Raw genomic sequence first — 57,671 nt, forward strand, 5'->3', positions numbered from 1 at the left:
TGCTGATTGAAATATATCAAAGGATTTATTTTCCCTCAACATTCTAACATAAATCAAGTTTCAAACTGATGAATTAGAATCAAAGATTCCAATTATCTAAACTCGACATGCCTTTCAGAACATGTCGAATAGCTTAATAGAAATCAGGTAGAACGTGATAAGTTTTCTAACAGAAAAAAATACTTTATATCAAGCAATTACCCTATTTTCGCAATTAAGGGAGACATAGATTAATACATCAAATAATTGGTGTAAATCAATTCTGCCCATTTACTATAAGCCAAACCTGAGGGATGCAATCCGTCTTGAGCAACCCAATTTGGGTAATTCTTAGCAGCCCTACCTAATTCTGTAATATCTAAATAAATGCATTTATTTTGAAGAGCAATTTGTTTATTAATAACATTGAACCAATCAATCTCTTTCCTAATCTTCAAGGTATCCAATTGTCTTCCAATCGGCGTTAAGCTATAATCAGGTATGGAAAGGACAAAAACCCTTCGTTGATCACCACCAGCTAATTCAATGGAACGATTTAAGATGTTGGTAAAATTTTTCCGATAAATACTCGTATCAATTCCTTGATATTGATCATTCACACCAATCAAAAGGGAAACAAAATTATGTCCTTGCAAATTTTGTTCACTCATGGATGTAAGTAAATCGGCACTTGTCCAACCTGTTTGTGCTAAGTAAGTCAAACGCTTGGTTTGAATAAATTTAACTTTCAATAATTCAAGCGCTTGACTAGGAAAACGCTCCGATTGATTGACCCCTTGTCCAATGGTATATGAATCTCCCAAGGCCAACCATGAAATAGCCACTGAATCTTTTTGAGCAATACTGGGCTTGGGCAAAACCAATTCCGATTCGATGGATTTCCGACAAGAAAAACCGAGAAAAATCAAGAAAAGAATGAACCAAAACTTCATTTAATTAAAACCCATGCGAAGACGATTTGTTTGAATCTCAAATAGGATGAATCTTGAGTGCTACCAGCTGTTTGACATGTTCCGAAGGGTCATGTCGAATGACAGATAAAATGGATTTGTAATCCAGGGATAATAGTATTTTTGGCTTCGAGAACCTCAGCCCAATGCGAGGGCCTTAGACAACTTTATCTGCTGTTCAACATATTTCGAAGGGTCATGTCGAATGACAAATTAATTTGATTTGTAATCAAACCTGCTAATTGAAATATGTCAAGGGATTTATTTTTCTCCTTTCTAACATAAATCAAGCTTCAAACGGATGAATTGGAATCAAAGATTCCAATTATCTAAATTCGATATGCCTTTCAGAACATGTCGAATAGCTTCAGTCTTCCCTTATTGTTCTCAATGCCATTTTAAATCATAAGCGATTTATATATTTCATCGAAATATGCTATGTTTAAAGAAAAAACGATGAAAAAATTCCTATTCTTCGCCCTATTCATTTCCTTCCTTTCTTCGTGTTCAAAAAGGGAAGAAACGGTGTCCAGTTACTTTACATATCCTGACAGCATAGAAGCTGCTGGAGTAAAAATGATTCCTATTTCAACCCCAAAAGGCACCTTTAAGGTTTGGACTAAACGTTTTGGAAATAATCCGAAGATTAAAATTCTTCTATTGCATGGCGGACCTGCGATGACACATGAATACATGGAATGTTTTCAAACGTTTTTTCAAAGAGAAGGATTTGAATTTTATGAATACGATCAATTAGGCTCCTATTACAGTGATCAACCATCGGATACTACGCTTTGGAAAACAGAGCGTTTTGTTGAGGAAGTAGAGCAGGTTCGTCAAGCAATCGGTGCAGATGAGTCGAACTTCTATATCCTTGGAAATTCATGGGGTGGTATTTTAGGGATGGAATATGCGCTGAAATACCAAAAGAATATGAAAGCATTGTTGGTATCCAACATGGTGGCTAGTGCTCCAGAATATGGAAAATATGCAGATGAAGTTTTAGCTAAACAAATGAATCCAAAGGTTTTGGCTGAAATAAGGGCGATTGAGGCGAAAAAGGATTTTAATAATCCACGCTATATGGAATTACTCATCCCCAACTTTTACCATGAACACATTTGCCGCTTAAAAGAGTGGCCTGATGCCTTGAATCGTTCATTAAAGCATGCAAACGGATCTATTTATGTCCAAATGCAAGGACCAAGTGAATTTGGCATTAGTGGATTATTAGCCAAATGGGATATCAAAAATCGCTTAAAAGAGATCTATGTTCCTACGCTGATGATCGGTGCCAAATACGACACCATGGACCCGAAGGCCATGGAAGAACAAAGTAAACTCGTTCAAAACGGGTCTTACTTATACTGTCCAAACGGCAGCCACCTAGCCATGTGGGATGACCAAAAAATCTATATGAATGGGGTAATTTCCTTCATCAAGAAGGTGAACGGAGAATAGTAATTCGAAATTTTAGAGAAAACCAGCTGTGCGACATGTTCCGCAGGGTCATGTCGAATGACAGATAAAATGGATTTGTAATCCAGGGATAATAGTATTTTTGGCTTTGAGAACCTCAGCCAAATGCGAGGGCCTTAGACAATCAGCTGTTCGATTTCTATGGTTAAATAGCTTCATCGGGGAGCAAGTGAGTAGATTTGGTAAATTCTATAGCTTATCCAACCAAATTAAATCACGGGTTTTATACCCAATCTTCTCGGCTATTTGCAGGTACTCCTTTTTGATATGATCTGGGATAGTTTTTTTCCTAGATAAAATCCATAAATAAGACAGTTTCTCTCCCGCTACCAAGGCATATTGATAATTGGAGTCGAGTGCCACTACATTATAACCACCATAAAATGGACCAAAAAAAGAGACTTTCAGCATGCCGACGTTTTCCTTGCCAACGAACTTAGCTTTCCCTTCCGACTCCTTCCATATTTTTTTATAGGGTTCATATCCCCTATTTACCACCTTGATGCTTCCATCTTCGTTCAAAGAATAATTGGCTGTTGTATTGATTAGATTTCGTTCAAAATAAAAATCCAATCGAGCCACCTCATACCACGTACCCAGGTATTTTGACTTATCAAAATTCTCTACAGCTTTGGCTCCTTTCGGAATAGTTGAAGATGAACATCCCCACAATAGGATTATAAATGCTAGGTACAAAAACAGGTTGCGATGCTTCATTCTTAAATGATGTAAAGGTTCTTTTAAATAATTTAAACTCATTGAACTCGAATAAAGTTATACGATGCTATAAATTTTAGCGAATTGCCTAAATTCCAAGATATTGGAAATCCAAACCAAACTTTATTACACCTCAAATGAAACATTAAACCACCTCGAAAGAAGTGATTCTTATACTTGTCAAATGCAGTAGGATTATATATAGTTAATTACCTATTTAAACTAATTTGCCATTCCAAGCTTCAAATCCTCTATTTTCTATTAAATAATCACAACATTTTTGAAGCTGGGTAATACCAGTCAAATGCCATTCTGAAAAAGCTTGATTTCCAAGTAAGCTTACCTGCATTTCTTTTTGAAATCTTACACTTTGATTTTCATGTATAATCTCCCAATAATCAAGTATCAAATTCCTCTGTTTTTCTATTAATTCTGGGGATGGAATTTTATCTCTTTTTTGCTTATTAATTTTGGCATCAGATGGGAGCAAATTCCAAAGATCATTATTTTTCCAAATTGAAAAAGGAATCAAATGGTCTATTTCATAGGATGAAATCCTCTTCCCTGTCCAAACACAATAAACACTTCCTATATGTGATAAGGAATTTTTATGTATTCTTTTTGATTCTGAAATATTTCTTTCAGTAATTGGTCCTTTTAATACATCTTGAAGAACATGACTCATTGAAATACGTCTACCTGAAGCATTGACAGAAAACTCTGCCCATTTAAATAGTAATGAATCCTGCCCATTTATAAAACTTCCCAAAATTTTGAAGGCTTCAAAATATTCGACTGGAATTGAGAATGTACCCAAACCGTGAATTAAACTTTCCAAATCATTACATTTATAATTTCGAAGTCTTGATTGTTCAACTTTGAAAATGGAGTAATATTCTTGACTCAAAGACCGACCTAAATAATACATAGGCATTTTTGAAATTGTTTCAACTAGCTTTTTGACCAATTTTTCAAATTTATCCTGAACTTCTTCAGGAATGCCTTTGCTTTTTAAATCATTATAAAATGAAGAAAATCCTCCTCTTAATTTATAATATTGAATTATCTCTTCAAACTGTTTACTAAATGCCAAATTAGCATTTCCATTAATCTGAGGAATTAAAATTTCTGATTCTAAAATTGGATAATAATATAACATCCACTTTTCAACCATTAAACCCATTGGAATTTGAACATGAAATTCATTTGGTTGAATAAAAGGAGAGTTATCAAGTATAATATCAATTACACCTCTTAATAGAGCAAACTTATAAGTAGAAGACTTACTATCTCTTTCAATTATTTTACTAATGTTGTAAAATACTTCCTTATTCATTACCGCTTTTAAAAAAATTACAAGGACTTAAAGATACAATGGAAGGACCTATGGTGATGAAAATTTAAATTTTATTTAAAACTATTTAAATTTTTAGTGAATAGTCCTAAGTCTTTAGTTAACATACATTTCAACTAAAATAGAAATCTAATATTTATCTAAATGACATTTCAAATTTGATTTGGTTTTAAAAAACTACAGAAAAATAGAACTACCTAACTATTTCATCGAACAAGATTAAAATTCAATAAAAAATCGAATTATATGAAAGTAACTATCTAATCCAATTATGATTTCTCATCCCAAGTGAATCATTAAACCTCCTCGAATGAAGTGGTTTTTTATTCCCTTAAATTGGGAATAAAGTGTTAAGTACAAAAAATCATTACCTTCAAAAAAGTATTAGTTTAAAATCAGCTAGTTTTTCTTATTTTTTATCCCTTGTAAAATCTCCGATAATTCTTTCACCAATTCAGGGTGCTGACTAGCTACATTGTTCTTTTCACCTATGTCCAATTTAAGGTTGTATAGCTGTGGTAATGTGCTATTGGCTAATTCAATATTAACCAGTTTATTGATGGAGGGTCCTGCATTCGGTTCTATGTATTTCCACTCTCCCCGAACTATAGCTACCGAATTCATACCTTGTTTCACGAGCACTTTTCTACCTTCCAAACTTTTCCCTAGCAAAGCATTCAGCATATTCTCACTATCAGACGCTTCGCTCCCAGGTAATTTTTTATTAAAAAAATTAGCAAAAGAAGCAACAAAATCGATTTGGCATACCATGGCATCGGAGACCTGTGGTTTAATTTTTGCTGGCCAATTAATCAGCATGGGCACCCTTGTACCTGCTTCATAAGTGCTATATTTTCCTCCACGAAGTACACCCCAAGGCTTATGTCCATTTAGCTGGGTAACTGCTCCATCCTGATAACCATCATCCAGTACAGGACCATTGTCGCTCGAAAAAATAATCATGGTATTATTCGCAATACCTAGGTGCTTTAATTGACTCATAATTTCACCTACAGTCCAGTCTAATTGCAAAATAGCATCACCCCTCAATCCCAGTCCGCTTTTACCTTTAAACATGGTAGAAGGCATACGAGGCACATGGGGTTCGGTTAATGCATAAAACAAAAAGAAAGGTTGAGCCTTATTCGTTTCAATAAATTCTTTTGCCTTGGTTAAAAAAGTAAGTGGCATTTCTTCATCTGTCCAGCGGGCTAATTTCCCTCCACGCATGTAGCCTATTCTACCTATTCCATTTACGATGGTATTATTATGTCCATGGTTAGGAGAAGATTGTATTTTTAGTAATTCTGGATGTTCTAAACCCGTTGGATCATGACCAATTTTATTGGCATAATTTACTTCGATGGGATCAGTTGTATCTAGCGCTACCACGTAATGATTTTCAACAAAAACCGTGGGTACCCTATCTGCCGTAGCAGGAAAAATGAATGAATAATGAAAGCCCACCTCATTGGGTCCTGGTGCAATTTTTTGATTCCAGTTTTTTTGAACCGTATTACCTAGTCCAAGATGCCATTTACCGACCAATCCAGTTTTGTAGCCAACTTGTTGAAATAAGGAAGGCAGCGTTATTTTATCGGTAGGAATAATCAATGCCGCATCACCTGGCAAAATCCCCGTTCCTGATTTACGCCAAGGATACTGACCCGTCATTAAGGCATAACGTGAAGGTGTACATGTTGCGGAAGTTGCATGAGCATTCGTAAAACGTAACCCACTTTTTGCCAGTTTGTCAAGATGAGGGGTTTTGATTTTTGTAGCACCATAACTACTCAAATCACCGTACCCCAAATCATCGACATAAATGAACACGACATTGGGGCGGTTTGTATATTTTTGTGAATAAGCCTTACTGGCAAATAGCAACGTGATTGAAAGAAATAAATAGTATCTAAAACCCATCATGTATATTATTTTATTGAGCAGGTAAAATTTTGTTTAGTTAGTATTTGAAAAAGAAATACCACAGTGCGGCACTTCTTTCCAAATAACATTTACCTTGTAAAATAATAAATTACCAGCATATTAAGCATTCAAATGCAATATAAGCTTAAGCTGAACATAGAAATTAGATTAGATATATCCCCTAAATATGAATGAATTCTCTAATTTCTTCATTTATAAATACGTACTCTTTTTCTGACTACGGTAAACTTGGATACTAAACTATCTGGTTTACCTTGTAATACCAATCGTCTATTGGGGATGATTACTTTACATGAAGTCATATTTTTCGGATCTGGACAATTTTGCAATCCATTCATGTCAAAATAATGAAATAGGCTAATACAAAGTATGGTCAAATATTTCATATTAATCTTCCAGGTTATTTTTGACCGCTTTGACGGAGGCCTTATGCTTCATAACTAGTTCATTGATTTCATTTATAATCTTCTCATTATTTTTTGAAATATCATATTGTTCAGAAGGGTCAATGGACAAATTAAATAAAACAGGCTTTTCCAATTTTTCAATCTTTTCGGGATATCCAATGGGGTTATTTTTCAAATAATACAATTTATAATCCCCTAATCTGGCAGCAAATAAATCGGTAGCATGATAAAAAAACATCTCATTTCTCGGATTAATATCTTTATTATGTACCATCAGAGGGCTCAAATCATAGCCATCAGTAACTCCATTTGGGGGAATGGAAATATTGGCTATACTACACAAGGTAGGTAATAAATCTAGCGTACTTCCCATCTTCATCTCAACTTTAGGCTTTAAGTTTTTGGGGGACCAGACAATAAAAGGAACACGCATCCCTCCTTCATAACTAGTTCCTTTTGCCCCAAATAATAAGCCTGAAGAACCACCTTGCTCTTTAAATAATTTCCAAGGGCCATTGTCTGAGGTAAATATCACATAGGTATTTTCATCTATGTGTAAATCTTTCAAGGATTTAAGAACCTGTCCTACGCTCCAATCCAATTCTTCTATCACATCTCCATAAAGTCCACGCTTGCTTTTTCCTTTAAAATCTTTACCTGCAAAAAGGGGCATATGGGGCATAGAATGAGCCAAATACAGAAAAAATGGTTTGTCTTTATTCTTCTTAATGAAAGCAATCGACTCTTCAGTATATCGTTTTGTGATCTTATTTTGATCAGCAGGCCGTTCTATTATTTCAGAGTTCCTCATCAAAGGAACATTATAGTCCTCAATTTTAGGGTTAAACATACTTTCATAAGTCAAGCCCTTTGCCCTATCCATATCATTGGAATATGGGATTCCAAAATAATAGTCAAAACCATTGTTATTCGGTGCGAATTGAGGTAGATGTCCTAAATGCCATTTACCAACTAAAGCTGTTTGGTAATTATTCATTTTTAATATTTCTGCCATAGTTAGCTCGGATTCAGGAAGTCCTCCTTTAGAATCAGGAAATAACACGCGTCGCTTATAGCTTTCCATGCCTATTCGAACAGGAAATTTTCCTGTCATTAAAGCCGCTCGAGAAGGTGTACAAACATTGGAGGCCACATAAAAATTAGTCCATTTCTGTCCTTCAGAGGCCATTCGGTCTAAATTGGGTGTTTGAATTACGGGATTGCCAAATGTTCCAATATCTCCATATCCTAAATCATCGGTGTAAATGATAATGAAATTAGGCTTACGATTTTTAATTGGTTTAGAAATTGCCTCCAAACTTATCAAAGCAAAAAAGGCATATATAACATATTTAAGTTTCATATTTTATCTATTTACAGGTTTTTGCCAAGGAGTACTTCCTCCCTGTTGAATGTAAGTCATTAATATCGTGTTCAATTTTTTTACCATTTCAGGATTGGTGTTAACCAAATTATTTTTCTCCAATGGATCATTTTTCAAATCATAAAATTCATACGGTTGAAAGGGGGAATTTTGTAATAATTTCCATTGACCTAATCGCAAGGCATGATATGCTTTACCTCCATAAAGAATACCTCCCTCTCTTCGGGTAAAATAAATAGGTCGTTCAATGGAATCATCTGATTTATTCAAAAGTGTTTTGGCAAAACTTCTTCCTTCAATCCTATGGTCCATTTTTCCTCCAACTAATTCCATGATTGTTGGGAAAATGTCCATCGACAAATTAACCGCATTAGAATTTGATCCTTTTGGAATTTTTATTGGCCATGAAATGACAGTGGGAACTCGAAGGCCGCCTTCATACATACTTTGTTTTCCATCTCTTAGTCCACCGTTATTGGCTAAATCAGGTAAATGGCCGCCATTGTCGGAGGTGAAAACGATTATGGTATTTTCATACTGACCTGATTGCTTCAATGCATCAATTACTTTCCCAATTCCATCATCTAGGTGCTCAATAAAGGCGACTAATTTGGCTCTTTTTTCACTAATCCCTGGATTTTTGAGAAGTACTTTATCCAACCATTCCTTAGGCGGTTGTACGGGAAAATGCGGTGCATTATAAGCTAAATAAAGAAAAAATGGATCTTTACTTTTGGCTTGTTGATGAATATAATCCACAGACCATTGTGTAAATAAATCTGTCGCATGCCCAACTGGCTCAATTTTATTAGTATTCAAACGCATAAAATTTTTACCATGCCTGAGATGTGTCCAATAATCATCCATCATATCTTCTAACCAACCATGGAAATAATCGAATCCCTTTTCATTGGGAAGATTAGGAGATTCTAAACCCAAATTCCATTTACCAATGTGAGCGGTATGGTAATTCAACTTTTTTAAAGAGGAAGGCAACAAAATGGTACGTGGATCAAGATACCCCCAACTATTTTCAGGGTGAGAACGAATTAAACCAGGAACCCCAACAAAGTCAGGATATCTTCCCGACATTAAGGAGGCTCTTGTTGGTGCACATACAGGAGAATTAGCATAAAAATAATCCAACCTCATTCCATCCTCGCGAAGCTTATCAATATTGGGAGTATTTAGATCTTTGGTGTTATAATAAGATACATCATGATACCCTTGATCATCGGTAAGGATGATTAATACATTTGGTTTTTTATGCTGACCTAATAAGCTTACTCCAGTTAGCAAGCTCAACAATATGACAAAAAAACTTTTTTTCACGTGCATTTGAGTTTAAAATACCCTAAATAAAATTCATTTATTTTCACAAACATGCTATGTTGATTTTATAAAATTGGGAAGGTCAGTTCGACACTTCCCAATTAATTGCACTATCAACTAACACTTAATTTTTATTGAAGGATCAAATTACCACTTGGGGTTTTGAACTAATTTGGGATTAAGAGACAATTCACTAACTGGAATTGGCAATAAATTATAATAGTCTAGATAACCATTCGGAAATTTTGTTTCAATTACCCCACCAAAATGGTCCTTTACCACGACAGGATAGATATCTTTCCCTATATTCCACCTTTTTATATCAGACCAGTATAATCCTTCCAAGGCAAATTCAATTCTTCTTTCCTTCCTCAATCGTATTCTGGCTTCTGATTGAGATAAGCCCTTGGGAATCGATGTAATTTTAACGTCTTTTCTCTCTGTCCGAATCCGATTAATGATTCCAATAGCTTCATCTATATTTTTATTCAATTCAATTAATGCCTCCGCTTTGGCCAACAATACATCGGCATACCTTAATACGATATTATTGATAGCAGATTGACCTGAAGTCGGCAAATTAGCCAGTTGATTTTCACGGTATTTGCGGGCACTTAAATGCTTTAAACGATTTCCTGGATGATTGAATGCTCCTCCTGGATATAGGTAGTTTGGAAATCTAAATCCTAAAATATAGGATCCGGGAATAACAACGGTAAACTCTAAACGGGGATCCCTATTTTTAAATTTATTGGCATTATCCACCGGACTTCCGTCAATTGTCTCATAGGCATCCACTAAATTATCGGTGGGAACATACCTTGATCCTCGCGTAAAACTACCCGTTCCCGTACCACAAAACTGATCGTGAAATGAGCCTTGCGAATTCTCTCCAGATATATATTGTACGTCAAATAGTACTTCTGAATTATTCTCATTTTCTTGTTTAAACAATCCTTCGTAGGAGGGGAATAAAGCATACTTATTCAACGCTTCAATTTGCTGAGAAACCTCAAGGACCTTTTCGTAATTATTTTGGTACAAATAGGCTCTCATTTTTAAACCCAAAGCAGCACCTTTATCTGCTCTTCCAATTTCAGCAGCTTTTATTCCTAAATTTTGTATGGCTACATCATAATCAGCAATGACCTGATTCCAGGTGACTTCTTTAGTGGCTCTCGGAATTTCCCTCGCCTCATCCGTTGACAAAGAAGTATTGGTTATTGGAACTCCCCCATAAGCATCAGCCAATAAAGAATATGCCAAACCTCTTAAAAAATGAGCTTCTCCCTTATAGATGTTTTTAGCCGCTTCAGGTAATTTAACTTGTTCCAAAGCCTTCAAAAGGTAATTTGCTCTAAAAATAATGGCATAACATCTGGTCCATCTAAATGTAATAATATCGGCATCTGTCGCAGACAATTGTCCATTTCCCAATTTGGTGATTGGGAAATTGCCCCAATTAAATGCATTCGGAGTTGCTCCATCTAACACTCCAAATCCAAATAAGCCTTCGTTATAAATAGCAGACTCTCTTAGCAAAGCATAAACTCCATTTAAAGTGAGTTTAATATCGGCTTCATTTTGTGGAAAATTCGCCGTTGTAATCTTATCTTCTGGAAATATTTCCAAATATTGGTCAGAGCAACTTGTGCAAAAACTCAATAAAACTATGCTGATATATAAAAGTATATTTTTCATCATCTTAGAAGTTTAAATTAACGCCCAAAGTCACAATCCTTGGAACCGGGTATTGATTAGTGCTTGAATCAAACGTATTTTTTTCTGGATCGTATCCGTCAAAATCTTGATTCACTATAGTATACACATTTTGCGCATTTATGTAGATATATGCTTTCTTTAACCCATATTTATTGGATACTTTCTCGGGTACACTATAACCAAGTTGTATATTTTTCAGCTTAACAAAATCCACTTTATTTACCCAAAAAGAAGATTGAGAGCTATTCCATGAATTATCAAATCTGGCCATAGGAATATGGGTATTTGTATTTGTTGGTGTCCAAGAATTCAACCAACGTTCACCTATCACTCGATTCTCATAAGTTAGATTGGTGAAATTATTTTGATTGAACATATTCACTCCCAAAATTCCTTGCATGAGTATATTCAGATCAAATCCTTTGTACTTGAAAGAGGGAGAAATACCAAATGTCACTTTAGGAATCGTGTTTCCTATGGATTGTTTATCCTCAAAACCCAATTTTCCATCTCCGTTGATATCCTCAAATTTCAAATTACCTGCCTTAGGTTTAAAACCATTGGCAAACATATGCTCAGATGCTTCTTTGTCTGATTGGTAGATACCAACTACTTTATAACCATACAATTCCCTGAATGAATAACCCTCTCGGATTAAGTACAATTGGTCAGGTGATCTAGAAGTCCCAAACTTCGTTACCATGTTATTGATATACGTGGCGTTCAATCCAATACTAAAATTGAGCTTATCTCGATCTGATATTTGATTATTATAGTTTAAAATAATTTCAACTCCATTATTTGTCATCTCACCTTTATTCTCAAAGGGCGAATTCAAACCCCCTAATACCAATGGAATGGGTAATTGAACCAAAATATCTTGTGTCTTTTTGGTAAAATAATCTGCCTCAACCGATATCTTATTTTTAAAGAAAGACATTTCCAAACCAATATCAGTGGTAGCGGTTTTTTCCCAAGTAATATTCTCGTCAATTAAGTTAGTGATAGCTGCACCTGGAGCTAATTTGCCTCCATAGTTGTAACTCAACGCATTATTTTGATTTATTATAGTCAGGTATGGCCAGTAATCCGAGATATTTTGATTGCCTAATCGACCCCAAGAAGCCCTGATTTTTAAGTTTGAAATCACATCTGAGTTCTTTAAGAAATCCTCATCGGAGACTCTCCATCCAGCTGAAAAGCCAGGAAAATATCCCCATCGATTTCCCTCTTTAAATCGAGATGAAGCATCTGCTCTAAAATTAGCTTCAAATAAATATTTTTGATTGAAGGCATAATTTAACCTTCCAAAATAAGATAGAATACGCAAAGCATTCATATTTCCTGATCCCTGTATACCTGAAGTTCCAGCATCTACCTGAGTTAAACCCTCTTTGGGTGGACTACTTCGCCTTGCATATAACGTTTGAATTTTATTTGATTCAATTTGGGTTCCGGCAATTACTGCTACGTCATGTAGTTGATTAAAGGTCTTAGAATAATTGATGGTAGAAAATAAATTGGTATTAAAACCCGAGATGTTTCCTCTATTAATTTCTAAACCTTCTCGATTAAAATTCTTAGTAATTGTTTCGATACCAGAATCTGTATAACCAAAAACACTCGAATTATATCGATCTACTAAATTCCATGTGCCATTCGCAGCAAAGGTTGTTTTAAGTGACAGATGCTTGGTAAAATTCACTTCGGCTGTTGCATTGATTGAAAGTAAATTTTCTTGCGTAGAGGTTTGACCGTTAGCTGCATCAATTAATGGATTTCGATTATCATAAAGTAATGCACCATTTTTATCCGTCACTTGAACAGATCCAAATCGACCATCTCGTGCATAAGGTGCAATAAAAGGTGCAGCACCACTTAGCATATCAAAAACTCGTCCTAGTGAACCATAAGTAATATCCGCATAAGGCTCTTTAGATAATCTATTGATATAACTAACTCGCCCGCTAATTTTCAACCAATTATTAATTTTTGAATCTAGATTAGCTCTTAGACTAAATCTTTGTGAATTGGTATTGGCAACCATTCCCTCTTGATTCAAATAATTAAAAGACAAAAAAGTGGAAGTTTGTGCCGATCCACCACGAATTGATACATTATGTTCTTGTATTTTGGCTGGCTTAAATAATTCAGAAAACCAATTGGTATTGGGATATTTATATGGATCAGTTCCAGTTTTAAATGCATTGATTAAATCTGTTGAATACAAAGGACTAGCTCCATCATTAACTAAGGCTTGATTGCTCAATTCCATATTTTGAGCACTATTATTTATCGTTTTATACCGCATTCCTAAGGTTTGAACACCTACATAAGAATTTACATTCACTTGCATTTTCTCATTATTCTTACCCATTTTGGTCGTAATCAATACGACACCATTTGCCGCTTTTGAACCAAAAATGGCCGCACTAGCTGCATCTTTCAAAACCGATATAGATTCAATATCCGAAGGATTTAACTGCTCAAATGTTCCCTCCACACCATCTACTATGATCAATGGATTGGCGTTATTTAATGTCCCCCAACCTCGCACGCGTATTTGAGAACCATCACTTCCAGGCTTTCCTGAATTTTGACTTACCCAAACTCCCGAGGCGGTTCCACCTAAGGCTTGTGAGGAGTTAGTTAAAGGCCTATTATTAATCTTTTCATCAAATTTGATGGTAGAAATAGAACCTGTTAAATTAACTTTTTGAGTACTTCCATATCCTACAACTACGACCTCATCTAATGCTGTAACGTCAGGTTTTAAGGATATTTCCAATTGTAATTTATCTCTTACCCCAATTTCTTGACTTAAATAACCAACAAAGGAGAACAAAAGGACAGCATTTTCATCCGCGATATTGATTGTAAAGTTTCCATCGGAATCCGATTGTGTTCCTTTAGTAGTTCCTTTGACACTAATATTGACACCAGGCATTCCTTGTCCCGTTTCATCTTTTACTTTTCCAGAAACAGCCCTTTCTGCCAATTGACGTATATTCAAAGGTGGAACTTGGGAGCCTTCATCTTGATTATTTCGAAGAATAATTCTATTTTCTTTAATTAGATACTCGACTGATAAGGGAGCTAGCAATTCTTGTAATACCCAATCGAGCCTTTTTTTATTTACATTAATATTGACCTTTTGTAACATATTGATGTTACTCGAACTATAGACAAATTTCACTTTGGCTTGCTTTTCTAATTGGTTCAGTACTTTTTTAATTTCGACGCTTTCCATTTGCAAGGATACCTGCTGACTTAAGTCTAATTGACTCAAAGCAGGGTGTGCGTATGAAAAAGTGCAAAAAACTAAACTAATTACTAATTGCTGGAAGGAAATTTTCATAGTAATCCAAAGTAGTTTTGGAAACAGATGTGATTTGTTCATACTTTTACGTAGTTAAGATTTTACGATCATTAGCTATTTCTATTAAACTTTAATAGAAATAAGGGCCGGGGATGCGCCAACATCTTCGGCTCATTTTTTTATGTGTTTAAGAACTGTTCATCATAATATGATTTAATTACACGACTTACCATTAATAAAGATCGTAGAACCTCTAATTTCAAACTTGGCATTAACAGAGGAACAAGCCAATTCTAGCTGCTTGTACAAATTCAATCCCCATAAATCCCCAGTAAACAGACACTTTTCTATTTCTTTATTCACGAATATGATATCAACTCCATAGTAATATTTGAATCGATCTTTTAATGCTCCAAATTGAATTTCATCAAAAATAAAATCTGATTTTTGTAGACCTGGAACGATTAAAATTGGCTCCTCAACAATGCTTTCTTGAATAGTTTGATTTTCTACATTGTATACGGCTTTCATATTTGGAGTTAAAACCACCCCATTCAATTTTCGAAGACTTTCATCCTTAGATTTCAGATAGACAGATACCTTTCCGCTTAATACAGCTACTTCAATGGATTTAGTTCTGTTGTCTAATCCCACTTTGAAGCTTGTCCCTAAAACTTCGGTAACCAAATCACCCGTTCGAACTAAAAATGGTTTTTTCTCATTTCTAGCGACTTTAAAATAACCTTTCCCTTTTAAAAATACAGTCCTGTTCAATTTCCCAAAATCTTCTGAAACGAGTAAGCTGGAATTCTTTTCCAAAATTACCGTACTACCATCTGGAAGTTGAAGTTTTTGATTGTTGTTAGAGCTATTTCGAGTCTCTAAACCATTACTTTCAAGGACAGAATTTTGAAATAATTCAGGGTATTTTAAATAAATAGAAATACTTAATATCAAGAACAAACTTGCAGCCAGAGAAATTTTAAGTATACCTGACAAGTGAATAAATCTAAAATTATTCTCTTTTGGGAGAATCGTAGCACTCATTTTATTCCAAAGTCTATCCTCTTCTTCCTGAATAGTATGTTCATCAAATAAGTGATTTAAATCAGCATGAATATTTAGACTATCAGATGTTATGCTCTCCAACAAAGCCTTTTCCTCAGGAGTACAATTTCCCTCTTCATATTTATGCAATAAATGATCAAATTCGTGCGTCTTCATAAAATTCATATTAATTAGCCGAGTAAAAATTCTTAAAGTTCTTCTTCAAAAACTTCATCGATTTAGTTAAATGATACTCTACAGCTTTCTCAGACAATGCTAATTGAGAAGCTATAAGTTTCACTGGAATTTCATCGATTTTACTCATTCTAAAAATTAAGGCAGTTTTCTCAGGCATTTTTTGTAATAAGGCATTTAATCTCTTTTCAAATTCTTCTGAATATATCATATCATCAGAAGTACTCGTTTCATGTAGTTGATTCAATAATTGAAACTCTCTAAACCTTCTAAGTGTCATTTGACTACGAATGGATTTATTTATTAAATTCCTACTAGATATAAATAAGTAAACTTTCAAGTTTTCAATTTTGAGCTCCTCTCTCCTATTCCACAAACTAAGCATTAGGTCGTGCAGAATTTCTTCCGAGTCCTCCTTTGAACCTAAATTATGGTAAACATAACCGTACACTGACTTCCAATATCTTCTATAAATCACCTCAAAAGCCTTATGATCTCCTTTTTGGAGGAGTATCAATAATGCTTCATCGCTTAATTGACTTAAGACTTCTGACATGGATTTTTAACAATTTTGACTAAGGTTCCTCTCGAATCGAAAACCCCTAAATATTTTTATATTTATTTATTAAATAATTACAAAACTTTCAATTTGTATGATCAAATGGTGGCTAGAATAGTTTAAAAAGAAATTCAAATAGATGATGAGGAAATTGACATCGTAAGCTAAAAGCTAAATAAAATGTCCATTTTGAATAAATTATATATCAATAATGATCCATTCGAATGGGTATGAAGAAGGTAGTGTGGTGATACATATTTAAAAAACTATTTTTGATGAAGATGAATATTCTCCCACTAAATCCATTTATAATTGATAGTAATATAAGACCCAAATTCCAATGAAATAAAGACAAAATTTATCACAAATTTGAAATCTGATAATAATAAAATGTTGAATAAGTGAATACAAATAACCGAAATTAAACGAATTAGAATATATCGAATTCAACCAAGGGTTGATTTACAAATGGTCGATTAATTTACGTTTTATATTTTCTAAAGCTCCTCTTTTCATGAAAACCAATTATATTGATTTTTATGCGTATCGGAATATACAAAGTCTAGCTTTATCTTGGACTATGTTCTAGCAGAGGAAGTCGAATCATATTGCAATATCCCTCCAGAATTGATTAGTTATTTTAGAATGAACACCAAAAAAAATAGCCAATTTGAATTTGATTGTAAATTAAATGATACATTTAACTCAATGATATCAAACTTCTATTGATGAGATTATACTTAAAATGACCCATTGCACAAAGAATCCGATCTAATTCGCCTCAGAATAAAAATCAATTACCGCCTAATTCATCATAGACCAACACATGTTTTGTGATTTTGGATTTTGCCTAATGATAGTCATTAAAAGATTATTGAAATCTAATTCCTGTTCATTTTATACACTCTAATTTCTTTGTTATCCTTCTCGGGTACAAAATATTGGAATAAACATGTCAATTTATGATCAAGCAAATTTTATATTGGGGCATTTCCTTTTTGTTCTTATGCGGCTGTACAAAAGACGAACCAAAAGGTTCACCAGCACACATTGAAAACATTACTTCTGAAGTAGATGACGACAAACTCACCAAAGCGCAAGATTCTCCTGGAGATTGGATGTCTTATGGCCTAAATTACCAAGAAGACCGTTTTAGTCATTTAAACCAAATAAATCGGGAAACTATTGGACAATTATCTTTAGCTTGGTCAACTGACCTAGGTACAAGTCGAGGGATTGAAGCCACTCCCCTAGTTGTGGATGGTATCATGTTTTTAAGTGGCCCTTGGTCTGTCGTTTATGCCCTAGATACAAGAACAGGTAAAATCCTATGGACCTATGACCCACAAGTTCCTAAACAGACAAGCATAAAATCTTGCTGTGATGTCGTAAATCGAGGTGTAGCCCTCTATAAAGGAAATATATTTGTAGCAACATTAGACGGCAGATTGATTTCCATTAAGGCCAGTACAGGTCAATTTAATTGGTCAGTTGCTACCATAGACACATCCAAAAACTATACCATAACGGGTGCCCCACGCGTATATGATGGTAAAGTAATTATTGGAAACTCAGGGGCGGAAATAGGGGTTCGTGGATACGTAACAGCTTATGATGCTGAAAACGGCAAGGAAGTTTGGCGTTTTTGGACGGTACCAGGTGACCCCAAAAATGGATTTGAATCGAAAGCCATGGAAATGGCTGCCAACACTTGGAAAGGAGAATGGTGGAATATGGGAGGTGGCGGTACGGCCTGGGATAGTTTCGCCTATGATCCTGAATTAGGTCTTGTATATATAGGAACTGGAAATGGCTCTCCTTGGAATCGAGAGATACGAAGTCCAGGTGGTGGCGATAACCTTTTTTTATCATCCATCGTGGCAGTCGATGTTAAAACAGGTGAATACAAATGGCATTATCAAACCACGCCAGGAGAAAGCTGGGATTATACGGCAGTTCAACAAATGATTTTGGCTGATTTACCCATCGATGGGAAAGATCGTAAAGTGATTATGCAGGCACCTAAAAACGGATTCTTTTATGTCATAGATCGCACAACGGGAGAATTCATCTCAGGCAATCCCTATACGTATGTCAATTGGGCTACTCATATTGACAAAAAGACGGGCAGACCTGTAGAAACCCCATTTAGCCGATACGAAGATTTCAATAAATTAGTGGCCCCATCCCCTCTTGGAGGACACAATTGGCAAGCCATGGCCTATAATCCCACAACTAAACTAGTCTATATTCCCTCTCGTGAAATGTCCTATTTACACGGTAATCCAACGGAATATATTCAAGACTCTAAAAGATGGAATACGGGCTCTAAATTTAATCCAAACAAGCCCATCAAGGACGACCCAAAAGCACATAAGGCCGAAGGTCGTTTGATTGCTTGGGATCCGATTGCGGGTAAAGAAGTTTGGCGAACACCAGGCGCATCTATTTGGGATGCAGGTGTTTTAACCACCAACGATTTGGTCTTTCAAGGAAATGCACATGGTATTTTTAATGCTTATGATGCCAAAACGGGCAAAATATTATGGCATACAGATTTGAAATCCGGGATCATTGCTCCACCAGTCACCTATCTAGTGGACGGCGTTCAATATGTGTCTGTGGCTGTAGGATGGGGAGGAGTCGTAGGTTTGTGGTATAAATTTACTGAAACAATTCAGCCAGGTCGAATCTTTACTTTTAAACTAGGAGGTAAGGCGAAGATGCCTTCACTCATTCCTGCTGAAACTAAAACCAAGCTGAATGTAGCAGTGACAGCCACTCCAGCTCAAATAGCCAATGGTGCAGCCTTGTTTAGCAACTTTTGTGGGGTATGTCATCAATTAAAAGGCGGTGGAGTGGTTCCGAACTTACTTTATTCAAAGCCTGAAATAATGGCCATGATGGACGATATCGTGAGAAAAGGAGTCTTTGTCAATAAAGGTATGCCCAGTTTCGGCAATCGATTTAGCCCTCAAGAAATCAAAGATATCCAACAGTATATTTATGCTGAGGCAAAGAAATAATCATTGGTAGGTGTATTTGTTCTTTGGTTTCAATAATTGAGTTTCAGTTAATGCCTTGATAACCTGATTTTTATCAAAAACCTCATCTATTGATGAGGTTTTTGAGTTTTGAAAGGTATTTAGTGCCATTTTCAATAGTAAACTATACGACCTTTTTACCCGGTTGACTTAACAATTTAATTAGCTCAGGTAAATACTGCTCGTAAACCTGTCTCGGACTGACGGTGTTTTTGACACAAATAGCCGCAGCTTTTCCCACAACCTCACCCATCATGCCGCAGGTCCTCATAACTCGCACCGGTCCTAATCCTGTTTTAGTGACACTAATATTTCTACCTGCCATGAATAAATTAGAAATATTCCGACTATACAAAGTTCGATAAGGTGCCCAATACAGATTTCCATATTGATATTCCTTCCCTCTCGTATAGTCAGCAACAAATTCATTCCCCTCAAATCCTGTTTTAAATTCAGTCTTAGGTGTATGCAGGTCTACATGCCATGAGCATGGAAATGCGGCATCCGAAAATTTCTTTTGAGATTTAAAATCTTCCGCATCCAGAATCACATCCCCCATTAATCTTCGTGATTCTCGTTTGCCCGCAATATAGGCTGACCAACCTAATCGATGGTTTGGATACATTTTATCCACATTTTTTATAGCATCCCATGCCCCATACATAGCTCTAAAATTATGATCTCGAATCAATTCTATATCATTGACCTGGTCCTTATTAAAACCACTTTCCCAATACCACATATTCGCAAAGGATTGCAATCCTTCTGCACCAAAGGTTTTAACTCCCTTTCTACCTGGGAATGGTTTATCAGATAAATCTAAAGCCCAAGGACACCTAGGAAAAGGTTGGGCATAATTCCCCACTTCACATTTTAATGCCAATGCACTTTTATCTTTGCATTCACATTTCAAAACATCTTCCTTGTTGGTAGCGTCCAGTACATTGAATAAATTGGAACTTCCCATTAAGTTCTCCACTTTATACTCATAATCAGCTCCAGCCTTAAAACCTAAGGTGGCATCACCCGTGCAATCCGCAAAATAGGATGCTTTTAACAGCAATTGCCTTCCTGTACGAATATGTTGAATAACAATCGAGTTTATTTTATCACCAGATTTTATGACCTCTATCGCTCTATTTTCAATCAATAAAGTGATATTGGGTTCTTGGATTACCTTTTGGTATTTTAATTGGTCATCGTAGTATTCAGCACTCACCCCGTTCAATACCTGACCAGAGCCTTTGGTAATTGGGAGTAATATTTCTGAAACGATATCGCCAATGTGTGGATAAGGCTCCTTATTGGTATGACCTTCTGGCCAAACACGAACTTCAGAACTTCCGTTGCCCCCCAATACTGGTCTATCTTGCACCAAGGCTACTTTGGCTCCATTTCTGGCTGCTGATATGGCCGCGCAGGTACCTGCCAATCCACCCCCAACTACGATAAAATCAAAGGATCCTCCAAATTCCGGATTCTCGGGCAAACCATTCAACTTCCTTCTAAATTGGGTTAAAGCTTGTATATCATTCGTTGGCTCAAAACGAAGGTCTTTACAAAATAAAATGGCCTCACACCTTCCCTCAAATCCTGTCAAATCATGCAATGCTAACTTTGCATTTTTTCCCACTTTCACTGTTTTACCATCATGCCAATGCCACTCAGCACTTTTAGTACCAAATATTTCTTTTAATGGTTTATCATTAATTTTTACTTGAAATTTACCTGGAGCCCCCGGTGCATTCCATGGAGCAACCCAATCTCGGGTACGTACCCAAACACGGTATGTCCCTTCGGAAGGAAAAGTAATATGGGTAATTGCGTCTTCGACAGGGATACCCAAACCATGGGCCAACAAATATGGACTGCCCATCCGCTCCATGGATTGTTGATCTATATTCCATCCACCAAAATTCTCAAATTGTTCTGCTTCAATAAATACAAATTCATTTGAATTGGAACCAAAAACATTTGACAAATTACCAGCTAGCAATGCCAAGCTCGTATTCCCTAATAAACCAATAAAATTTCTTCTTTTCATCCTTGCTTGTGCTTAATAAACCTATCATCAAATTGATTCAAAGCGGTTTCCTTTTAATTTATAATATGGTTGTATTTGTTTCCTATTGATACGTCAACCAAGTGGTTGCCTCACAATTTTTATTGCTTGAAAAACGAATCCATCGTGCTTGAAAATCAGAGGCGAACGTATATTCAAACGTTTCATTGGGCTTAATTTCCACCTTTTTGAATACCATCCAAGGCCCATGACCCATAGGTTCTATCTCAATAGTAAAGGTTATAGTTTGCATAGATTTATGCGATATTTTCAAACTTTTTTTATCATAAAATCCAATTAAATAAGGGTCTGATTTCATATTAGCAGTCACAAAGGAATTTTTCCAAGGCCCACCCTGCCCTGTCGGCTTACCCAATTTCCAAAGATCATCAATGGTCCCTGCCCAAACTTTTGCTTTTCCATCTGCGGAAGTAATAATATGTTCATTTGTTGGGCTTTCTTTTTCAAGTCCTGTCATAACCAATAAGCCACGATAGGATGCGTAATCATGCACGGATAAAGAGTGGGAAGCCACCGGTCTAATTTTAGCAAAGCCATCTGCATTTTCCGCGGGCAGTTCATAAAATGTTCCATGTGCGTTCATCAAATCACGCTCGGTAGCCACTTCCCGACAAATCCGCATCGAAGCAGCTGTATTTTTTTTAGTGTAATTTTCATTCCCTTTGGGTAAACGCCACCTACGACCAGCATCATCCACCACTAAAACAGAGGCTTCATCGACCGAAATAGCATCTTTTGAGATTTCAAATTTGGATCGAATAAAATCAGCCATTTTACCATCTTCTCTTCTGTTCAAATTCATGGCGCTATCCAATTCATAATAACCTACTTCTTTGAATTTTTCCTTTGAAAAATCACCTGCTAAAACACCTAATTTGCGACGATTATCTCCAAGCGCATATAATAGTCCACCCGTATATTCATCTCTACGAGTGGATGCCAATCCATTAAAAATAGGAGAAGATTGAGTAACGAATCGAGTGCCGTCCGTATAGTTAAAATTGACCGTTGCTGTGGTATTCTTGTCAGATTTCACCTTAATCCATTCTCCTGTTTCGGTAGATTGAAAAGAAATGTTGGTTGACTTTCCTGCCTCAACCAAGACCGTAAGTAAATTTTCCCATTTTCCTTTCCCATGTCGATCTACCTCAAAGGTAAATTTAACATCTTCCTTACCCGCATTCTGAATCCATGCCATGCGCTTTTTCCAACCTGCAAATAGAAAAGGCTCTGAACTGACATTTGCTTCAATTTTCTCAGAAAGCCAAACCGCTCCCTGTGCTGTATTCGGCCCTAATTGATCTGGCAATTGAACGGATGTAAACCATAAATTTGAGTTCGATTGTCCTGGGCCTTCTATATTTCCTTTGGCTTTTCGTTTATTTAAGAACTCTTTTTGAGCTGAATCATCGCAACCAAACACTAAACCATCTTGCCAACGAGTAAAATCACCAATGACTTTTAAGTAAGCCGAGCGAGGGCGAATGCCTGCTGAATGGATTGAAGTAAATGATGCTGGAAAATGCCAAAACATCCCATGCATGGTCATTAAATAATCTGGTTTTCCCGTTGTACCAACATCCCTAATTCTTGGCCATTCCGTGTTCCACCCGTGCGCTCCGTCATAGCTATGACTTGCCTTGGGTAATCTAAAAAAGGTCCATTTTCCTGCATCTCTTACTCCCAATAAAACCGATTTATGATCCCAGCCTGTAACCCAAATGGGATCAGTGGCAGGATTTTTATTACCATAAATTCCACCCGGACCAGTTACTTCAACAAATTGATTTCGTCGGATAAGCTTCCAATCTTGACCATTCCATTCAGCTAAAACACCAGATTCAATGTCAAATTGTTTCAAAGCTTTATCTCCAGACTCTCCATTATTGGAATAAACCATCACTCCTTGACCTGAATAAAGACCTTTACCATGAGCTCCAGGCAACAAAGAACTACTAGAATTATTCGAAGTTTTATTCGCATTCTTGAGTTTTATATTACCGTCCTCATAGAGTAGTTTAGTATGTAGATTGTGTACATCCAACTCATAAAAACCCTCCTCCATGGTGGCTAATAACAAGTTATTTTGTGGATTGTTAAGCGCTCTTGCTAAACCAGTATAGCGACCAGGGGCTTGAGTATAAGGTATTGTACGTACTTCGCCTGCTGCATTAATGGCATAAGGTCCTATAAATAATTGATTACTCTCCCGATGTATCATTCGATTGGCTGGTGTACCTCCGATACTTTCGGGTCTTATTTTCTTACCTAACTGAGGGCTAATTTCATAAAGCTTATCCGTTGAACCAAATGGTAAATGTGGGCCATATGAAATAACCCATAGTCGATCAGCCCAAGGTACAACTGCCCCTGTTCCGCATTCGCCTTCGTTATTATAATAGGCTAAATGTGGATAAATACCACTGAATTGAGGGTAAGTGGATTGCCTTGGGGATTGAGCAGTGGCATTGAAAAATAACAAAACTAAAGCGGCAAATATAACCGTATTGCTGATTACAGTTTTAATCGAAGAATTATTTGGTGACATTTTCTTTTGATGACATTCATACAATCAACAAATCAACTTAGCAAAGGTCCATTACTCGTTGAGCATATCTTTACTAAATTAAGTATTGAAATTTTAATAAAAATTAATGAAATATTATTAATAAATAGAAATTCGTTGCTGTAAATCTTCCATTTATTTGAAATTTTGGCATAAAAAATGGCCAAACAAATGTTGGCCATTTCAAAATCAAAAAAAATAATTTTCTAATTAGGTAATACCACCGTGTCAATCACGTGAATCACTCCATTACCTGCTGCTAAATCAGTGGCAACTATTGTTGATATACCACCTTTCTCATCAGTCAAAATAACTTTGCCGTCCTTTAAAGAAGCAAGCAAATTAGCTCCACTCACTGTCTTCAAAGATAATTTACCTTTTGCATCTGCAATTGCCTTCAATACCGTAGCTGCTGTAAAGTTTCCAGCAATGACATGGTAGGTTAGAATTTTAGCCAAAGTCGCCTTATTTTCAGCTTTCAATAAATTATCCACCGTTCCAGCAGGTAATTTGGCGAATGCCGCATTCGTCGGAGCAAAAACAGTGAATGGTCCTGAACCTTGTAAGGTGGAAACTAAATCCGCAGCTTTTAAAGCGGCTACTAATGTACTGTGATCTTTAGATCCTACTGCAATGTCTACAATCGTTTTCTGTGCATTAACAGAAAAAACAATCGAAGCTACTGTTACTAGTGTCAAAGCAAATCTTTTAAATGTCATTTTTTTAAGAATTTAGTTGTTGAATTGATATAACACGCAGTATATCAATATGTTTTAAGAATCTGTAAAATCATTCCTACCTAGGTTAGGATGGTAAAGAGAAACAGGCATTTCTGTGATTCAACAAGCGATTACCTACAAACGAATTTTTTAAACCATCGATGCATTTGACCTAGGCTTTGAAAAATATTTGATATAAATTCAGGTGCCTAGGAATTAAAACTTAATTAGGAGGTGAATTTATTCGTTCTGGGTGGTCTTTTTTGAGGGGCATTTATCTCAAGAGCCGGCACTGTTTTTTGTTAATAAATCACCATATTAGTACGTAAAATCCTGCTCTTTCAAAATAAATGCTGGATCTAAACCAACATCAACGATGAAAAAATACCTCTTACTGGGCATGATATTCTTTGGGTTTCAAGCCCTGCTTTTTGCTCAAAAAACTCGTCCCAACATCATCCTAATCCTAGCCGATGACATGGGTTTCAGTGATATTGGAATATTTGGTTCAGAAATCAAAACGCCTAATATCGATTTACTGGGCAAAAAGGGTGCTGTTTTTACGCAATTTTACAATGCAGGAAGATGTTGTCCGAGTAGAGCCTCCCTGCTAACTGGCATGTACCCGCATCAAGCAGGGATGGGTGGCATGGTCAATACGGGTGATTATGATCGAACTAAAACAGGGTCATACCAAGGATTTTTGAATGTGGACACTCCCACCATCGCAGAAGAATTAAAAAAGAACGGCTACACTACCTACATGACTGGGAAATGGCATGTGGGCGAGAAAAAGCCAGATTGGCCTAATCAGAGAGGATTTGACCATTTTTATGGCTTGATTTCTGGTGCCAATAGTTATTATGAATTATTGCCCAAACGTCAGCTTATTGAAGATAATGAGCCATTCACACCAACTCCTAATTACTATTTCACGGATGCCATTTCAGCTAAATCCGTATCCTATTTACAGAAAAACAAAGCTATTGGAAAACCATTTTTTCTTTATGTGGCATATACAGCTCCGCACTGGCCCATTCATGCCCCACAAGAACTGATTGATTCCTATAAATCGAAGTACACGCAGGGTTGGGAAGCACTGCGGAAGCAACGGTTCGAGAGTCAAAAGAAATTAGGTCTACAGGTAAGCGGTGGTACATTGCCGCCCTCCGACCCTGCCCTAGCGTCCTTCGAAAAGGAATCAGACAAAAATATCTGGATTGAAAAAATGGCTACTTATGCAGCCATGGTTGATAAAATGGACCAAGGAATTGGTCAACTAATTCAAGCATTAAAAGCCAATGGGACTTTCGACAATACAGTCATTTTCTTCCTTTCTGATAATGGTGCTTGCCATGAGGTCCTAGATGATCGCTCATCCAAAGACTTAGGTCCAGAAAAATACAAGGCTTCCTTAAGTACAAAAATTGGCGCTCCTGGAAGCTACACTACCTATGGAAAAGAATGGGCTTATGCCAGCAATACCCCATTTCGAATGTATAAACATTGGATGCATGAAGGTGGAATTTCAACTCCATTAGTAGTTTCATACCCAAATGGAATTAAAAAAAATATTCAAAGTGAGCAAGTGGGTCATATCATGGATATTTTCCCGACCATCATGGAGTTAACACAAACCAAAACAACAAAAATCGTGGAGGGTAAAAGCTTAGTTCCCATTTTTAAACAAAGAAAAAGGGAAGCTCAGCCATTCATCGCTTGGGAACATTTTGGAAATAGAGCCATCAGGGAAGGTGATTGGAAGCTCGTTTGGGACAATGAAATCAAAGCTTGGGAATTATACAATGTCAGAAAAGATCGAATAGAAAATAAGAATTTGGCTACCTTAAATCCAGAAAAATACCAATACTTATTGGCCAAATATGCAGCGTGGGCTACCAAAATGCAGGTAAAATGACATTGACAAGTAATTTTTTTTGATATTTTTTTTTTTTTAAAATTCGTACATTTCTTTTTCCCGAAAAAATCAAGACACATTTTTTTTCTTTTGGCAAGCCTGAAAACCTAGAAAAGAGAAGAAAATGAGCTAAAATCCAAGCTTGGAGGCCATAAAAATCCTTTCCTATAAATTCAAGAATTATCTGTTCGTGGTAAAATAAGTACCTTACCTACTTAGTTAAATCTGCTAGAAAGTCTTATCAATTTTATAAAAAATTTGATATATATACTTCTTTTTATACTATTGTATATATACGTAAATTAATTACCACAAAATGAACGACTTAGGATGAATTAACAACCTTTAAAACTTAATACTATGGGGACGAATTTGAAACTAGAAAAAACACTTTACCAAAAGGGTTACCTCTACTTTATTGTATTTTTTATGTTCATGATTTGGGGCTTTTGGTTTACCTATTTTTCAAAATTGGGTGAGCAGGGGAATTACCGTTTACACTTCCATGGTATCACCTTAATTTCATGGTGCTTGATGCTAATTGTGCAACCATGGTTAATCCGATCAAAAAAAGTGGCCCTCCATAAAAAAGTGGGACTTATTTCTTACTTGCTCGTACCACTACTGCTGTTTTCAACCACCGATCTGCTAAAATTCAGGTTATCGGGTGTAAAACAGATGAGTCCCTATTTAAACTTTGCTACCGCACTTGTACTGAATGCTCTGCTAGTTTTTGTCATACTGTATGCCCTAGCCATTTACCATAAAAATAAAGGAACCATTCATGCCAGATACATGCTTTGTACGGTTTTCCCCATGATTCCACCCATCACTGACCGCATTATTGCCTCTAATTTTCCATCCTTGCTAAAATACCTTCCTACCTTAGAAGGTTACCCATTAGTCCCCATTTATAGCTTTGCCATCGTAGATATTTTGTTAGTTTTTTTATGTATTTGGGACTTTAAATCTCATAAGCGCTGGAACGTTTTCCCCTTTGTCCTGTTACTTTCAGTGGGATACCAATTTTCGGTTTTAAACTTTTACAAATTTGGATTTTGGGCTACATTCGGTGATTGGTTCTTGGCCTTATAAGTTCCTTTTTATAGATGTAGCACTAATTTTTTGGGGAAATCATGCAAAGAAGAACATTTATTAAAAATTCCACTTTATTTGTTGCGGTAGTAAGTACAAATGGATTTATTCACTTTGACGGCCAACATTTTGTTGGCGATTGTGAAACTACCAGTGATATACTGGGACCATATTATCGTCCCAACAGCCCACTACGAAATAACCTCATCATAAAAGGTCAAGTCGGAAATCCGATTGAATTAAGTGGCATAATCAAACATAAGGATTGTATAACTCCTTACAAAAATGCAAAAATAGAATTGTGGCATTGTGACTCCAAGGGTGTTTATGATAATACATCTAGTGAGTACCGTTATCGAGGCACTAGCTATTCAGATGAAAATGGACAATATTCATTTAAGACCATTTTACCTGTGCCCTATGATGCAGGTGGTGGACATATAAGACCTGCACATTTTCACCTCATGATCACCGCAGAAGGATATCAACCCTTGGTAACACAATTATATTTCTCCGGCGATGCCCATATCCCTAAAGATATGTACGCCTCCTCCAAGGAAGCTAAAAATAGAATATTGGATACGGAAACCTTGAAGGATGGAAGCAAAAAAGTAATGTATCATGTAAGTATGTCCAAAACATTAAACGCCGAAGCAGCCGCTATTGATAAATTAACGGGTATTTATACCGATGTAAAAGACAAATCCAAGAAAATTGAACTCTTTACAAAGAACAAATGCTTGTGGATGAAGAATGAAGTATTTGGAGAAAACTTTGAATATGTTGGTAATAATACATTTGAATATCCAGCTATGCCCAAAGGAATGTACGCCACACTCATCTTTGAAATTATGCCCAATGAGGCGATCAAACTAACTTATAATTACGTGGATGACGATTTGGTCAAACACAGCTCTGTTTCCATCAAAGAATTTTAGTCATTTAAAGCAAATTACATTTATTGTTAAATTCAAACAAATGAGCTCAAATTCGTTTCTATTCAGAATTGAAACTAGCTATACTTTGAAACTACGATTTTCAAATAGTAGAAAATAGCAATGCCAAAGTTCAAATCGATATTATAGGATTTCCACCAACTTCCCCGTTTTCCTATCTACTGGCATAGGGGATTGATGTTGACTCAGGTAAGATTTTAATAATTGAGTGAGTTGATTGCATTGAGCGGGTTGTTTGGCAGCTAAATCAAACTGCTCAGCCGTATCTTGGGAGAGATTATATAGTTCTTTTTGGCCAGTGCGCAAATCATACACTAATTTCAAATTACCTTTTCGTATAGCAGATTTATAATTAATCCCTGGTCCATCTTGATCAATCCATTTATTGGGATAATGCCACACCAAAACCCGTTCCGCATCCATTAAGTTGGGGTCCTTCAAGAATGGAACCATACTCTTGCCATCCAATGCCTGAAGCGTCTTAACATCCTTCAATTTTGCCATTTGTAGGATAGTCGGAAACAAATCTTCGGCCATGATGTATTGGTCTGCCACCTTATTCATTGGGGCAAAACCAGGCCATTTAACGATCATAGGAATCCGAATACCTCCTTCATACACCGAGCCTTTTCCTGCTCTTAGTGGTAAGTTTTGCACATGCGCTTTCTTTCCTCTGGCTGGAGCTAGGCTCAAACCCCCATTATCACTCATGAACAAAATGATGGTATTTCCATCCACTTTTTTTTCTTGCAAATAAGCCATAATATCCCCTAAACTTTTATCAACTCCTTCTACCAAACTGGCGTATTTGGCCTCCGATGAATCTAGTCCAGCCGACAAATACTTCTGAAAAAATCGTTCATCTGCTTGAATGGGTGTATGAACCCCATAATGAGCCAGATTCAAATAAAATGGCTGCTTATTTTGTATGGGAGTTTCTAGTGATTTAATGGCTTCAAAGGTTAAAGCTTCTGTCAAAAATACGGTAGAACCGTGGTATTCTTCTAAATCTGGAACGGCTTGGGGACTTACTTTACTCGGTAAATTACCATAATTGTCTTTCCCATAATAACTCTGTGGATGGCCAGCGGCGTGACCTGCTATATTGACTTGAAATCCCAAATTATAAGGATTGGCTTGCGGTGTACCTGCTGAGCCCCAATGAGCCTTGCCAACATGAATGGTCAAATAACCAGCCTGTTTAAGTATTTGTGGATAGGAAGTATATTCCTTTGGACTCAAACCATTGATTTTCCATGAACTAGGACTGAATTGCTGATCTGTGGCATCGCTATTTTTATCCTTCAGGGGCGACGTCCAATTCGTCACACCGTGGTGAGCGGCATTCATTCCTGATAAAAAACTGGTTCGAGTGGGAGTACAAACTGGCGTAGCGTAAGCCTGTGAGAATTTCACCCCTTGCTTGGCCAATTTAGCCATATTGGGCGTATGGTAGTTGGGATTAAAGGCATCAGTCCAACCCATATCGTCTACGACAAATGTAATGATATTGGGCTTCTTGGGAGCTTGTGCTTCCAAGACTAAGTTCCAAAGCAGGCAGCAAAGTAAGAGTACTATATTTTTCATCAGGAATAGGCCTAGAAAAGATCGAATAATGAGGATAATTTAGAGAAAAAATCGAAAATATCCTTTTCGTTCCTTTTTAAACTTCAGCTATTCTAAGATTTTAGAACTGGTAAACTTTGTAAAAAAATAATAAGGAGAATTCCTATTCATGGGGTATTTGAGGGTTCAAATTTCGCTTAGTAAAGGCCCTAAGGTTTAACACGAACGACCTTGTCACCTTTAAGTACCACCAAGTCAGAATTTTTAGCTTTTTTATATGCAATTAAATCCTCCTTGACTTTAGACATACCCAACTCAATCTTTTCCATTACTAAGGAGGTATTCTTTATTGAGCTTGATTTAGTTGTTGCCATTTTACTACATTTTTAATTTTGTAAGTTCCGTCTTGATCTTTAGAGGCGATAAAATCAGGTTCTGAATCTGAATTATCATATATTAACCAAGCATCAACTAAAGGCAAATATATATGAAACAAATTTGTAATTCCTGCTTTATATCGTCTTTCAACTGCGATGAAGTTTGATCTAATTATACTCATCAAAAACAATCCCAACTTCATCTAGTTTATTAGCTAAACAATTTCCATTGCCCAAATCACCCATCAATATCGTTTGGTTTAAACGTGATCTACGGTTTACAGACCATGAGCCACTTTACCGTGCCTTGGAACAAGATATCCCCGTTTTATTAGTATATTTTTTTGAGCCATCCTTGATTCAATACCCCGATAGTGATGTGCGACATTGGCGCTTTGTATATGAATCCTTAACCGAAATGCAAGGCCGATTGGAAGACCGAAATGGCCGCTTGTATCTATTTCATCAGGAAGTTTTGCCCGTTTTGGATGCCTTAACAGAACACTATTCCATTCAAAGCATGTATTCACATGAAGAAATTGGAAATAACTTAAGTTACCAACGGGATAAAGAAGTCAAGGTATTTTGTGATTTACATGGAATTCAATGGAAAGAAACTCCAACGAATGGCGTTATTCGGAAATTACGCTCAAGAAAAACTTGGCAAAAAAGATGGGATGAACGTATGAATCAGCCTCCATTTTTAGTTCGCGAGCATGATTGGAACCTGGTTCATCTACCCAATACCTTATACGACAGCCTCAAAGGAGAAGAAATCCCTATAGGTTTTACAACTCGAAATCCGAAATTTCAAGAAGGAGGCGAATATTGGGCATGGAAATACCTGCAAAGTTTTGTACAAACTCGCCACCAAGATTACAGCAAATCAATCAGTAAACCGGAGGCTAGTCGACGAGGATGCAGTCGCATTTCTCCCTATTTGAGCTATGGAAACCTGAGCATGAGAATGGTTTATACGTTTACCAAGCAACATGAAGCTCAATCCAACCATCGACGTTCCTTACAAAATTTCATTTCAAGACTACATTGGCATTGTCATTTTATACAAAAATTTGAGGATGAATGTCGGATGGAATTTGAAGCCATCAACCTGGCCTACCAATCTTTGGAAAAAAAGCGAAATATGGATTACATAAAGGCTTGGGAACAAGGAAAAACAGGGATTCCTTTGGTGGATGCATGTATGCGTTGTTTAGTAGAAACCGGATATATCAATTTCCGTATGCGGGCTTTAGTCGTATCGTTTTTTGTCTTTAATCTTTGGCAAGATTGGCGGGATTTGGCCCATTTTTTGGCTCGACAGTTTCTAGACTACGAACCAGGCATTCATTATCCGCAGATTCAAATGCAGGCTGGGATAACAGGTGTCAATACCATCCGAATCTATAATCCCATCAAAAACTCCATGGAACACGATCCTGATGGAATATTCATTAAAAAATGGGTACCTGAATTAAAAGCTGTACCACCTAGTCTACTACATGAACCTTGGAAATTGAGCGAAATGGAACAAAAAATGTACCATGTAAACCTAGGGCAAGATTATCCCTTCCCCATCGTCGATGTTGAAAACTCACGTAAAGCTGCCTCTGAGCAAGTTTGGGCAATTAGGAAAACAAAAATGGCAAGACAAGAAGGTACACGAATCCTCCAAAAACATGTCAATAATCCCAAAAACAGAAAAGGGTAATTGATAGGTGAAAGTTAAATCGAATGAATATGGCTGAAGGCAATATTCACTTTTCGAGGGACGATTATGGGTAACTTTTACGATCAGCTCCCAATTCAATTGCTTTTGCCTTCTCAAATTCATCCAAACAGGTCCTTAAATTATGACCTTGGGTATAGATACAATCACAAAATTCTTTGGATGCTTTTGGGGTGGTACTGTCCCGACAGCCATTCCAGCATTCCTCAGGGGAATTACCTGGTCTAATGTCGTACATGATTTGATTCACTCCAATCACGGTAGCCAAGGTCAATAACACACAAGTAAAAAAGACATAAGGAAACGAATGTGTACTGGAATAATTAGGGTTAGTTTGTTGATCATTTTTTCGCTGTTGGAAAGCGAGAATAGGTTTGAGTCGTTGGAAATCCCAAACCAGCAAAAACAAATTAGCCAATAACATGAAAGTCACTATTCTGGTCCCTTCAAATCGTATGGAATAAGTCAGCACGAAAATGTTGATCATAATAGGAAAAGAAGCGATAGCTCCCAATAAAGCTGTTCTAGGAATAAGCAATAAAATAGCCACGATTACTTGACCGATACCAATAAAAGTATAGTAAAAACCGGTATCTAATAATGCATCAAAATAGTGTCCCAAAGGGTGATTTGATGGCAGGCCTGCGGCAAATCTTTCTCCACTGATTTTCACCCAGCCTGATATAGCGAATGCGACAGCCAGGCAAATTCGACAAAAAATGGCAAAATAACGATACCATCGATTGTATCTGATACCTATAATATATTGTTCTAGCTTATTCCACATCCTTGTTTCAATAAAATCTCCAATCTTAAAATAAGAATAACAAGATAAGCATCCCTTAAAAGACCTAATCCATTTCTCTTGAATTATTTTCTTATTTTTTTGAAAAAATTATCAAACGTTCCATATATGCTTTTTCTCCTAAATTATTACCTTGTGAAAAACCTTTTGACCATGAAAAGATTCATCACGTTGTTCATACTGGGCTTTACTCCTTTTTTACAGGCCCAACAAGTACATTCCACTGAATTTCTAAAACAGATTCTTCCCTATCCTTTGGGTGCATCGGTGAATCCCCGACTATTGCAAGAAAATGGCTCTTATCGTGCCTTGGCTATGAATGAATTCACGAGAATCACAGCTGAAAATCACATGAAAATGGCACTCATTCATCCAGAGGCTAATCGCTTTGATTTTGTCAAAGGGGATGAAATTGTGGCTTTTGCTAAGAAAAACAAGAGTCGGGTTCATGGCCATACCTTGGTTTGGCATAATCAAACAGCTCCATGGATGAAGGATTTTCAAGGGGATCAGCAGGCTTGGGAAAATCTATTAAAAAACCATATTCAAACGATAGTCAAACATTACCAGGGACAAATTGCCGGCTGGGATGTGGTCAATGAAGCCTTTTTAGATGATGGGAGTTTGCGACCAAGTATTTGGGCAGATCACATACCTGATTACCTTGCCAAAAGCTTTACCTGGGCACATGAGGCGGATTCCAATGCTTTACTTTTTTACAATGATTATGGACAAGATGGAAAACCTAAAAAAATGGAGGCCATTTTGAATATGGTTCAAGATTTCAAAAAACGTCAAATCCCCATTCATGGATTAGGACTGCAGATGCACATTTCCATACAGTCCAAAAATGAAGAAATTAAGCAAGTGATTGAGCAGTCGACCGCGACTGGTTTACACATTCATTTTTCAGAAGTAGATGTGGCGGTGAATCCGAAAAACAATCCTGATTTTGTCCATGATGTAATGAGCCTACAAGCTCAATCTGACAAGTTTCACTTGTTATTTTCTTCCTTTGCTGCCATTCCGTCCAAACAACAATATGGTATTACTTTTTGGAATGTAGGCGATAAGGATTCTTGGTTACGAGGTTATTTCAAAAGGCCTAAGGAGTATCCTTTGCTGTTTGATGAGAGTTACCAAAGGAAGTCGGTATATGGAGAATTGTATCAGAAATTGAAAAATAAGTAATACTAAATTTCACCTACATGAACAGCAACAAAAAATCGACCTTAAGGTGGTTAATCCAATCGGTTACCGGACTCTTGCTGACAGGTGCGGGATTATCCATGGCCATAGATGCAGGTATCAGCAAAATGCAGGGTGGTGAATGGTTTTGGTATGGAACTGGGGCTTTGATTGTATTTCAGGCAGGATTATGTTTATTAATAGATTCGGTGAGGTTTAAGTAATTACCTTTTATTTTTTTTTCCTAATAAGTATTGCTTTCCAGTACCAATTGCCATTACATCTAGATTCCCTTCAACACACGGCCCATACTTTGGATATGTTTATTATGATATGATCGTATAGTATAACTAGCTGAATTTTCATTTTTCAGGCATCTATTAAAACATCTTCTTCATTTCACTAGTTGAAGTTGAAGGCCATAAATTACTTGCCATGAAAGCCTTCCTCGTTTTTCCCCATCAGTTATTTGAAGAAGCATTGAAGTTGCCTCAAGATCAAGTTTTTTATGTGATTGAGTCTGATTTGTATTTCAAACAATATAGTTTTCATCAACAAAAACTTCTTTTTCACCGAGCTAGCCTTCGCTATTTTGCTGATTTATTAAGTCAACATGGTTTTCAGGTAATCTACATGGAGGCCAATGACCCAAAATCCAACATCATTGAGCTCATTTCAACCCTACAAAAAGAGGGATTAAGTGAATTGAGCTATTTTGACACCCATGATTATTTACTGGAAAGGAGAATACAACGTGTTTGTCAAGTTCCGAAAAACATAATCCCAAGCCCCAATTTCCTGAATCAGGATGTTCAAATTTTGGGCAACAAAAATACTTATTTCCAAACGGCGTTTTACATTCAACAAAGAAAGAATCTTCAAATTCTGCTGGACGAACAACAAAATCCGTTGGGCGGACAATGGTCCTTTGATACCGAAAACAGAAAAAAAATACCCAAAAACACTTATATCCCCCAGCCATTTCCAAGTCTTGTATCCAATCCCTATATTCAGGAAGCTATTCATTATGTCCAAATACATTTCCCCCATAACCCAGGAAGCCTAGAAATGCCCTTTAGTAGTGGATACTACCCATGTACCCATGCAGATGCCAACATAGCTTTGGATCTATTTATCCAAGAACGTCTTGTTCATTTTGGCGTCTATGAAGACGCTATTTTAGCACAAGAATCTACCCTATTTCATAGTGTATTAAGTCCCCTCATCAACGTGGGGCTTTTGAACCCCGCTCAAATTGTTGCCCGAATCATTCAGGCGCAGGCGCCCTTGAATAGTTTGGAAGGTATAATCCGACAAATCATTGGTTGGCGAGAGTTTGTACAATTACTTTATCAGAAAATTGGTACGCAACAAAGAAATTCCAACTATTGGCGATTTACCAAAGAAATGCCAGAGGCATTTTATACCGCTTCCACCGGGATAGAACCAGTGGATATGACCATTCGAAAACTTCTCAAAACAGGTTATTCACACCATATTGAACGATTGATGGTACTTGGAAACTTTATGCTACTATGTGAAATCAAACCAAACGCCGTATATCAATGGTTCATGGAAATGTACATCGATGCTTACGATTGGGTAATGGTTCCCAATGTTTATGGCATGTCGCAATTTAGTGATGGTGGATTAATGACGACAAAACCCTACATCTGTGGTTCCAATTATATTTTAAAAATGAGCGATTATAAAAAAGGCCCTTGGCAAGCTGTTTGGGATGGATTATTTTGGCGTTTTCTGGATAAACAGCGAGCCACTTTTTCCAAAAACCCTCGCTGGGCTATGCTCATTAGCACTTGGGATAAAATGCCTAAAGAAAAGAAAGATTCCCATCTTCAACAGGCTGAAAATTATTTGACCAGCCTTTTTCCAAGAGTTTCATTAGAGGTTTCCAATAAGAAAAAAAGCTAGGGAAATCTCCGATCAAATCAGGTGCTAAAAAAGGATAAGCTTCTCGGTTACCTTGCCAATGTGCCAGTATGGGATGATCTCTAAAGGTACCACAACAGTCCAAATCTGCATATTCCCCATAATAAACCTGTAAGTCCGGAATCTGTGCAGCTAATTCCACTATAAATTGAATGGAACGGGGCGACATAGGAAAACGCTTGAAATGAGATGGTTCCAAAACCAAAATTCGATTTCCCTTCTCCTTCGCATGGAAATTAGGGTCTAGGGTATAATGCGAATATACGAAAGTAGATAAGTCTGGATTGATCTGTGGAATTTGAAAGGGGATGTTCGGTTCTTGAGGTGTAAAATCAAACTTTTCTTTGAATATGTCGGGAAATGCCAAATAAGGTAGTTCTTCGTAAGAACAATCGACTACCGTATTTCTTTGTTGACGATGTGTGTAATGATTGATATTTTCTTGATTCACCCAATAGGGCTTATTGCTAAATGTGGCAGCGCACCATTGCCAACTAAGCGCATTACTCGCTAAATCACCATCCAGTAAATGGTAATACATCCAAGCAGCAGGCCCAGACCAGTGATAATGTGCCACATTACAGGCAAGAGATGCGATATACATCCGAAGATGATTGTGCAAATATCCTGTTTGAGGAAAACGAGCTATATGTTCATCGATGGCTTCAATTCCCGTTTGAGCATGAACTAATGCCGAAGGAATTCCTTGGTGCAAAACACCCTCTTGCGGGTGTCGAATATCTTGAAAAATTCCATCTCCCAAGCGAAACCAAGTTTTGGCATAGTACTCCCGCCAAGCTAATTCTTGAATGAATTTTTCCAGTTCCGAAAAGCTGAATCCCCGGTTTTTCAACCGAATTAATACCCCAGGTACGGTGATAAACCCACGAGATAAATAAGGAGATAGGTAGGAAACGCCACCATCAATAAAATTTCTGGTACGAGCATAGGTTACAGGGTCGAAAGTGTCAATTCGATGGTATACCGCTTCTAGGCTGGCAGGAAATTCCATTAGCGTTTACTGATTTTATTCAGGCTGATGCTCCGCTGGAGATTACATTTAAAACGAGGGTCCAAGGAAACCCTTTTTAGTAAATGTTTGGTGTTACGACCCGACATCCTTTTGCGCCACATCTGAAAACTCGATCTTTTACTATGTAGTCGCATGAATTCAATAACCTCTTTTTCTCTGAGTCCAAACTGAAATTCAATGGCTTCAAAAGGCGTGCGATCTTCCCAAGCCATTTGAATGATTCGGTCTATATCTTCTTCTGACAACTTATTTATTTCTTCGACACTTTTCACTGCAATAAACGATTTTGTCCCAATCACGCTCCCACTTTTTGCGCCAAGAAAATGGCCTGGAGCAAATAGGACATATTTTTGTAGGCAAATGCTGTTTTTTAACCCCTTGCATGACACAATTTTATACTCAATAGCATTAGTTACTTGAAACAATGCACATGAAAAAAGGTTTAAAATTTCTACAAAATTTGAGTTTAACCGTTCTTTGAAATACCTCTTACTTCATCGGCGTAGAATGCATCATACGGATTTTCCAGCGGCCTGACTGTCTGACTAAAACCACACTTTCTAACCAGCGTGCGTTTCGGATTTGATCGCCCCGACGAATCACGGCTTGGTTCCAATAACTCACCCAAGCCATATCTCCCTGTTGCTCAGCTCTTAAAAAAGTAAAGGTGTTTTTTCGTTCGTAAGAAATAGTAGGATTTGGTTTTACTTTTTGAGTCAAGGTATCATTGGTCCAAATCATCCCTGCTTCATAAAGTACAAAATCAGGCGTGGTATTCTCTTGGAATAAGGAGGCATTCATTTGCGAAAAACCATCAAAAAACCGAATGATAGGCTGATGTAGGCTGTCAGATGGAGCTTGTGCCGACAAATCTAGGCATCCCCCAATGAATAATAGGACACTTAAACAGGTAAAAAGTATGCTTTTTCTCATGGATGAATCAATAATTGAATCCAAATCTAAAGATGTTTAGCAAATTTATTAAGCTCTCCACTTTGAAATATGTTCAAAACCCAAAAACTTCCATATTCATCACTCTTGGGATTATACATCTATTTAACGGCATTCACAGGTTAAATTATTTCCAAATATTGGCTACATTGAAAAAAAAATCACGATACCATGAAAAAAAGCATGTACATTTTCGCGCTATTATTAGCGATGATTTCCCTGACCACCAACGCCAAACCAACTGGATCCTATAAACTCGTGGTGGAAGGTTTTGACTGGGGAGCAGGTGTCAATAAAGTAATTCTAAGCTTGTCTGATACCACCTCAACCGTAAATGCGGGTGAATTTTCTGTCTTTGCTTCCAGAAAGTCCAACGCTGGGCCTATCACAGAAGAGCAATCAAGCGGTAAAAGAGAAATCGTAGGAGCTTATGTTTCCGATCCAACAGGCAATCGGGTTAAAACGGGTAAAAATATTACGTTGGTGCTGGCAGTGGGACCACAACTACCCATTAGCTTTCCCATCCAATATTTCAGAAGCAAAGGTAATGTCTGGGTAGATTATCAATTGACCATCATTCATACGAAATCCCAACAAGTTTGGGATAGCCCTACTGGAAAATTAATGCCTTTAGTTGATCAATTTGATTTAACAGGTAAGTATAAGTTCAATGATCAATTGACGATGTCTTACGCCACTTTTAGTCCGACCATTAAAAAGGAGAAAGCCCCCTTACTCATTTGGCTGCATGGTGGAGGAGAAGGTGGATTTGATCCAACAATTCCCTTATTGGGCAATAAAGCAGCAAATTATGCCTCAGAAGCCATCCAGTCCATTTTTGAAGGAGCCTATGTCTTATCGCCGCAGTGTCCAGGAGCTTGGATGCATAATGCACAAAAAGTTACAACCCATGGTAAGGAAAATGATGTCTACAATGAGGGATTAATGGCATTGATTAAAGACTATGTCAAATCCAACCCCAATATTGACCCCAATCGAATCTACGTGGGAGGTTGCTCCAATGGTGGATATATGGCATTAAAGTTGATTTTACTATACCCAGATTACTTTGCTGCTGGATATATCAGTGCCTTGGCATACCGCTCCGAATACATCCCCGATGCCGATATTCAAAAAATTAAGCAAGTTCCCATTTGGTTTGTTCATTCCAAAGATGACGCTACTACCATCCCAGACCTTACGGTGGTTCCTGTTTACCAAAGATTACAAGCAGCTGGAGCTAAAAATATCCATTTTACCTATTATGACCATGTACATGATATTACCAATTTCTATGGAGGAAAGGGATTTCAATATAACGGACATTGGTCTTGGGTTTACTTACACGAGAACCTTCCAAGGACGAATCTAGACGGTTCATTAGTTAAAGTGAATGGGAAACCTGTTAGCATCATGGAATGGTTGGCTGCTCAGAAAAAAGGCAAATAATATTTCCCCAATAAAAAATTGGATTAGCCTCTCATGCATGACATGGGAGGCTAATTTTTTGAAGAGTATTTGTGATGAAGTATTGTAACGCATTGATTTACAGCTCCTATACGTAATACGTGAACTTGATTAGATAGTTAGAAATAAGTCTAAATTTATTTAGTAATTTTCAGTGATTAAAAACTACACCTGTTTACTTGTCTACTTGACATATGTCAATTTTAGAACATTTTAGATTATTAAATTGTAAAAAATTAAGATAATATAGATTTCTATTTTAACTTACTGACTTGTAATCCTTACATTTACTATGTGTTCGAAATTAATATTTGTGTTCTAAATCATATATGTAACTTACTCACATTAAAAATCGAATAATGAAATCTCAATTTGCAATTTTGCTTTTGGCAGCATTTACTTTTTCTTGCCAGATGCAATTGGATGAATTAGCCCTTTCTCCCAATGCTAACAATGGCAATTCTTCGGCTCCTGGTTTAGTACAACAGGGTAATTCAGGAAAAAGTATTTCCAATGAAATATTAATTCAATTCAAAAGTGGAACTTCTGAATCTGGTAAATTAACTGCTCTAAAAGCCATTACTGGAACTATTCAAGAACGGATTATTACTCAAGAAATGAAAGACGAAGGTAATGATGGATTCTATGTCGTAAAAACCAATATCAATGCTATTGAAGCCATCAATCGTGCTTCAAAAAATTCTTTAATTGAAATAGCAGAACTTAATCAACTATACACACACCAACAAACAAGTACTACTCCTGATGATTTATACTACAGTAGCGGTCAACTTTGGGGCTTGAATGGAACCTATGGTAGTAATGCCAACGTAGCTTGGGCAAATAATAATACGGGATCTTCTACTGTTTATGTAGGAATTGTGGACGAAGGTGTGATGTTTAATCACCCTGATTTAGTCAACAACATGTGGTCTAATCCAAATGAAATTGTTGATGGATTGGATAATGACAAAAACGGATTCATTGACGATGTCCGTGGTTGGGATTTTGCCAACAATGATGCTTCTGTGTATGATGGAGCGTCTAGCAATGATATTGACGCGCATGGTACTCATGTATCGGGAACCATTGGAGGATTAGGCAACAATTCCATTGGAGTAGTAGGCATGAATTGGAATGTCAAAATTATCCCTGCTAAATTCATGGGTCCTGCTGGAGGATCTACTGCCAATGCCATCAAGGCCTTGGATTATTTAACCAACCTAAAGAAAACTAAAAGAATCAATATTGTAGCCAGTAATAACTCTTGGGGAGGCGGCGCCTATTCCAAATTATTATTATCAGCCATACAACGTGCCGATAGAGGCGGAATACTTTTTGTTGTAGCAGCAGGTAATGCTGGAAGCAACATTGATTTGACACCTTCTTACCCAGCTAGTTATACCACTCCCAATGTCATAGCTGTATCAGCCATTGATGTGGATGGCTTACTACCTACCTGGTCTAGTTATGGAGTTAAATCCGTAGCACTTGGAGCTCCTGGAGCAAATATCATTTCAACAGTCCCAGGTCCTAATGGAGTAGGATATGCTGCCTATAGTGGAACATCCATGGCAACCCCACACGTAGCGGCGGCTGTTGCCTTGTATGCGGCAAAAAATTACCCTACTAGTACCACTCAAGCCGCTTCTCAAGTGATTAAAAAAGCTATTATTAATAACACCAATACCACACCCTCTTTAAATGGTAAAACAATTTCAGGTGGTCGACTAAATGTAGGTGTTGTAGGATTTTATTAATACGTTAAAATTAAAGCATTCCGTGTTTACAAGGCCTCTCTTTCGTTAGAGAGGCTTTTTGTTTTTCTTATAGCTCATCAGCAGAAAAATATTTCTCGGAAAAATGACCATCGGTTTGGTAAGTAAAAAGTCCCTGTTTAAATTAATGCTAACATCCACATTAGGAATGTCGTAATACTCGATCGCTTCCTTGTAAACACACTAAAAATTGCATGAAAAAAATCCAATTGTCATTTGCTATGGCAGTCTTGCTGATGAGTCAATCACCAGCAGCATTAGCCCAAGGCAATAAAAAACCAGAGGTTCCCAAAACTCCAGTGGCTGCAGCTCCCATTGCCGAAACGCCCAAAGTAGATGCCAATAAAAAAGGTCCTAAACCTTATAATAAGGTAGTCGATAGCACAGCTGTCACCCAAAAAGGATTATTCGATGTCCATAAAGTGGATCAGAAATTTCTTTTTGAAATTCCAGCAACCCTCATTGACCAAGAAATCATGACCATTACCCGTTTTTCCAAAACACCAGCTGGTGGAGGAATTTTTGGAGGAGAGGAAGTAAACCGACAAGTGATTCAATTTGAAAAAGGGAATAACAATAACCTATTACTTCGTTCCATCAGCTACGTTATCATGTCACCCGATGAAGGAAAGCCCTTAGCTCAGGCGGTTAAAAACTCATCAGCGAACCCAATAGTAGGAATTTATGACATATTAGCCATTAAAAAAGACTCCACAGGTAAAAAGGAGCTTTCCTATGTCATCGACATGACCAGTACCTTTGACTCCGACATTCAAACATTTTCTTTAGATCCGGTCAGAAAACAAACACTGAGTATTCAGGCGTTTCAAAAGGATAAGTCATATATTCAGAAAATAAGTAGCTTTCCTATCAATACGGAAATCAGAACGGTAAAAACCTATTCTACGGTACCCTCCTTGATTTCGTTGAGCCCAGTTCCTAGAATTGGAACCAATTTACCTGCCGGTTTAGATGCTGGACTTATTGACATTGGAATTAAATACTTCCATGATTGCCTTGCCCAAAAAACCCATGCGTAAAAGAAGTTTTGATGCCCGCGTCGGTTATTTCGCCAATCAATATGGAGTGTTTGAAGAAGAATCTCAAAAAGCAGATACTGACGTATTTGCCGTTAGATGGCGCCTTGAACCTAAGTCGAAAGAAGATGCAGAAAAACAGAAAAAAGGCCAATTGATTGAACCTGCAAAACCCATCGTTTACTACATTGACCCTGCCACTCCAGACAAATGGAAAAAATTCATCAAAGCGGGTATTGATGATTGGCAAGCGGCTTTTGAACATGCCGGTTGGAAAAATGCCATTCGTGGAGAGTATTGGCCAGAAAATGATCCTAGCATGAGTCTAGAGGATGCTCGATTCTCTGTCGTTCGCTATTTCGCTGCTGATATTCAAAATGCTTACGGCCCCAATGTACATGATCCTAGAACAGGCGAAATCCTGGAAAGTCATATCGGCTGGTACCATAACATCATGTCATTATTGAGAAATTGGTATATGGTTCAAACCGGAGCCGTAGACCCTAAAGCACGCAAAAAAACATTTGACGATGCCTTAATGGGTGAACTAATCCGCTTTGTTTCCTCTCATGAAGTAGGACATACTTTAGGTTTACGTCATAACATGGGCGCGAGTTCTGCTACTCCCGTAGAAAAATTACGCGATAAAGACTTCCAAGAAAAAAATGGACATACTTCTTCTATCATGGATTATGCCCGTTTCAATTATGTGGCTCAGCCAGAAGATGGCGTAACACATTTATTCCCGAAAATTGGAGATTATGACAAATGGGCCATCAAGTGGGGCTATTCCTATTTCGATGAAGCCAAAAGTGAAAAAGAAGAGAAAGCTATTTTAAATGAATTGACGAAAGAAGCTTACAAAAACCGAAGACTATGGTTTGGTACAGAAGTCAGTCCCTATGATCCACGTTACCAAACCGAGGACATCGGTGATAATGCCATGATTGCTTCAACTTATGGCATTAAAAACTTACAAAGAATTCTTCCCAACTTAATTGATTGGACCAAAGAAAACGGAGAAAGCTATGCTGAATTAGATGAATTATACACCAATGTCACTGGACAATACAGAAGGTATTTAGGCCATGTAACAAAAAATGTGGGAGGTATTTATGACAATCCTAAAACCTATGATATGGTGGGTAATCAATTTGAAATAGTACCAAAGAACTTACAAAAAGATGCCGTAGCTTTCTTAAATAAGCAGTTATTTGCTACGCCAACTTGGTTATTGGATCAAAACATCCTTGCCAAAATCAATCCTGAAAACGGAGTTGAAGTGATTAAATCCATGCAAGATGCTACTTTGAGCAATCTCTTACTAGGTGACCGCATGGTACGTTTGATGGAAGGTTCATCCATCAACAAAAACAATTATTCGGTCGATGAATTAATGACTGATTTACGATTAGGTATTTTCTCGGAATTAAAGAGTCAAACTTCCGTGGATATTTTCAGAAGAAATCTTCAAAAATTGTACATTGACAAAGTAGCTGCCTTGCTAAATCCAGGAACAACACAAGTAAGGTCTATTCCCGTAGGTGTAACTTTTGGATTTAAAACACGAGTGGTTAATCTAAATCAAACAGATTTACCATCTATCGCCAGAGGTCAATTACTCAACTTAAAAGATAGCTTAAAAGCAGCTTCTGCTGGATCAGCTGACCGATTGAGTAAATTTCATATATTGGATTTAATTGCTCGTATTGATAAAGCCTTAGATCCTAAGAAATAATTTCATTAGTGCAACAAAAAAAGCCTTCCAGTAAACAGGAAGGCTTTTTTTATGAATGAACAAACCTACTTGGGCAAATTCTGAATCAAATGAGATGTTGAACCAATCATTGAATCAGCTCCTAATGCGGCATTGCGCTTATCTTCTAGCGCCATTAATCGACGAATCCGAATATTTTGTTGATAGTCGATCACCTTTTCATAATCATTTTCATGATGATTACTTTTAATGATAAGCACCAAGGATTCAATCAAAAGGAAAAAGAAAAACCAAATCAAGTAAAATATCAAAGCTGTGGGATAAGGATCAAACTCCATCAGGTAATTGATCAAAGCATTCAACTCATCCAAAAAGCCAGGTTTACGACTTAAAATTTCTTTGGCCTTATTCTTTACCTCCGCAGCATATTGTTGCCCTTTCTGAATTTTCTCATTTTCCAACACACTAATCTTGGAAGCAATGGAGGCTTGAAAGGCCCGTAAATTGGAAATCTCAGGATTGGGAATGCGACTACTTTGCTGTTCACTAATCAAATTACCTTCAGCATCAAATCGTTTTCCTCCTCCTCCACCTGCTAGCGTTGCAGGTAGTTTCAATACTTGAGTTTGTATTTTTTGGTAGTTGATTTTCTCTACCATGATGGTACTATCCAATTGAGCAATGGCCGTTTGGTAGACATTTTTAGCAATATTACTTTCTTTTAATGCCTTAGCTTCGACGGACGCTTGAGCAATTTTCTGGATGTCGTTGGCGAATAAATACTGGTCGATGATACTGGCCCCAATTACCGCTACAATGATACCCAATAAGACACGAAAGAATTTAGCCCAGCTATTCAGTTTGGCAGAAAGTATAATTTGTCGCTCTATCTGAACAATTAAAACTGCCATGAAAGCAGAACCTAGCAAGGATAACCAGGGACCAAAATTGAGGTATTTATTGGAAAATATATAACCGATAATGGACCAAATGAGCGTGATTATAACTAATGCCGAAGTGATTTTCTTTTGATCTCGTTTGCTTGCTTCTGAGCATTCCGACAAAATTTGGTAATTATGCCCCGAAAGAAAGCAACCAAAACGAAGCCAAAGGTCTTTAGGGATGAAGGTCTTTTCCATAGGTTAGATGTTACGGTTGATGATATTGGCCATAGAAAGAGCTGCCAAACCCTTATTAAATCCACGTTTGTAAGCTAACACAATGCGAGTAGAAGTGCCGGTATCATTCGAAACGTCCAACTTAATTTCTTCCATCGTCTTTAATCGATCTAGGCAAATTTCCCGTCTAGACTCTAGCTCCTCCACTAAATCATGTAGGTCTGCCTTTCTTCGAGAATTGATGTGAAAATCGATTTCTTTCAGGTATTCTTTGATGGCAATTTCCGCTTCATGAATATCCGCTTGCAGATCCAATTTGATGATGGAAATATTATCGTCGCGGTACTTATTATCCGCCGTCGTCAAAGCATCTTGATATCCTTCCATTTCATAATCATGCCGAATTCGATCAAAAATTCGCTGCCAAGTAGATTCCGATCTACCGTCGAAATGCGGCTTACGAACATCTAAATTAGGATTCAAATGCTGATCAATCCGACTCGCCTCTTCTTCTAAAGACACATCAGGAACAGCCTTTTCTTCTGGCTTATTCCCTCCAAATAAATAATTCCAAATTCCCATAATGCTAGGCTCTTTTAAAAATGTTAGGTTGATTGAATTAGTGGAAAAGGAACAATACCGACCAAGTAAGTCATAAAATTTTCGAATAAATAAAAATTAGGATAAACGGCACATTCCGAGTCTAAAGCTTGATTTTAGTGGATAAAAAGCCTGTAACCCAGGGAGAAAATCCAAGGTCAATCAGGTGAATACCTAACGAATTAAAAGCCTAGAGAATTGTCATGAAAGGTATATTTATCTATTCCTGCCCAGAAAATGCTATCGAGGTGCCGCAAAACCACTATTGGCCAGTTGTTGAAATAGGTCTTGCACCGACTGAATACCTTGAGCATCATTGATATCAAAATAGCGATACACTTCAAAGTCCGTTTTATGAATGCCATTTTCTTGAATGGCACCTTGGGATTTATAGGCCGCAATGACCCAATCTGCCACAATTTTATAACTTACCTTATCATTTTCTTTGAATCGAAAAGCTCTGTTCAAGGTAAACGTTGGAGCATTGGCTTTGATCTTCGTTTCTGGAAAACCATCCAGCATGCTAAAGTCGACTGGTTTGGCATTAGCCGACAATGGACTCCCAGCTATAATAATGGGCTTATGTGACCCTTTGTATCGTTGGACGGCTCTAAGAGCTAGTAACACTGCAGTTTTATGGTGTCCATGCTGACCTGCATGTGGCAACATGGTGATTACAAAATCATATTGGCGTTCGGCTAAAATCAAATCCAATCGCTTTTCCACGAAGGGAATATCCCAATTTTTACCAGAAATATAGGGCTTAGGGTCAAGGGTATACCAATCGTCTGGCTGCTCCATAAAATAGATATTGCGCAAGCCCATGATTTTAGCCGCATCCAATATCTCTTGCTTTCGGATCAGGGGTAAATGAGTCCTAGCAACTAAGGAATCGGTTAAATTTAAACCATAATACATGGCACCTAATTGGGAATCGGCAAAGCCTCCGCCTCCATCTGTCATCACTGCCATATCCACTATTCCCTTTAATTCGTGGGTGATTTTAAATAAACTTACCGAGAATCCCGTTTCATCATCGGGATGAGCCGTGACAACAAGTACTTTGGGACCTTGAGATGAGGCAGGAAATGTAAAACCAATCAATAACAGAGAAAAGAAGATAGCAATAGATTTCATCAATGACATAGGTTTTAGGTATCGTAAAATCAAAAGAAGGGGTAATTTTTCAATAAATTAGGTAAATTTATTCGAATGATCCGCAATTTTGACGAAGCATGTTAATACCTTACCCATCCCATGAAACCTACTTTACTTATTTCCTATTGCCCTAAATGCCATTGGTTACTTCGAGCAGCCTATGTGGCTCAAGAAATGTTGAGCACTTTTGAAGCTGAACTAGGGGCTGTGACCTTAAAACCCAGTGAAATATCGGGTGAATTTGCGCTACATGTCAATGATGAGCTTCTGTTTGACCGTAAAACGCATGGGGGATTTGCTGAAATCAAGGAATTAAAACAACTAGTACGAGACAAAATTTGCCCAGAAAAGTCCTTGGGACATTCCGATCGATGATAGGACTCGTCATGGCAGGTGGTAAAAGTCTACGTATGGGCGCTGACAAGGGTCTGTTAGTCAGCAAATCAGGAGAAATTTGGGCTAAATCTGCTTGGAACAAATTGAATTCTTGTGGAATCAGGAGCTTTGTAGGTTTACATGTAGAACAATCATCCCCTTATTCTGCGCACATAAATCCTGAAAACATCATCGTAGACCTTCCTGAAATACATGCTGCTGGGCCCATCAAAGGTATCCTCTCTGCACATAGCATTTACCCCAAGGAAAATATTTTAGTCTTAGCCTGTGATATGCCCAACATGGAAATTTCTTGTTTGAAAGAATTGATGGAGTTCCAGAAAAACAATGCAGCATCTTTGGCATGGGTATACCAAAATGGGGCACAAATAGAACCCATGTGCGCCATTTATTCCGCGCAGGGATTGGCACAAATAGCTGACCTTGTAGAAAAAAACGAGCTGACAAAAACGAGTCTTATTTCCATTTTAAACCGACTTCAAGCAGCCATAAAACCCGTTTCAGAAGAAAACGCTAAGTATTTCCTTAATTGTAATTCTCCAGATCAAATCAACTAATACTCACAAAAGTGAGTTTGGGTGCCTCACACATTTCACAAACATAATCTGCTGGTAAATCTTCAAAAAGAGTACCTGCTGAAACTTGCTGAGACTCATCTCCATAGGCAGGATTGTAAATAGTCAAGCAAGCCGTACATTGACATAAACTAAGTTTAGTTTCTTCCTGCACAATTTCTGGCACCGTAGACACCTTCATTTTTGAGGAACGAAATTTATAAAAACTCAAAATAGCCCTTCGTAACTGTTCACCCAAAATAAATTTAGGAAGTCCTGATCCATACAAAGAACCTGTTCGTTGATTGGGATTAAAATCATTGGCACAAAGAATATCATACACATGAAAAAGTCCCCATAAAACAGGCCTTCTTCTAACCACGATGCCACCAAATACTTCCGATTTCTTTCTGGTTTTAATTCCTATACTTAGTCCAAAGGACCGAGTGTCTTCTTCATTTAGGTGCTTGACCAAAAATTGCTTTAAAGCTAATCCCTCAGGGCTATGATCCTCCACTTGAAAGTTGAGCTCATTTGCCGCATGTCGCATGTTAATTTGATGCTTTTCTAGTAAGAGGTTCCATGCCCTTTTATCAGCCTCCTCTATTCCTTTTATAATCAAAGATTTCCAGGGAGTGGATCCCATTTGTCCTACTTTGGTAGCCAAACACAATTGGCAAGCTTCTTGTAAAAAAGCCACTGCAAATTTTTCTTCCCTTCGATAGATTCCTAGCCAATAGCGGTTATTATAGCGGTTTAATCCTTCATAATAAGGTAAATTGAAATCCGGCAATTTGGCTGATTCTTGGGCTCTTCGTAAAATATAAGGCTTTAAATTCATGCGCGACATCAGCTCCACCCCACTGGCATTTTCTTGATCATAAAAGGCCGGCAAGTCACTCAATAGTAGACTTTCTAAGGACTTAGAAAATGAAGCTACGTCTTGGGTATGTACCAATTCCGTCCATGGATAGACCACATTGGTTTTAGGAAAACGGATAAATAAATGCCAAAAATGGGCTTCGTTGACCGATGCAACCCAATTGATATTACCCGTTAAAAGCGGTGTGAAACTTTGATTGGAATCCGAAATATTAATTTTCAATTGAGGAGAAAAATCAATTCCATCTAAAATATCGCGATATACCCCTTCACTCAGCCAAGTACCTTGAATGAAGATATCTTCAGCCGGATAGGAACTAACGATATTGGGATAAACTTCTGAATTCACTTCATAGGGTATCCCCTTCCTTTCTAATCCAGCTTTCAGAGCGGGAATGAATTCTTCTTCTACTGGAATGATTAGCTGCTGGCGTAATCCAAAACTGACATAGCGAATGTACAAGTGATCCAGCAACTCCAGTATTTCCAAGAGATCTCCTGGAGAAATAATACCACCCAGAAAATTTATTTTTACATAATTCATACGATATTAAATTCACGCATGGCGATTGGGAAATTCTTATTTTCATGTCCAGGGTTGGTCAATTTCAACAAGGCATAACGCTGCAAATGGCTCAATTGAGCCCATTGTTGTACGGAAACTTTCCAACCAAAATCCTTGGCTTTTTCTTGAAGCCTCGCTGGAACTACCAACACATCCATCCAATCAAAAATCAATCTACTGGGATCTAATTCGCTCAATTCCTCTTTCGTATATTGAAATACTAAGGACCTTAATTTATCCTTATAACTCATTTTATCCGATAAACTTTCGGTAGGAGCTAGCGCTAAAGCTAATTTTTCAGCGGCCGAAAATTTTGCCCATTCATGCAGCTTCAATTTGATCTTCACTTGATCTAATTTAAAGCGAACCACCATCGGGATGCACCGCATATCGGCTTCTACAAAATCCTCTTCAAAATTAAAATATTCTAAACCCTTTTGACCTTTAAAGATCGAAGGTTTATTCAAGAACTCTTTCATGTTGTTTCATTTTCAACGTACGATCTAAAATCGATTTCACTTCTGGGCGGCAACTTCCGCAACCCATACCCGCACCACTCAATTGACATAATTGTAGGTGATCCGTACAGCCGGCATCTATCTTTTTGACTAAATTCCCCTCGCCTACGCCATTGCAGCTACAAATCAATTTACCAATGACTGGCTCAGGAGCTTCCCCAGCACGAAGTAACTGCAATCGCTTCTCACTTAATTCAATCTTATTTTCAATCAGATTTTTAAACTCTAGAAATTCTCGCTTATCTCCAATCAATATAGCTCCCACCAAACGATCATTGTGGATAATGCATTTTTTATAATACCTTTTGGCCTTATCAATAAACACCACCTCTTCAAAAGCGGGATTTTGAGGCAATTCAATAATACCCATGGAACAAAAATCCGTGCCATGCATTTTCAAGATATTCATCAATAAAGAGCCTGAATATTGAGCTGAAATATCCCCTGATAAATAGCGGGCTACAATTTCAGCTTGCTGCTCTGCTGCAGCTGTTATTCCAAACAGGGATCCATCACATTCGGCAATTTCCCCAATGGCATGAATAGAAGGATCATTGGTTTGTAAATAAGCATCCACACATATCCCCCTTTGGGTTTTTATGCCAGCTTCTTTGGCTAATTCTATATTGGGTATCGTGCCAATAGCGATGACCATGGCTTGACATGTCAAAGTTAATCCACTTTTCAAACGGACACCTGCTATGTTTTCTTCACCTAAAAAGCGTTCTATTTCATCGTTATAATGTATACCAATTCCTCGGTCCACTAATTCTTCATGCAGCAATTGACTTCCCAAAGGGTCCAATTGTCGGTCCATAAAACGAGAGTTTCGATGAATAATCGTCACTTTAACTTGCATTTCTTGTAAGGATGCCGCTAGCTCAATCCCTAATAAGCCTCCACCCACAATTAACACAGACCCTTGTTTCGGGTCTATGTGGGCCAAAAAGCGGTCGGCATCCATGCGACTACGCATCGTAAATACTCCGGCCAAATCAGGTATATCCCGCAAAAGTGCTGGCCTACTTCCCGTAGCTAAAATAAGCACATCGTAGTGATGGCTTCTTCCTAAATTATCCACTACCCGTTTTTCTTCCCGATTTACCGAGGTAATCCAAACACCCCGATGTAAGGTAAATTGATGTTCTAATTCTTCTTCCTCCGACATCTTAACTAGGTTAATCCAAGGAAGCGTGCCATTGATATAATCAGGAAGTAATACTCGATTATAAAAGGGTAAGTTTTCTTTACTGAACACTTCAATGCTGTCATCGGTATTGTATTGTCGATACGACTTCACAAAGCCACAAGCACCTGCACCCGCACCTACCACAATGATCTTCTGCTTTGTTTTTTTATATGCCTTTACAGATACCGCTGAAAATTTAAAATCCGGTTCTTTGCTCTTGGGATCAACCAAATTATTGGTCAAATTATTGGCCCGGTTCAAATCCATATTACCCAGTTTTCCCCAATGCATGGGCAAAAACACGACACCCTTTTTAATGTCAGAAGATAGTTTGGCTTTGACACGCACTTCCCCCCGATTGTTTTTTATTTCTACTAAGGACTGATCTTGTATACCCAATTGGGCGGCGTCATCCGGATGAATTTCAAGGAAGGATTCATGAATATGTTGTTTCAACTTATTCACTTTTCCCGTTTTGGACATGGTATGCCACTGATCCCGAATTCTACCTGTCGTTAGAATCAAGGGAAATTCATTTGATACTTTTTCTGATGTATTTTCATCCGAAACAGTATGAATTTGGGCTTTTTGAGAAGAAGTATAAAACTGATTGTCCGAAAACAAACGAGCTGTACCTTGGTCACTTTGTCCTGGGATATAAGGCCATTGTAGCGTTCTTTTTTCCTTCAAAAGCGCGTGACTCAATCCACTCATGTCTACATTCGTCCCTTGGGTCAATTGCACATGTTCGGCATAAATGTCAGCTGAATGATTAAAATCAAAGCCTTTAAAGCCCATTTTTTGTGCGAAACGACAAATAATTTCAGCATCAGGAAGTGCTTCACCGGGAGCGTTCAATACCTTTGGCAAATAACTGACCCTTCTTTCAGCATTGGTCATGGTACCTTCTTTCTCAGCCCATGATGCAGCAGGTAAAACTACATCTGCATAGGCTAAGGTTTCTACTTTATTGGAAATGTCTTGAACTACTACAAATTTAGCTTTCTTGAAGGCCTGTTCTACTCGACGAACATCGGGCATACTGATTAAAGGATTGGTACAAATAATCCAAACAGCCTTTAATTTTCCAGATTCTAATGCCTCAAACATTTCGGTAGCGCTGAGCCCTGGTTTGGGAGCAATCCGGCCACGAGGAACAGACCAGAAATCTTCTACTTCAGCACGATGATCAGGATTCAATAGATCCCGATGCGCAGGAAGCAAATTGGAAAGCCCTCCTACTTCTCTTCCTCCCATAGCATTTGGTTGACCAGTGAGTGATAAAGGACCAGCACCTGGTCGTCCGATTTGACCTGTGATTAAATTTAAATTTATCAAGGAGAGGTTTTTACTGACTCCCACGGCACTTTGATTCAATCCCATGGTCCACATGGTCATAAACCCTTTGGCCTCTTTGATGTATGATGCCGTGGTAAGTATGTCATTTATTGATACACCACAAAGTTCCGCTGCTTCTTCCAAGGTCCTTTGCATGACGGACTCTTGGTATTGAGTAAATCCTTCTGTGTGATTCGATACAAATGCTACATCAATGGCGCCCATCTCGATGAGTGATCGACCAATGGCATGATGCAATACGATATCTGTACCAGGATTTAGCTGTAAATGAACATCAGCTATGGAGCAAGTTTGGGTTTTGCGCGGATCACTGACAATGATCTTCAAATTCGGATTTCGTTCTTTGGCAGCTTCTACCCTACGCCATAGAATGGGATGACACCATGCAGGATTGGCGCCAGCTACAAAAATCACATCAGCTAGATCTAAATCTTCATAGGATGCGGGTACGGAATCTTCTCCCAAAGACATTTTATATCCCACCACCGCCGAACTCATGCAAAGCCTAGAGTTGGTGTCGATGTTATTGGAACCAATATATCCTTTGATGAGCTTATTGATCACATAATATTCTTCCGTCAGACATTGGCCAGAGGCATAAAAAGCCACTGAATCTGGTCCATATTTTTCAATTAATGAACTAAAAACGGCAGCTGTACGCTCTAAAGCTATATCCCAGCTGACACGTTGACGAGGTTGACTTCTCCCAAAGCGGACTTCGGGATAAAGTAACCTGTCAGAGGTATCATTTACCGTATGATGTAAATTCATCCCTTTACTACAAAGTTGTCCTTGGTTCACGGGATGACCTTGTTCTCCTTCCACCCAAATTCTTCCTAGTGGATCTTTTTGTATGGACACACCACAGCCAACCCCACAGTAACAGCAGGTACTTAAATGCTCCGAGAAGCCCGCTTTTAAGTGCTTATCCATGAGGTATTTGGGTATTAATTAAGCCAAATTAAGTTCTAATGCCTTTTTAGGCTCAGAAAAACGAGTAATGAAAATGATCACTGAAATAGCGATGACGATTAATCCGATGTAAGCAAATGCTTGCATGTAAGTGATGTTTTCACTTTTAAATAAAAAGCCAAACAACATACCTCCAACGTTTCCACCGGCACCCACAATACCACTCACTAATCCTACATTTTTGGCATTGACAAAAGGTGTGATGGCATAGGTAGCGCCATTGGCCATTTTTAAGAAAAGAGCAAAACCTATCATGGATAATAAAGCCATGGTTAAATTACCTGCATTGGCAAACATGATTAGGCCAAGGCCTTCCAACAATAACACGGAGGCCAATAATAATCCTTTGCCACGCATTCCATAGGTTTTTCCTACCTTATCAGCAAAAATTCCTCCTAAAGCACGGGCAAAAATATTCATGAAGCCAAAGGCACCTGCACAGATTCCTGCAGTGCTTTGACTAAGGCCATATTCCTGTACAAAATGAAGTGCCGCTACATTGTCAAATGTAATTTCCATGCCAAAACAAACGGCGTATGCCAGAGATAATGCCCAAATTCTCCAATCCTTCAACACCGAATAGTCTGTTTTACTTTTTTGTTCAGCTGTTCTTTCTATTTCATCATAATTACCGGAGGGCGTGTCTTTGGTATAACGGTAATACATGAATGCCATGATTAACATCAAAATTCCAGGGAAAATCATCGCATATCTCCATGCATCCGCTTTGACATAACCAAAACCGACGATGGCAGAAAATATCAAAGGCATCACCATGTTGGTTATTCCCCCTCCTAAATTGCCCCAACCTCCAGCAACGGCATTGGCTGTTCCTTTAATAGCTGGTGAAAACATGATGGACGTATGAAACTGCGTAATCACAAAAGAGGCACCGATGATACTGATAGCCAAGCGGAATAATAAGAATGTCTCATAACTATTGGCTAATCCCACACCCATCACCGGTATAGCACCCAATAAAAGTAAAGCTGTATAGGTTTTTCTTGGACCCCAGGTATCACATAAACGACCTATTAATAATCGGGCAATGATGGTCCCTGAAACCGAGGCAATGATGATATTGCCGATTTGAGATTTACTCAAATGCAAGGTCTCTTTGATGGTAGGCATGAGCGGAGCCAATCCAAACCAGCCAAAGAAACAAACAAAAAAGGTCATCCAAGTGATGTGAAACGTACGCATTTGCACGCCTTTGAATGAAAAAACATTCAATTTTTCGAGAGGTTTGATCGTATTCATCAGATTAATATTTAGGTGGATTATAAAAGGATATTTAATTGCAAATAGGCCCAATGCGCATTTTTATTACTAGAACCGGGGCTTAGGGATTTAGCATATTCCATGGATTCGCTGGCAGTAAGGGCACATAATCCCAGATCCAACTGGCAGGATTTATTTAAGGTATAAGTACTTATCCAGTCTAGCTCCATCCCTAAATAGGCATCTAAAGGCCGCCCATCCACTTGTTTTTGTTGATTGGCTAAGGCAAAATAATGCAGGTCAAATCCTGTACTAAATCGCTTATTGGATGAGATGTATTTTGCTTTGGCATAGACATTGGACAAACCTCCCAAGGGTGAGCCTGTGGCTACGTAGAAATAATCCATGTATCCCCAAAATTTATGAGGCGTACCATACAATGGATCAAAACGATGATTTACTTTAGAACTAGAAAACGCATCATTTCCTGAGACATAATCCCAACCCAGCGTATAAGCCCATTTTTTATGTTGCATGCTTACTGCCAATGTAGAAGTAAAAGCGTCGAGCGTTAATCCCTCTTTGTCATGTCCTGATTGATAAAAAAAGCCGGCATTCAACAGCACTTTTTTTGATTTTTCTAACATGGACGTTAAAGTCAAGCCATAGGTAAAGCGAGCATGATTTAAGGATGAATGATATTTTCTACCATACACATAACCTGTATCTTTCCCAGCCACATTTCGAGTAGAGTCTGAGATATATGCCCCAAATTGATCACTCAGAAATAAACCTGTCAGCTTGCTACTGGAGAAGCTTTTCGACAGATATAAAAATTGCAAGGATTTATAATTTTGACCCAGGGCATTGGTGCTTGGTGGATTTAATACAGCCAAAGACCCAGATTTACTAGAAAAGCCTTGGGGATTGACGGTTGGGATCATTCCTGATGGACTCGCCACTAAATTTCCCTTACTGTCTTTGATATAAGGCAGTACATTCGCTGGCGTATAATAAGTGCCATCATACTGAAAGGCATCCGTATTTTGATTAAATGCCAAACCTAAGTCAGCACGCCATCCGTGGTGCAGCATTTTTAAAACCATGGCATCATGCCTACGAGCCTGCTGTAACCAATCCAGATTCCCTAATAAGCGAGAATCATCATACAACAGCTCTTGTCGACCTACTTTCAAGGCTAAATGATCTACCCATTTAGGCAAAGTACTGTCCGACTTATTCATCAAAGTGATTTCTGCCCAAGCTTCATGTACACCCAACTTACTACCATCATTCGCTGAAATAGTGGAAGCATCTTGTCCCCAAACCCGTACATCTTGAAGGCTCGCTTGAAATTGTACCCGACTACTTTTATAGCCAGCCGTAAGTCTTGTTCTTTGAGAAGTAAAAAAGGCTGGGGCTGCCGATTTCAAACGTAAGTTTCCAACGCCGTCCCGATACTCCGAACGCGTTCTTAGTTGACCCGAGAATGACAATTGCGCCAACATGGGACTACTGATCCAGAAAAAAAGAAATAGTAATTTATACCTCATCGCTATCCAAAAAAATGTAGACAGATTCATCTTTGACCATGACCGAGTAGGTCTTGATGGCCTCCACATCCCCCGATAAACAAGCACCTGTTTTAAGGGAAAAAGTCTTCTTGTGGAATGGGCAAGCAACCTTGGGTTCTTCCCCTTGTGAGCCGATCATTCCCCGACTTAGGGCCATTTGTTGACGATGTGGACATTCATTTTGAGTAGCATACCACTCCCCTCTACGGGCAAAATGAAATAAGGCAATTTGTTGGTCTTTTACTTTGACACAAACACCTCCATTTTCTGGAACATCTTGCACCTGGCAAGCGAGGAACCATGTTTTATTCATTGTCTCTACCATTTCTTTACTTTTAGGCTATGTTATTAACTCCAGGCTTTCGCCTTCTTTTGATCACGTAATACTTCAAAATCTACAGTGGGGTCTTTTTCTTCAGGGGCATTGACAAAATGACTGAATCGCTTTCTGAATTCGGGATTTTCTACGGCGGCTTTCCACTCACAGACATAATTATCTACCAGCTTTTGCATTTCGCTTTCTAATTCCTCCGCTAACCCTAGGCTGTCATTAACCACCACATTACGTAGGTAGTCGATCCCACCTTCCAATTTATTTAACCATGTGGCGGTGCGGGTTAATGGGTCAGCTGTTTTAATATAAAACATTAAGAAGCGGTCGATGTAACGAATGCAAGTTTCTGAATCAATATCACTGGCTAATAATAGGGCATGCTGAGGCTTAGAACCCCCGTTTCCACATACATGTAGGTTCCATCCTTTTTCAGTAGCGATAATACCAAAGTCCTTACTTTGAGCCTCCGCACATTCGCGTATACATCCAGAAACACCACCTTTGATTTTATGTGGGGCTCTTATTCCTCGATACCTTTCTTCAATTTGAATGGCAAAGCTGACAGAATCATGTAGGCCAAATCGACACCAGGTGCTACCCACGCAACTTTTTACCGTCCGTAATGCTTTTCCATAAGCATGTCCACTTTCAAAACCAGCCTCAATGAGTTTTTCCCAAATAGCAGGTAGATCCGTTAAGTGGGCACCAAACAAATCAATGCGCTGACCACCGGTAATTTTGGTATAGAGATTATATTCCTTAGCTACTTCCCCAATGACGATGAGCTTATCAGGGGTAATTTCACCACCCGGAATACGCGGCACCACAGAATAAGTTCCT

At 37.8% G+C, this 57,671-nt stretch carries 46 protein-coding genes (1 of these 46 running past the window's edge); 15 read left to right on the plus strand and 31 right to left on the minus strand.

The window, feature by feature from the left end; translation table 11 throughout:
- Positions 1–230 precede the first annotated feature (230 nt).
- Entirely contained in the window at positions 231–932 is a 702-nt protein-coding gene (locus G9H65_RS11055; protein WP_166375398.1) for an SGNH/GDSL hydrolase family protein, read from the minus strand.
- Between the two features lie 474 nt (positions 933–1,406).
- Here G9H65_RS11055 and G9H65_RS11060 point away from each other — a divergent pair, with 474 nt between their 5' ends.
- A complete protein-coding gene (locus G9H65_RS11060) occupies positions 1,407–2,411 on the plus strand; it encodes a proline iminopeptidase-family hydrolase (protein WP_166375399.1) in 1,005 nt (334 codons plus the stop codon).
- Between the two features lie 207 nt (positions 2,412–2,618).
- On the opposite strand, the gene G9H65_RS11065 is transcribed toward G9H65_RS11060, so the two are convergent.
- From G9H65_RS11065 to G9H65_RS11110, 10 genes are all read right to left on the minus strand, one after another.
- The gene (locus G9H65_RS11065) at positions 2,619–3,146 is read right to left on the minus strand and encodes a lipocalin family protein (protein ID WP_166375400.1); all 528 of its coding nucleotides are present in this window, start codon (positions 3,144–3,146) and stop codon (positions 2,619–2,621) included.
- Positions 3,147–3,363: 217 nt separating this feature from the next.
- Entirely contained in the window at positions 3,364–4,482 is a 1,119-nt protein-coding gene (locus G9H65_RS11070; RefSeq protein WP_166375401.1) for an HNH endonuclease domain-containing protein, read from the minus strand.
- A gap of 417 nt (positions 4,483–4,899) precedes the next feature.
- Positions 4,900–6,426, minus strand: a complete 1,527-nt coding sequence (locus tag G9H65_RS11075) for a sulfatase family protein (RefSeq protein WP_205753300.1) — start codon at positions 6,424–6,426, stop codon at positions 4,900–4,902.
- Between the two features lie 209 nt (positions 6,427–6,635).
- Positions 6,636–6,833, minus strand: coding sequence for a hypothetical protein (locus G9H65_RS11080; protein ID WP_166375402.1), 198 nt, complete (start codon positions 6,831–6,833; stop codon positions 6,636–6,638).
- A 1-nt stretch (position 6,834) separates the two neighbouring features.
- On the minus strand, positions 6,835–8,217 hold the full coding sequence (locus tag G9H65_RS11085; protein WP_166375403.1) for a sulfatase family protein: 1,383 nt from the start codon (positions 8,215–8,217) through the stop codon (positions 6,835–6,837).
- A 3-nt stretch (positions 8,218–8,220) separates the two neighbouring features.
- On the minus strand, positions 8,221–9,570 hold the full coding sequence (locus tag G9H65_RS11090) for a sulfatase family protein (protein WP_317164417.1): 1,350 nt from the start codon (positions 9,568–9,570) through the stop codon (positions 8,221–8,223).
- A gap of 147 nt (positions 9,571–9,717) precedes the next feature.
- A complete protein-coding gene (locus G9H65_RS11095; RefSeq protein ID WP_205753301.1) occupies positions 9,718–11,274 on the minus strand; it encodes a RagB/SusD family nutrient uptake outer membrane protein in 1,557 nt (518 codons plus the stop codon).
- A 1-nt stretch (position 11,275) separates the two neighbouring features.
- Positions 11,276–14,650, minus strand: coding sequence for a TonB-dependent receptor (locus G9H65_RS11100; RefSeq protein WP_166375405.1), 3,375 nt, complete (start codon positions 14,648–14,650; stop codon positions 11,276–11,278).
- A gap of 174 nt (positions 14,651–14,824) precedes the next feature.
- Positions 14,825–15,835: a FecR family protein gene (locus G9H65_RS11105; RefSeq protein ID WP_166375406.1), complete on the minus strand. Its 1,011-nt coding sequence runs from the start codon at positions 15,833–15,835 to the stop codon at positions 14,825–14,827.
- Between the two features lie 10 nt (positions 15,836–15,845).
- On the minus strand, positions 15,846–16,409 hold the full coding sequence (locus G9H65_RS11110; RefSeq protein WP_166375407.1) for an RNA polymerase sigma factor: 564 nt from the start codon (positions 16,407–16,409) through the stop codon (positions 15,846–15,848).
- A 965-nt stretch (positions 16,410–17,374) separates the two neighbouring features.
- Here G9H65_RS11110 and G9H65_RS11115 point away from each other — a divergent pair.
- Positions 17,375–19,438: a PQQ-dependent dehydrogenase, methanol/ethanol family gene (locus G9H65_RS11115; protein ID WP_166375408.1), complete on the plus strand. Its 2,064-nt coding sequence runs from the start codon at positions 17,375–17,377 to the stop codon at positions 19,436–19,438.
- Between the two features lie 142 nt (positions 19,439–19,580).
- Here the strand turns inward: G9H65_RS11115 and G9H65_RS11120 are convergent, their stop codons facing one another.
- The 3 genes from G9H65_RS11120 to G9H65_RS11130 form a co-directional block, all read right to left on the minus strand.
- The gene (locus tag G9H65_RS11120; protein WP_166375409.1) at positions 19,581–21,500 is read right to left on the minus strand and encodes an FAD-dependent oxidoreductase; all 1,920 of its coding nucleotides are present in this window, start codon (positions 21,498–21,500) and stop codon (positions 19,581–19,583) included.
- Positions 21,501–21,582: 82 nt separating this feature from the next.
- A complete protein-coding gene (locus G9H65_RS11125; RefSeq protein WP_235927501.1) occupies positions 21,583–24,087 on the minus strand; it encodes a hypothetical protein in 2,505 nt (834 codons plus the stop codon).
- A gap of 224 nt (positions 24,088–24,311) precedes the next feature.
- Positions 24,312–24,824, minus strand: coding sequence for a fasciclin domain-containing protein (locus G9H65_RS11130; protein ID WP_166375410.1), 513 nt, complete (start codon positions 24,822–24,824; stop codon positions 24,312–24,314).
- A gap of 376 nt (positions 24,825–25,200) precedes the next feature.
- Between G9H65_RS11130 and G9H65_RS11135 the strand changes: the two genes are divergently transcribed.
- The 3 genes from G9H65_RS11135 to G9H65_RS11145 all read left to right on the plus strand — a co-directional run bounded on the left by G9H65_RS11135 (position 25,201) and on the right by G9H65_RS11145 (position 28,775).
- Complete coding sequence (locus tag G9H65_RS11135) at positions 25,201–26,742, plus strand: arylsulfatase (protein WP_205753302.1); 1,542 nt, start codon at positions 25,201–25,203, stop codon at positions 26,740–26,742.
- Between the two features lie 360 nt (positions 26,743–27,102).
- Positions 27,103–27,837: a hypothetical protein gene (locus G9H65_RS11140; protein WP_166375411.1), complete on the plus strand. Its 735-nt coding sequence runs from the start codon at positions 27,103–27,105 to the stop codon at positions 27,835–27,837.
- A gap of 41 nt (positions 27,838–27,878) precedes the next feature.
- Complete coding sequence (locus G9H65_RS11145) at positions 27,879–28,775, plus strand: dioxygenase family protein (protein ID WP_166375412.1); 897 nt, start codon at positions 27,879–27,881, stop codon at positions 28,773–28,775.
- Positions 28,776–28,916: 141 nt separating this feature from the next.
- Here G9H65_RS11145 and G9H65_RS11150 read toward each other — a convergent pair whose 3' ends face one another.
- Entirely contained in the window at positions 28,917–30,380 is a 1,464-nt protein-coding gene (locus G9H65_RS11150) for a sulfatase (RefSeq protein WP_166375413.1), read from the minus strand.
- Positions 30,381–30,705: 325 nt separating this feature from the next.
- Complete coding sequence (locus G9H65_RS11155; RefSeq protein WP_166375414.1) at positions 30,706–30,939, minus strand: hypothetical protein; 234 nt, start codon at positions 30,937–30,939, stop codon at positions 30,706–30,708.
- Positions 30,940–30,965: 26 nt separating this feature from the next.
- Here G9H65_RS11155 and G9H65_RS11160 point away from each other — a divergent pair, with 26 nt between their 5' ends.
- Entirely contained in the window at positions 30,966–32,447 is a 1,482-nt protein-coding gene (locus tag G9H65_RS11160) for a cryptochrome/deoxyribodipyrimidine photo-lyase family protein (protein WP_166375415.1), read from the plus strand.
- 64 nt (positions 32,448–32,511) lie between these two features.
- Here G9H65_RS11160 and G9H65_RS11165 read toward each other — a convergent pair whose 3' ends face one another.
- Complete coding sequence (locus tag G9H65_RS11165; protein ID WP_205753303.1) at positions 32,512–33,252, minus strand: DoxX family protein; 741 nt, start codon at positions 33,250–33,252, stop codon at positions 32,512–32,514.
- Between the two features lie 171 nt (positions 33,253–33,423).
- Here G9H65_RS11165 and G9H65_RS11170 point away from each other — a divergent pair, with 171 nt between their 5' ends.
- The 3 genes from G9H65_RS11170 (at position 33,424) to G9H65_RS11180 (ending at position 36,390) form a co-directional block, all read left to right on the plus strand.
- Positions 33,424–34,461, plus strand: a complete 1,038-nt coding sequence (locus tag G9H65_RS11170) for an endo-1,4-beta-xylanase (protein WP_166375416.1) — start codon at positions 33,424–33,426, stop codon at positions 34,459–34,461.
- 17 nt (positions 34,462–34,478) lie between these two features.
- Positions 34,479–34,682: a hypothetical protein gene (locus G9H65_RS11175; protein ID WP_166375417.1), complete on the plus strand. Its 204-nt coding sequence runs from the start codon at positions 34,479–34,481 to the stop codon at positions 34,680–34,682.
- 211 nt (positions 34,683–34,893) lie between these two features.
- Positions 34,894–36,390 carry a cryptochrome/photolyase family protein gene (locus tag G9H65_RS11180; protein WP_166375418.1) on the plus strand — a complete coding sequence of 499 codons (1,497 nt, stop codon included), beginning with the start codon at positions 34,894–34,896 and terminating at the stop codon, positions 36,388–36,390.
- On the opposite strand, the gene G9H65_RS11185 is transcribed toward G9H65_RS11180, so the two are convergent.
- The 4 genes from G9H65_RS11185 to G9H65_RS11200 form a co-directional block, all read right to left on the minus strand.
- Positions 36,290–37,420, minus strand: coding sequence for an FAD-binding domain-containing protein (locus G9H65_RS11185; protein ID WP_166375419.1), 1,131 nt, complete (start codon positions 37,418–37,420; stop codon positions 36,290–36,292). The genes G9H65_RS11180 and G9H65_RS11185 overlap by 101 nt on opposite strands.
- Positions 37,420–37,713 carry a TIGR03643 family protein gene (locus G9H65_RS11190; RefSeq protein WP_317164419.1) on the minus strand — a complete coding sequence of 98 codons (294 nt, stop codon included), beginning with the start codon at positions 37,711–37,713 and terminating at the stop codon, positions 37,420–37,422. Before G9H65_RS11190 ends, G9H65_RS11185 begins: the two co-directional genes overlap by 1 nt.
- The gene (locus tag G9H65_RS11195; RefSeq protein WP_166375420.1) at positions 37,688–37,825 is read right to left on the minus strand and encodes a DUF2256 domain-containing protein; all 138 of its coding nucleotides are present in this window, start codon (positions 37,823–37,825) and stop codon (positions 37,688–37,690) included. Before G9H65_RS11195 ends, G9H65_RS11190 begins: the two co-directional genes overlap by 26 nt.
- A 105-nt stretch (positions 37,826–37,930) precedes the next feature.
- Positions 37,931–38,374 (minus strand): nuclear transport factor 2 family protein, encoded by a 444-nt coding sequence (locus tag G9H65_RS11200; protein ID WP_166375421.1) that lies wholly within the window; start codon positions 38,372–38,374, stop codon positions 37,931–37,933.
- 189 nt (positions 38,375–38,563) lie between these two features.
- Between G9H65_RS11200 and G9H65_RS11205 the strand changes: the two genes are divergently transcribed.
- From G9H65_RS11205 to G9H65_RS13435, 4 genes are all read left to right on the plus strand, one after another.
- Positions 38,564–39,841: a prolyl oligopeptidase family serine peptidase gene (locus G9H65_RS11205; RefSeq protein WP_166375422.1), complete on the plus strand. Its 1,278-nt coding sequence runs from the start codon at positions 38,564–38,566 to the stop codon at positions 39,839–39,841.
- 377 nt (positions 39,842–40,218) lie between these two features.
- Positions 40,219–41,619, plus strand: a complete 1,401-nt coding sequence (locus tag G9H65_RS11210) for a S8 family peptidase (RefSeq protein WP_166375423.1) — start codon at positions 40,219–40,221, stop codon at positions 41,617–41,619.
- A gap of 212 nt (positions 41,620–41,831) precedes the next feature.
- A complete protein-coding gene (locus G9H65_RS13430) occupies positions 41,832–42,677 on the plus strand; it encodes a DUF5117 domain-containing protein (RefSeq protein WP_262887535.1) in 846 nt (281 codons plus the stop codon).
- Positions 42,670–44,412 (plus strand): zinc-dependent metalloprotease, encoded by a 1,743-nt coding sequence (locus tag G9H65_RS13435; RefSeq protein ID WP_262887536.1) that lies wholly within the window; start codon positions 42,670–42,672, stop codon positions 44,410–44,412. The genes G9H65_RS13430 and G9H65_RS13435 overlap by 8 nt, the downstream gene beginning before the upstream one ends.
- 65 nt (positions 44,413–44,477) lie before the next feature.
- Here the strand turns inward: G9H65_RS13435 and G9H65_RS11220 are convergent, their stop codons facing one another.
- From G9H65_RS11220 to G9H65_RS11230, 3 genes are all read right to left on the minus strand, one after another.
- A complete protein-coding gene (locus tag G9H65_RS11220) occupies positions 44,478–45,530 on the minus strand; it encodes a DUF4407 domain-containing protein (protein WP_166375424.1) in 1,053 nt (350 codons plus the stop codon).
- Between the two features lie 3 nt (positions 45,531–45,533).
- Positions 45,534–46,091 (minus strand): hypothetical protein, encoded by a 558-nt coding sequence (locus tag G9H65_RS11225; protein ID WP_166375425.1) that lies wholly within the window; start codon positions 46,089–46,091, stop codon positions 45,534–45,536.
- Between the two features lie 258 nt (positions 46,092–46,349).
- Positions 46,350–47,255, minus strand: a complete 906-nt coding sequence (locus G9H65_RS11230) for a PIG-L family deacetylase (RefSeq protein WP_235927502.1) — start codon at positions 47,253–47,255, stop codon at positions 46,350–46,352.
- 111 nt (positions 47,256–47,366) lie between these two features.
- On the opposite strand from G9H65_RS11230, the gene G9H65_RS11235 reads away from it, so the two are divergent.
- Together G9H65_RS11235 and G9H65_RS11240 are read left to right on the plus strand one after the other, a co-directional pair.
- Positions 47,367–47,642: a SelT/SelW/SelH family protein gene (locus G9H65_RS11235; RefSeq protein WP_166375426.1), complete on the plus strand. Its 276-nt coding sequence runs from the start codon at positions 47,367–47,369 to the stop codon at positions 47,640–47,642.
- Positions 47,639–48,220 carry a molybdenum cofactor guanylyltransferase gene (locus tag G9H65_RS11240; protein ID WP_166375427.1) on the plus strand — a complete coding sequence of 194 codons (582 nt, stop codon included), beginning with the start codon at positions 47,639–47,641 and terminating at the stop codon, positions 48,218–48,220. Before G9H65_RS11235 ends, G9H65_RS11240 begins: the two co-directional genes overlap by 4 nt.
- Here G9H65_RS11240 and G9H65_RS11245 read toward each other — a convergent pair.
- The 7 genes in view from G9H65_RS11245 to nirB are tightly spaced (at most 35 nt apart) and all read right to left on the minus strand, a layout consistent with a single transcriptional unit that may run on beyond the window.
- Entirely contained in the window at positions 48,213–49,643 is a 1,431-nt protein-coding gene (locus tag G9H65_RS11245; protein ID WP_166375428.1) for a rubredoxin, read from the minus strand. The two genes, G9H65_RS11240 and G9H65_RS11245, sit on opposite strands and share 8 nt — an antisense overlap.
- Positions 49,640–50,143, minus strand: a complete 504-nt coding sequence (locus tag G9H65_RS11250; RefSeq protein ID WP_166375429.1) for a nitrate reductase associated protein — start codon at positions 50,141–50,143, stop codon at positions 49,640–49,642. Before G9H65_RS11250 ends, G9H65_RS11245 begins: the two co-directional genes overlap by 4 nt.
- Positions 50,124–53,663, minus strand: coding sequence for a nitrate reductase (locus G9H65_RS11255; RefSeq protein WP_166375430.1), 3,540 nt, complete (start codon positions 53,661–53,663; stop codon positions 50,124–50,126). Before G9H65_RS11255 ends, G9H65_RS11250 begins: the two co-directional genes overlap by 20 nt.
- 18 nt (positions 53,664–53,681) lie before the next feature.
- The gene (locus G9H65_RS11260; protein WP_166375431.1) at positions 53,682–54,962 is read right to left on the minus strand and encodes a NarK family nitrate/nitrite MFS transporter; all 1,281 of its coding nucleotides are present in this window, start codon (positions 54,960–54,962) and stop codon (positions 53,682–53,684) included.
- A 20-nt stretch (positions 54,963–54,982) separates the two neighbouring features.
- Complete coding sequence (locus G9H65_RS11265; RefSeq protein WP_166375432.1) at positions 54,983–56,476, minus strand: alginate export family protein; 1,494 nt, start codon at positions 56,474–56,476, stop codon at positions 54,983–54,985.
- Positions 56,466–56,810 (minus strand): nitrite reductase small subunit NirD, encoded by a 345-nt coding sequence (gene nirD, locus G9H65_RS11270; RefSeq protein ID WP_317164420.1) that lies wholly within the window; start codon positions 56,808–56,810, stop codon positions 56,466–56,468. The genes G9H65_RS11265 and nirD overlap by 11 nt, the downstream gene beginning before the upstream one ends.
- A 35-nt stretch (positions 56,811–56,845) precedes the next feature.
- Positions 56,846–57,671, minus strand: partial view of a nitrite reductase large subunit NirB gene (gene nirB / locus G9H65_RS11275; protein ID WP_166375434.1) — the final stretch only. The gene runs 1,670 nt beyond the window's last position; only the last 826 of its 2,496 coding nucleotides appear in the window; its start codon lies beyond the right edge, outside the window; it ends in the stop codon at positions 56,846–56,848.

Origin of the sequence: Aquirufa ecclesiirivi (genome assembly GCF_011250515.1) — a bacterium.
In the GTDB taxonomy this organism is placed as follows: domain Bacteria; phylum Bacteroidota; class Bacteroidia; order Cytophagales; family Spirosomataceae; genus Aquirufa; species Aquirufa ecclesiirivi.

Coding starts and splice junctions, on each gene's coding strand:
- nirD (WP_317164420.1), bottom strand. CDS start 56,810: ATGAATAAAACATGGTTCCTCGCTTGCCAGGTGCAAGATGTTCCAGAA.
- G9H65_RS11195 (WP_166375420.1), bottom strand. CDS start 37,825: ATGCAAGGGGTTAAAAAACAGCATTTGCCTACAAAAATATGTCCTATT.
- G9H65_RS11140 (WP_166375411.1), top strand. CDS start 27,103: ATGGGGACGAATTTGAAACTAGAAAAAACACTTTACCAAAAGGGTTAC.
- G9H65_RS11175 (WP_166375417.1), top strand. CDS start 34,479: ATGAACAGCAACAAAAAATCGACCTTAAGGTGGTTAATCCAATCGGTT.
- G9H65_RS11105 (WP_166375406.1), bottom strand. CDS start 15,835: ATGAAGACGCACGAATTTGATCATTTATTGCATAAATATGAAGAGGGA.
- G9H65_RS11130 (WP_166375410.1), bottom strand. CDS start 24,824: ATGACATTTAAAAGATTTGCTTTGACACTAGTAACAGTAGCTTCGATT.
- G9H65_RS11145 (WP_166375412.1), top strand. CDS start 27,879: ATGCAAAGAAGAACATTTATTAAAAATTCCACTTTATTTGTTGCGGTA.
- G9H65_RS11250 (WP_166375429.1), bottom strand. CDS start 50,143: ATGAAAGAGTTCTTGAATAAACCTTCGATCTTTAAAGGTCAAAAGGGT.
- G9H65_RS11070 (WP_166375401.1), bottom strand. CDS start 4,482: ATGAATAAGGAAGTATTTTACAACATTAGTAAAATAATTGAAAGAGAT.
- G9H65_RS11150 (WP_166375413.1), bottom strand. CDS start 30,380: ATGAAAAATATAGTACTCTTACTTTGCTGCCTGCTTTGGAACTTAGTC.
- G9H65_RS11115 (WP_166375408.1), top strand. CDS start 17,375: ATGATCAAGCAAATTTTATATTGGGGCATTTCCTTTTTGTTCTTATGC.
- G9H65_RS11260 (WP_166375431.1), bottom strand. CDS start 54,962: ATGAATACGATCAAACCTCTCGAAAAATTGAATGTTTTTTCATTCAAA.
- G9H65_RS11185 (WP_166375419.1), bottom strand. CDS start 37,420: ATGGAATTTCCTGCCAGCCTAGAAGCGGTATACCATCGAATTGACACT.
- G9H65_RS13430 (WP_262887535.1), top strand. CDS start 41,832: ATGAAAAAAATCCAATTGTCATTTGCTATGGCAGTCTTGCTGATGAGT.
- G9H65_RS11265 (WP_166375432.1), bottom strand. CDS start 56,476: ATGAGGTATAAATTACTATTTCTTTTTTTCTGGATCAGTAGTCCCATG.
- G9H65_RS11120 (WP_166375409.1), bottom strand. CDS start 21,500: ATGAAAAGAAGAAATTTTATTGGTTTATTAGGGAATACGAGCTTGGCA.
- G9H65_RS11230 (WP_235927502.1), bottom strand. CDS start 47,255: ATGTCATTGATGAAATCTATTGCTATCTTCTTTTCTCTGTTATTGATT.
- G9H65_RS11060 (WP_166375399.1), top strand. CDS start 1,407: ATGAAAAAATTCCTATTCTTCGCCCTATTCATTTCCTTCCTTTCTTCG.
- G9H65_RS11135 (WP_205753302.1), top strand. CDS start 25,201: ATGAAAAAATACCTCTTACTGGGCATGATATTCTTTGGGTTTCAAGCC.
- G9H65_RS11170 (WP_166375416.1), top strand. CDS start 33,424: ATGAAAAGATTCATCACGTTGTTCATACTGGGCTTTACTCCTTTTTTA.
- G9H65_RS11095 (WP_205753301.1), bottom strand. CDS start 11,274: ATGATGAAAAATATACTTTTATATATCAGCATAGTTTTATTGAGTTTT.
- G9H65_RS11255 (WP_166375430.1), bottom strand. CDS start 53,663: ATGGATAAGCACTTAAAAGCGGGCTTCTCGGAGCATTTAAGTACCTGC.
- G9H65_RS11110 (WP_166375407.1), bottom strand. CDS start 16,409: ATGTCAGAAGTCTTAAGTCAATTAAGCGATGAAGCATTATTGATACTC.
- G9H65_RS11075 (WP_205753300.1), bottom strand. CDS start 6,426: ATGATGGGTTTTAGATACTATTTATTTCTTTCAATCACGTTGCTATTT.
- G9H65_RS11125 (WP_235927501.1), bottom strand. CDS start 24,087: ATGTCACCAAATAATTCTTCGATTAAAACTGTAATCAGCAATACGGTT.
- G9H65_RS11065 (WP_166375400.1), bottom strand. CDS start 3,146: ATGAAGCATCGCAACCTGTTTTTGTACCTAGCATTTATAATCCTATTG.
- G9H65_RS13435 (WP_262887536.1), top strand. CDS start 42,670: ATGCGTAAAAGAAGTTTTGATGCCCGCGTCGGTTATTTCGCCAATCAA.
- G9H65_RS11245 (WP_166375428.1), bottom strand. CDS start 49,643: ATGAATTATGTAAAAATAAATTTTCTGGGTGGTATTATTTCTCCAGGA.
- G9H65_RS11225 (WP_166375425.1), bottom strand. CDS start 46,091: ATGGGAATTTGGAATTATTTATTTGGAGGGAATAAGCCAGAAGAAAAG.
- G9H65_RS11180 (WP_166375418.1), top strand. CDS start 34,894: ATGAAAGCCTTCCTCGTTTTTCCCCATCAGTTATTTGAAGAAGCATTG.
- G9H65_RS11100 (WP_166375405.1), bottom strand. CDS start 14,650: ATGAAAATTTCCTTCCAGCAATTAGTAATTAGTTTAGTTTTTTGCACT.
- G9H65_RS11240 (WP_166375427.1), top strand. CDS start 47,639: ATGATAGGACTCGTCATGGCAGGTGGTAAAAGTCTACGTATGGGCGCT.
- G9H65_RS11055 (WP_166375398.1), bottom strand. CDS start 932: ATGAAGTTTTGGTTCATTCTTTTCTTGATTTTTCTCGGTTTTTCTTGT.
- G9H65_RS11085 (WP_166375403.1), bottom strand. CDS start 8,217: ATGAAACTTAAATATGTTATATATGCCTTTTTTGCTTTGATAAGTTTG.
- G9H65_RS11205 (WP_166375422.1), top strand. CDS start 38,564: ATGAAAAAAAGCATGTACATTTTCGCGCTATTATTAGCGATGATTTCC.
- G9H65_RS11235 (WP_166375426.1), top strand. CDS start 47,367: ATGAAACCTACTTTACTTATTTCCTATTGCCCTAAATGCCATTGGTTA.
- G9H65_RS11165 (WP_205753303.1), bottom strand. CDS start 33,252: ATGTGGAATAAGCTAGAACAATATATTATAGGTATCAGATACAATCGA.
- G9H65_RS11220 (WP_166375424.1), bottom strand. CDS start 45,530: ATGGAAAAGACCTTCATCCCTAAAGACCTTTGGCTTCGTTTTGGTTGC.
- G9H65_RS11155 (WP_166375414.1), bottom strand. CDS start 30,939: ATGAAGTTGGGATTGTTTTTGATGAGTATAATTAGATCAAACTTCATC.
- G9H65_RS11210 (WP_166375423.1), top strand. CDS start 40,219: ATGAAATCTCAATTTGCAATTTTGCTTTTGGCAGCATTTACTTTTTCT.
- G9H65_RS11200 (WP_166375421.1), bottom strand. CDS start 38,374: ATGAGAAAAAGCATACTTTTTACCTGTTTAAGTGTCCTATTATTCATT.
- G9H65_RS11080 (WP_166375402.1), bottom strand. CDS start 6,833: ATGAAATATTTGACCATACTTTGTATTAGCCTATTTCATTATTTTGAC.